The 57,208-nt window shown below is 66.0% G+C and carries 51 protein-coding genes (2 of these 51 running past the window's edge); 23 read left to right on the top strand and 28 right to left on the bottom strand.

Annotated elements, in window-relative coordinates:
- A protein-coding gene (locus E4K09_RS23460; protein ID WP_134500100.1) for a peptidylprolyl isomerase crosses the window boundary here: on the bottom strand, positions 1–340 show its 5' portion. It extends 572 nt beyond the left edge of the window; 340 of the gene's 912 nt are visible here — the first part of the coding sequence; its start codon is at positions 338–340; its stop codon lies beyond the left edge, outside the window.
- Between the two features lie 249 nt (positions 341–589).
- On the opposite strand from E4K09_RS23460, the gene secA reads away from it, so the two are divergent.
- On the top strand, positions 590–3,403 hold the full coding sequence (gene secA / locus E4K09_RS23455; protein WP_134500099.1) for a preprotein translocase subunit SecA: 2,814 nt from the start codon (positions 590–592) through the stop codon (positions 3,401–3,403).
- Between the two features lie 84 nt (positions 3,404–3,487).
- Here the strand turns inward: secA and E4K09_RS23450 are convergent, their stop codons facing one another.
- The 4 genes from E4K09_RS23450 to E4K09_RS23435 form a co-directional block, all read right to left on the bottom strand.
- Positions 3,488–4,423 carry an oxygenase MpaB family protein gene (locus E4K09_RS23450; RefSeq protein WP_204985777.1) on the bottom strand — a complete coding sequence of 312 codons (936 nt, stop codon included), beginning with the start codon at positions 4,421–4,423 and terminating at the stop codon, positions 3,488–3,490.
- Positions 4,424–4,544: 121 nt separating this feature from the next.
- Positions 4,545–5,843 (bottom strand): L,D-transpeptidase family protein, encoded by a 1,299-nt coding sequence (locus tag E4K09_RS23445; RefSeq protein ID WP_134500098.1) that lies wholly within the window; start codon positions 5,841–5,843, stop codon positions 4,545–4,547.
- Positions 5,844–6,096: 253 nt separating this feature from the next.
- A complete protein-coding gene (locus tag E4K09_RS23440; RefSeq protein WP_134500097.1) occupies positions 6,097–7,050 on the bottom strand; it encodes an acetyl-CoA carboxylase carboxyltransferase subunit alpha in 954 nt (317 codons plus the stop codon).
- A 123-nt stretch (positions 7,051–7,173) separates the two neighbouring features.
- The gene (locus tag E4K09_RS23435) at positions 7,174–7,917 is read right to left on the bottom strand and encodes a class I SAM-dependent methyltransferase (RefSeq protein ID WP_134500096.1); all 744 of its coding nucleotides are present in this window, start codon (positions 7,915–7,917) and stop codon (positions 7,174–7,176) included.
- Positions 7,918–8,181: 264 nt separating this feature from the next.
- Here E4K09_RS23435 and gloB point away from each other — a divergent pair, with 264 nt between their 5' ends.
- Both gloB and E4K09_RS23425 read left to right on the top strand, forming a co-directional pair.
- On the top strand, positions 8,182–8,949 hold the full coding sequence (gene gloB, locus E4K09_RS23430) for a hydroxyacylglutathione hydrolase (protein ID WP_134500095.1): 768 nt from the start codon (positions 8,182–8,184) through the stop codon (positions 8,947–8,949).
- A 31-nt stretch (positions 8,950–8,980) separates the two neighbouring features.
- Complete coding sequence (locus E4K09_RS23425; protein ID WP_166802465.1) at positions 8,981–9,739, top strand: GNAT family N-acetyltransferase; 759 nt, start codon at positions 8,981–8,983, stop codon at positions 9,737–9,739.
- 21 nt (positions 9,740–9,760) lie between these two features.
- On the opposite strand, the gene yddG is transcribed toward E4K09_RS23425, so the two are convergent.
- The 4 genes from yddG to E4K09_RS23405 form a co-directional block, all read right to left on the bottom strand.
- Positions 9,761–10,681 (bottom strand): aromatic amino acid exporter YddG, encoded by a 921-nt coding sequence (gene yddG / locus E4K09_RS23420; protein ID WP_244610651.1) that lies wholly within the window; start codon positions 10,679–10,681, stop codon positions 9,761–9,763.
- Positions 10,682–10,764: 83 nt separating this feature from the next.
- Entirely contained in the window at positions 10,765–11,511 is a 747-nt protein-coding gene (locus E4K09_RS23415; RefSeq protein WP_134500093.1) for an SDR family NAD(P)-dependent oxidoreductase, read from the bottom strand.
- Positions 11,512–11,633: 122 nt separating this feature from the next.
- A complete protein-coding gene (gene phbB / locus E4K09_RS23410; protein WP_134500092.1) occupies positions 11,634–12,359 on the bottom strand; it encodes an acetoacetyl-CoA reductase in 726 nt (241 codons plus the stop codon).
- Between the two features lie 233 nt (positions 12,360–12,592).
- Positions 12,593–13,771, bottom strand: a complete 1,179-nt coding sequence (locus E4K09_RS23405) for an acetyl-CoA C-acetyltransferase (RefSeq protein ID WP_134500091.1) — start codon at positions 13,769–13,771, stop codon at positions 12,593–12,595.
- 214 nt (positions 13,772–13,985) lie between these two features.
- On the opposite strand from E4K09_RS23405, the gene phaR reads away from it, so the two are divergent.
- A complete protein-coding gene (gene phaR / locus E4K09_RS23400; RefSeq protein WP_134500090.1) occupies positions 13,986–14,561 on the top strand; it encodes a polyhydroxyalkanoate synthesis repressor PhaR in 576 nt (191 codons plus the stop codon).
- A gap of 98 nt (positions 14,562–14,659) precedes the next feature.
- Here the strand turns inward: phaR and E4K09_RS23395 are convergent, their stop codons facing one another.
- The 3 genes from E4K09_RS23395 to mtgA form a co-directional block, all read right to left on the bottom strand.
- Positions 14,660–16,291, bottom strand: a complete 1,632-nt coding sequence (locus E4K09_RS23395) for a GGDEF domain-containing protein (protein WP_134500089.1) — start codon at positions 16,289–16,291, stop codon at positions 14,660–14,662.
- 200 nt (positions 16,292–16,491) lie between these two features.
- Positions 16,492–16,677: a 50S ribosomal protein L32 gene (gene rpmF, locus E4K09_RS23390; RefSeq protein ID WP_091131251.1), complete on the bottom strand. Its 186-nt coding sequence runs from the start codon at positions 16,675–16,677 to the stop codon at positions 16,492–16,494.
- Positions 16,678–16,820: 143 nt separating this feature from the next.
- Entirely contained in the window at positions 16,821–17,507 is a 687-nt protein-coding gene (mtgA, locus tag E4K09_RS23385) for a monofunctional biosynthetic peptidoglycan transglycosylase (RefSeq protein ID WP_134500141.1), read from the bottom strand.
- 94 nt (positions 17,508–17,601) lie between these two features.
- Between mtgA and E4K09_RS23380 the strand changes: the two genes are divergently transcribed.
- The gene (locus E4K09_RS23380; RefSeq protein ID WP_134500088.1) at positions 17,602–18,528 is read left to right on the top strand and encodes a polyprenyl synthetase family protein; all 927 of its coding nucleotides are present in this window, start codon (positions 17,602–17,604) and stop codon (positions 18,526–18,528) included.
- A gap of 171 nt (positions 18,529–18,699) precedes the next feature.
- Here the strand turns inward: E4K09_RS23380 and E4K09_RS23375 are convergent, their stop codons facing one another.
- From E4K09_RS23375 to E4K09_RS23350, 6 genes are all read right to left on the bottom strand, one after another.
- Positions 18,700–19,608, bottom strand: a complete 909-nt coding sequence (locus tag E4K09_RS23375) for a DMT family transporter (RefSeq protein WP_244610650.1) — start codon at positions 19,606–19,608, stop codon at positions 18,700–18,702.
- 77 nt (positions 19,609–19,685) lie between these two features.
- Entirely contained in the window at positions 19,686–20,234 is a 549-nt protein-coding gene (locus tag E4K09_RS23370; protein WP_134500087.1) for a GNAT family N-acetyltransferase, read from the bottom strand.
- A 3-nt stretch (positions 20,235–20,237) separates the two neighbouring features.
- Positions 20,238–22,184, bottom strand: coding sequence for a potassium transporter Kup (locus tag E4K09_RS23365; RefSeq protein ID WP_134500086.1), 1,947 nt, complete (start codon positions 22,182–22,184; stop codon positions 20,238–20,240).
- A gap of 183 nt (positions 22,185–22,367) precedes the next feature.
- Positions 22,368–23,654 carry a flavodoxin-dependent (E)-4-hydroxy-3-methylbut-2-enyl-diphosphate synthase gene (gene ispG, locus E4K09_RS23360; protein WP_134500085.1) on the bottom strand — a complete coding sequence of 429 codons (1,287 nt, stop codon included), beginning with the start codon at positions 23,652–23,654 and terminating at the stop codon, positions 22,368–22,370.
- 162 nt (positions 23,655–23,816) lie between these two features.
- Complete coding sequence (locus tag E4K09_RS23355) at positions 23,817–24,467, bottom strand: class I SAM-dependent methyltransferase (RefSeq protein ID WP_134500084.1); 651 nt, start codon at positions 24,465–24,467, stop codon at positions 23,817–23,819.
- Positions 24,464–25,612, bottom strand: coding sequence for a glycosyltransferase family 4 protein (locus E4K09_RS23350; RefSeq protein WP_134500083.1), 1,149 nt, complete (start codon positions 25,610–25,612; stop codon positions 24,464–24,466). The genes E4K09_RS23355 and E4K09_RS23350 overlap by 4 nt, the downstream gene beginning before the upstream one ends.
- 104 nt (positions 25,613–25,716) lie before the next feature.
- On the opposite strand from E4K09_RS23350, the gene E4K09_RS23345 reads away from it, so the two are divergent.
- From E4K09_RS23345 to cydB, 6 genes are all read left to right on the top strand, one after another.
- Positions 25,717–26,046, top strand: coding sequence for a SemiSWEET family sugar transporter (locus tag E4K09_RS23345; protein ID WP_134500082.1), 330 nt, complete (start codon positions 25,717–25,719; stop codon positions 26,044–26,046).
- Between the two features lie 26 nt (positions 26,047–26,072).
- Positions 26,073–27,269, top strand: a complete 1,197-nt coding sequence (locus E4K09_RS23340) for a DNA topoisomerase IB (RefSeq protein ID WP_134500081.1) — start codon at positions 26,073–26,075, stop codon at positions 27,267–27,269.
- Positions 27,270–27,329: 60 nt separating this feature from the next.
- A complete protein-coding gene (locus E4K09_RS23335; protein ID WP_134500080.1) occupies positions 27,330–27,668 on the top strand; it encodes a hypothetical protein in 339 nt (112 codons plus the stop codon).
- A 95-nt stretch (positions 27,669–27,763) separates the two neighbouring features.
- Positions 27,764–28,642, top strand: a complete 879-nt coding sequence (locus E4K09_RS23330) for an MBL fold metallo-hydrolase (RefSeq protein WP_134500079.1) — start codon at positions 27,764–27,766, stop codon at positions 28,640–28,642.
- Between the two features lie 130 nt (positions 28,643–28,772).
- The gene (locus E4K09_RS23325) at positions 28,773–30,209 is read left to right on the top strand and encodes a cytochrome ubiquinol oxidase subunit I (protein ID WP_134500078.1); all 1,437 of its coding nucleotides are present in this window, start codon (positions 28,773–28,775) and stop codon (positions 30,207–30,209) included.
- Positions 30,210–30,221: 12 nt separating this feature from the next.
- Positions 30,222–31,271, top strand: a complete 1,050-nt coding sequence (gene cydB / locus E4K09_RS23320; protein ID WP_134500077.1) for a cytochrome d ubiquinol oxidase subunit II — start codon at positions 30,222–30,224, stop codon at positions 31,269–31,271.
- 275 nt (positions 31,272–31,546) lie between these two features.
- Here the strand turns inward: cydB and E4K09_RS23315 are convergent, their stop codons facing one another.
- Complete coding sequence (locus E4K09_RS23315) at positions 31,547–32,362, bottom strand: hypothetical protein (protein WP_134500076.1); 816 nt, start codon at positions 32,360–32,362, stop codon at positions 31,547–31,549.
- 398 nt (positions 32,363–32,760) lie between these two features.
- On the opposite strand from E4K09_RS23315, the gene E4K09_RS23310 reads away from it, so the two are divergent.
- The 8 genes from E4K09_RS23310 to E4K09_RS23275 all read left to right on the top strand — a co-directional run bounded on the left by E4K09_RS23310 (position 32,761) and on the right by E4K09_RS23275 (position 45,071).
- Positions 32,761–34,536 (top strand): type I secretion system permease/ATPase, encoded by a 1,776-nt coding sequence (locus tag E4K09_RS23310; RefSeq protein WP_134500075.1) that lies wholly within the window; start codon positions 32,761–32,763, stop codon positions 34,534–34,536.
- Complete coding sequence (locus E4K09_RS23305) at positions 34,537–35,859, top strand: HlyD family type I secretion periplasmic adaptor subunit (protein WP_134500074.1); 1,323 nt, start codon at positions 34,537–34,539, stop codon at positions 35,857–35,859. It abuts the gene before it with no gap.
- Positions 35,860–36,162: 303 nt separating this feature from the next.
- Positions 36,163–38,397, top strand: coding sequence for an alpha,alpha-trehalose-phosphate synthase (UDP-forming) (locus E4K09_RS23300; protein WP_134500073.1), 2,235 nt, complete (start codon positions 36,163–36,165; stop codon positions 38,395–38,397).
- Between the two features lie 22 nt (positions 38,398–38,419).
- Positions 38,420–39,163 carry a trehalose-phosphatase gene (otsB, locus tag E4K09_RS23295; protein ID WP_134500072.1) on the top strand — a complete coding sequence of 248 codons (744 nt, stop codon included), beginning with the start codon at positions 38,420–38,422 and terminating at the stop codon, positions 39,161–39,163.
- Between the two features lies 1 nt (position 39,164).
- A complete protein-coding gene (locus tag E4K09_RS23290; RefSeq protein WP_134500071.1) occupies positions 39,165–40,976 on the top strand; it encodes a glycoside hydrolase family 15 protein in 1,812 nt (603 codons plus the stop codon).
- 103 nt (positions 40,977–41,079) lie between these two features.
- The gene (locus E4K09_RS23285; RefSeq protein ID WP_425293876.1) at positions 41,080–42,015 is read left to right on the top strand and encodes a glucokinase; all 936 of its coding nucleotides are present in this window, start codon (positions 41,080–41,082) and stop codon (positions 42,013–42,015) included.
- A 71-nt stretch (positions 42,016–42,086) separates the two neighbouring features.
- Entirely contained in the window at positions 42,087–43,202 is a 1,116-nt protein-coding gene (locus E4K09_RS23280) for a M14 family metallopeptidase (RefSeq protein ID WP_134500069.1), read from the top strand.
- 285 nt (positions 43,203–43,487) lie between these two features.
- On the top strand, positions 43,488–45,071 hold the full coding sequence (locus tag E4K09_RS23275; protein WP_134500068.1) for a peptide chain release factor 3: 1,584 nt from the start codon (positions 43,488–43,490) through the stop codon (positions 45,069–45,071).
- 159 nt (positions 45,072–45,230) lie between these two features.
- Here the strand turns inward: E4K09_RS23275 and E4K09_RS23270 are convergent, their stop codons facing one another.
- The 5 genes from E4K09_RS23270 to E4K09_RS23250 all read right to left on the bottom strand — a co-directional run bounded on the left by E4K09_RS23270 (position 45,231) and on the right by E4K09_RS23250 (position 50,290).
- Positions 45,231–46,133, bottom strand: coding sequence for a sugar kinase (locus tag E4K09_RS23270; protein ID WP_134500067.1), 903 nt, complete (start codon positions 46,131–46,133; stop codon positions 45,231–45,233).
- An 81-nt stretch (positions 46,134–46,214) separates the two neighbouring features.
- The gene (locus tag E4K09_RS23265) at positions 46,215–47,123 is read right to left on the bottom strand and encodes an N-acetylglucosamine kinase (protein WP_134500066.1); all 909 of its coding nucleotides are present in this window, start codon (positions 47,121–47,123) and stop codon (positions 46,215–46,217) included.
- A gap of 42 nt (positions 47,124–47,165) precedes the next feature.
- Positions 47,166–48,059 carry an N-acetylmuramic acid 6-phosphate etherase gene (locus E4K09_RS23260; RefSeq protein ID WP_134500065.1) on the bottom strand — a complete coding sequence of 298 codons (894 nt, stop codon included), beginning with the start codon at positions 48,057–48,059 and terminating at the stop codon, positions 47,166–47,168.
- 102 nt (positions 48,060–48,161) lie between these two features.
- On the bottom strand, positions 48,162–49,187 hold the full coding sequence (locus tag E4K09_RS23255) for a serine hydrolase domain-containing protein (RefSeq protein ID WP_134500064.1): 1,026 nt from the start codon (positions 49,185–49,187) through the stop codon (positions 48,162–48,164).
- Between the two features lie 5 nt (positions 49,188–49,192).
- Positions 49,193–50,290 (bottom strand): anhydro-N-acetylmuramic acid kinase, encoded by a 1,098-nt coding sequence (locus E4K09_RS23250; protein ID WP_134500063.1) that lies wholly within the window; start codon positions 50,288–50,290, stop codon positions 49,193–49,195.
- Positions 50,291–50,428: 138 nt separating this feature from the next.
- On the opposite strand from E4K09_RS23250, the gene E4K09_RS23245 reads away from it, so the two are divergent.
- From E4K09_RS23245 to E4K09_RS29385, 4 genes are all read left to right on the top strand, one after another.
- Entirely contained in the window at positions 50,429–51,928 is a 1,500-nt protein-coding gene (locus E4K09_RS23245; RefSeq protein WP_134500062.1) for an ABC transporter substrate-binding protein, read from the top strand.
- Between the two features lie 69 nt (positions 51,929–51,997).
- Complete coding sequence (locus tag E4K09_RS29695; protein WP_193557345.1) at positions 51,998–52,945, top strand: ABC transporter permease; 948 nt, start codon at positions 51,998–52,000, stop codon at positions 52,943–52,945.
- A gap of 3 nt (positions 52,946–52,948) precedes the next feature.
- Positions 52,949–53,776, top strand: coding sequence for an ABC transporter permease (locus E4K09_RS29690; protein ID WP_193557344.1), 828 nt, complete (start codon positions 52,949–52,951; stop codon positions 53,774–53,776).
- A complete protein-coding gene (locus tag E4K09_RS29385; RefSeq protein ID WP_166802464.1) occupies positions 53,773–54,219 on the top strand; it encodes a GNAT family N-acetyltransferase in 447 nt (148 codons plus the stop codon). Before E4K09_RS29690 ends, E4K09_RS29385 begins: the two co-directional genes overlap by 4 nt.
- On the opposite strand, the gene nagA is transcribed toward E4K09_RS29385, so the two are convergent.
- The 4 genes in view from nagA to E4K09_RS23215 are tightly spaced (each overlapping or abutting the next) and all read right to left on the bottom strand, a layout consistent with a single transcriptional unit that may run on beyond the window.
- Positions 54,216–55,352 (bottom strand): N-acetylglucosamine-6-phosphate deacetylase, encoded by a 1,137-nt coding sequence (gene nagA, locus E4K09_RS23230; RefSeq protein WP_134500060.1) that lies wholly within the window; start codon positions 55,350–55,352, stop codon positions 54,216–54,218. The genes E4K09_RS29385 and nagA overlap by 4 nt on opposite strands.
- Positions 55,352–56,398 carry an SIS domain-containing protein gene (locus E4K09_RS23225; RefSeq protein ID WP_244610648.1) on the bottom strand — a complete coding sequence of 349 codons (1,047 nt, stop codon included), beginning with the start codon at positions 56,396–56,398 and terminating at the stop codon, positions 55,352–55,354. Before E4K09_RS23225 ends, nagA begins: the two co-directional genes overlap by 1 nt.
- Positions 56,391–57,176, bottom strand: a complete 786-nt coding sequence (locus E4K09_RS23220) for a GntR family transcriptional regulator (RefSeq protein WP_134500058.1) — start codon at positions 57,174–57,176, stop codon at positions 56,391–56,393. The genes E4K09_RS23225 and E4K09_RS23220 overlap by 8 nt, the downstream gene beginning before the upstream one ends.
- Positions 57,173–57,208 carry the end of a glucosamine kinase nucleotide-binding domain-containing protein gene (locus E4K09_RS23215; RefSeq protein ID WP_134500057.1) on the bottom strand. 846 nt of this gene lie beyond the right edge of the window, so only the last 36 of its 882 coding nucleotides appear in the window; the start codon falls outside the window, past its right edge; it ends in the stop codon at positions 57,173–57,175. The genes E4K09_RS23220 and E4K09_RS23215 overlap by 4 nt, the downstream gene beginning before the upstream one ends.

The raw sequence follows: 57,208 nt of genomic DNA, 5'->3' as shown, positions 1-57,208 counted from the left end.
CGCCGCTGCCGACCTTGGCGGCCTCGGCGGCCTTGGCGCCGAGCTTCAGATCGATCATGTAGCCGGTCAGAAGCTCACGCTTCTGCTCGTCGGGCACGTTCGGCATCTGAAGGGCCGGATCCTCGGCGGCGATGGCCAGATCCCCTTCGGTAATCTCAAGGCCGTTCACCCGGGCCACCACCTTGGAGGGGTCCACGGCCGGCACGGCGGCCGGGGAGGTGGCCGGGGACGAGGCAGGAGGGGACGAGGCGGGGGGCGTCTGGGCGAGGGCGGCGCCGGCCATCAGGGGCAGGGCGGCGCCAAGAGTGAGAAGGCTTTTGCGAACCGAGAGTGCAGACATGTCAGATCCTCTGGTGGGCTGACAGAGCCCACGGACAGCAAGGATCAGATGGCTCAACCTGTTTACGTTTGCAAGCGATGGCATATTTATGTCACAGCATCCCGTAAGCGTGGCCCTTTCGTCGGGGCCTGCTTGCGGAGGCCGGGCTGCGCTGTTCAGGCACGGACTTTAAGATGCGCTTCCGCATAATTAGGTCTATAAGGCGGCGCCAACGCCCCCTTAAATCTTCTGGAATTTCGAAGGCTCTCGATGTTCGGTTCTCTCGCGAAGAAAATCTTTGGCTCGGTTAATGATCGTCGGCTGAAGTCCTACCGGCCCAAGATCGCGGCCATCAACGCGATGGAGGCGGAGCTGGAGGCTCTCTCCGACGCCGAGCTGCGTGCCCGCACGGACGAGTTCAAGGCCCAGCTCGCCGCCGGAAAGACCCTGGACGACATCCTGGTCCCGGCCTTCGCCACGGTCCGGGAGGCCGCCAAACGCACCCTCGGCCAGCGCCACTTCGACGTGCAGCTCATCGGCGGCATGGTGCTTCACGAGGGCTCGATCGCCGAAATGCGGACCGGCGAAGGCAAGACCCTCGTGGCGACCCTGCCGGTCTACTTGAACGCCCTCGCGGGCAAGGGCGTCCACGTGGTCACGGTGAACGACTACCTCGCCCGCCGCGACGCCGAGTGGATGGGGCAGATCTACCGCTTCCTGGGCCTCTCCGTCGGGGTGATCGTCCACGGCATCGACGATGCCGAGCGCGCGCAGGCCTATGCGGCCGACATCACCTACGGGACCAACAACGAGTACGGCTTCGACTACCTTCGCGACAACATGAAGTACGAGATGGCGCAGATGGTCCAGCGCGGCCACGCCTTCGCCATCGTGGACGAGGTGGACTCGATCCTCATCGACGAGGCGCGGACGCCGCTGATCATCTCCGGTCCCCTCGACGACCGCTCCGATCTCTACAACGCCATCGACAAGGTGATCCCGCGCCTCGCCAAGGGCGACTACGAGGTCGATGAGAAGCAGCGCTCCGTGGCCCTCACCGAGGAGGGCACCGAGAAGATCGAGGAGCTGCTGCGCGCCGAGGGCCTCCTGAAGGAGGGCGACCTCTACGACGCCCAGAACGCCACCCTCGTGCACCACATGAACCAGGCGCTTCGCGCCCACACCCTGTTCCAGCGCGACAAGGACTACATCGTCCGCAACGGCGAGGTGGTGATCATCGACGAGTTCACCGGCCGCATGATGCCGGGCCGCCGCTATTCGGAAGGCCTGCACCAGGCGCTCGAGGCGAAGGAGCACGTGCAGGTTCAGCCCGAGAACCAGACGCTCGCGTCCATCACGTTCCAGAACTACTTCCGCCTCTATGCCAAGCTCGGCGGCATGACCGGCACGGCGGCGACCGAAGCCGACGAGTTCCTCGAGATCTACAATCTCGAAGTGGTGGAGATCCCCACCAACCGTCCCGTCGCGCGCGTCGACGATGACGACGAGGTCTATCGCACGATGGAGGAGCGCTACCAGGCGGTCATCCGCGACATCGAGGAATCCTCGGCCAAGGGCCAGCCGATCCTGGTGGGCACCACCTCCATCGAGAAGTCGGAATATCTCGCCGAGCTGCTCATCAAGGAAGGCTACAAGCTCATCGACTTCGAGAACCCGCAGGCGCTCGAGCCGCTCTACAGGGACGCGCGCGCCGGCCGCGGCACCAAGCACTTCGCGGTGCTGAACGCCCGCTTCCACGAGCAGGAGGCCTTCATCGTCGCGCAGGCCGGCGTGCCGGGCGCGATCACGATCGCCACCAACATGGCCGGCCGCGGCACCGACATCCAGCTCGGCGGCAACGCCAAGATGCGCATCGAGCGCGAGCTCGCCGGAATCGAGGGCGAGGAGCGCGCGCGCCGCGAGAAGGAAATTCTCGAGGAAGTCGCCGCGTTCAAGGAGAAGGCGCTCGCGGCGGGCGGCCTCTACGTGCTCGGCACCGAGCGCCACGAGTCGCGGCGCATCGACAACCAGCTGCGCGGCCGCTCGGGCCGTCAGGGCGATCCGGGTCGCTCGAAGTTCTACCTGTCGCTCCAGGACGACCTGATGCGCATCTTCGGCTCCGACCGCATGGACGGCATGCTGCAGAAGCTGGGCCTCAAGGAAGGCGAGGCCATCATCCATCCGTGGATCAACAAGGCCATCGAGCGCGCCCAGGCAAAGGTCGAAGCGCGCAACTTCGACATCCGCAAGAACATCCTGAAATACGACAACGTCATGAACGACCAGCGCAAGGTCGTGTTCGAGCAGCGCAAGGAGTTCATGGCGGAAGACAGCGTGCGCGAGACCATCGACGACATGCGCCACGGCGTGATCGAGGACATCGTCTCCCGCGCCATCCCCGAGAACGCCTATGCGGAGCAGTGGGACGTTCAGGGCTTGAAGCAGAACGTCGTCAACTTCCTCAATCTCGACCTGCCGGTCGAGGAATGGGCGAAGGAGGAAGGCATCGCGGACGACGAGATCCGCGAGCGCATCACCAAGGCCGCCGACGAGGCTTACGCGCAGCGCGTGGAAGCGAACTCCGCCGAGGTGATGAACTACGTGGAGAAGCAGGTTCTGCTGCAGAGCCTCGACCATCTCTGGCGCGAGCACCTGGTGACCCTCGACCACCTGCGCCAGGTCATCGGCTGGCGCGGTCTCGCCCAGCGCGATCCGCTCAACGAGTACAAGTCGGAGGCCTTCGAGCTGTTCAACACCATGATCGTGCATCTGCGCGAGCAGGTGACCGGCCAGGTCATGCGCATCCAGGTGGTGTTCCAGCAGCCCGAGGCGCAGCCGCTGCCGCCCATGTTCGCGCAGCACCTCGACCCCGCCACCGGCGAGAACGAGTTCGACATGCCCCAGGGCGCGGCCTTCGGCGAGGGTGGCCCCCAGGGCTTCGCCGCGACCAGCATCAATCCGGACACGGGCTCCCGGCGCGATCCGAACGACCCCGCCACCTGGGGTCGGGTCAGCCGCAACGAACCCTGCCCCTGCGGCTCCGGCAAGAAGTTCAAGCACTGCCACGGCCAGTTCGTGGCTTAGTGGCCGGACGATCGAGGCGTTTTCAAAGGCGTAGATGGCCGCAACACGTGCGGCCATGACGCGGGCGATCCGTGACGGGCCTTGTCACGGCGCGGCGGTCCTCTCACCCCGATAAAGATAATCATCCGGCAGGCCCAGGCGGCGGCAGGATTGGACGGCGGGGAACGAGGGCAGGACGAGGCGGTCGCTCGCCCGGGCCATGGTGCGGACGAAGGCTCGCTCCAGGGGGCCGAGCCTCCACTGTGCGTCGAGCCCCAGCCGCTCGCGCACCCAGGGCGGCAGGATCTCCACGGCGGCCTTGAGCAGCACCCGTTGCGCCGGACGCGCCGGTGCGGGCAGGATCGCGGCCTGCCTCATGATGTCCAGAAATTCGAACACGATGGGCGAGGGGACGAGCCGCGCCTGCATGGCGTCGAACAGGGCGTCGAGGCCGGCTTGCGACGAGGGAGCCCCAACGGCCCCGTAGAGCCGTGCGGCCGGGACGGCTTCCCTGAACAGCGAGTCGCGCTCGGCGCCGGTCAGGGGCCTCACATAGGCGTGGTAAGCCTCCATGAAGCCGAAGCCGGCCGTGGCCTGGACCCAGTCGAGCAACTCCGGGTCGTTGGCGTGATAGGGTTCCCCCTCCCGGGTGTGGCCGGCAACGCGATCGTGCCGCCGGACGACGCCCGCGATCATCGCCTCCGCCTTGCTGCGGGCGCCGTAGACCGTGACCATGGCGGCAAGGCCGGTGCGCTGCAGCCGCGTGAGCGGGTCGGTCCGGAAGTTGCTGTGCTGCCAGACCCCGTCGCGGACGCGAGGCTCCCCGAACTCGAGCAGCACCGCCGCCACGCCGCCGATGAAGACCGAGACCGGATTCTTGAAGATGCGCCAGGAGACGGATTCCGGCGCAACCAGCGCGGGCTCGAAAGAGGGCGTGGCGAAGTCGAAGGTCCGGACAGGCTGGAGGAGCGACCGGGCGAGGAGGTCGATCTGATGCCGCAGCGGCTTGGGAAGGGTGATGATGCGTGGATCGTCGCGCACAGCTCGGCCTCCGATCTTCAATTCACTCGCGACTCCGAAGTTGCTGGGCAACCTTTGAGGATCCAAACAGCAAAAAGCCCGCCGGTGCGGCGGGCTTTTGGTTTTGAAGCAGGCTCCCGGCTCAGTTCCGGACCTGAGCCACCTTCACGCCGGCTGACGCCTCGGCGCGCTTCTGGGGTTTCGCCGGGGTTCTGGCGGCTGGAGCAATGGCGGGAACCGTGAGGGGCGTGGCCTGGGCCGTTTCGGCGGTGGGCTGCGGCGAGGCGCTGAAGAGATCGGCGACATTGCTGAACATCTTCTTGTAGAAGGGCGTCTCCTCCGAGGCCGTCGCCACAGCGGCGGCGGACTTGGTAGCGGCAGGCGCAACCGCAGCCGTGTGAGCCGCCGCGACGGTCTTAGGCTGCACGGCCTCCACCGGCTCTTCCCGCATGGACGCGAAGGCCAGGGCCGTCGACGGGGTCTCGATCTTCTCGCGGCCGCTGTCGTCGAGCGCGATCTGCTGCGGCCCGGAGGCGATGCCCTCCGTGCGGCTCACATAGCCGAGCTTGCTGTCGGTGACGCCGGTGACGTTGGCCAGCGCCGTGCGGAACGATTCGTGGGTGTCGCCGTCGTGATAGACGAGTTTGACCGGCTTCGTGCCCTTCGCGACCAGCTCGGCCACCTCCTGCTCGTCTTTGACGCGCTTCTGCGCCACGGCCGAGGCCACCTCGGGGTCGGCGTTGAACTGGTAGCGCCGGTTGGCCGTCGCCACCTGCACCTCCTCCTTCGTCACCTCGAAGGTGTCGGACCCTTCCTTCAGGTTCTTCCAGAAGGCGATGTTCGGGTCGAGGCGGTGCTTGGCCAGGTTCTCCGCCGTCATCCGGAACGGATAGGACTGGAACTGGAAGGCGCGCTGGCCGCTGGCGAAGGCCTCGCGGGCGATCGCGTAGATTTCCGCGATGTTCTGGTCCGTCATGGCGAAGCAGCCGCGCGAGGAGCACGAACCGTGGACCATGATATCCCCGCCGTTGCGGCCCAGCGAACGGTCGAAAGTGTTCGGGTAGCCGGTATCGAACGACAGATAATAGGAGGAATTCGGGTTCATCTGCGCCGGGGTGACCGTGTAGAAGCCTTCCGGCACCTGGCGGTCGCCCTCGCGGGTCTTGGGGCCGAGCTGGCCGGACCAGCGGCAGATCGGATAGGTCTTGAGCAGGGCGTACTTGCCGTTGGACCCGCGTTTCCAGACCTCCAGCTCCGATTCCTTCTTGTAGGCCCGGATCAGGATGGGATCGTCCTTGGACATGCCCTTGGTGGACATGAGCGCCATGGTGGCTGGCGGAATCGGAACAAGGTGGCGCGTGGAGCCTCGGGCGAGATTGTCGTCCTGGCAGGCAGCAAGCGCGAGCGCCAGGCTCGCGGCCAATGCGATACGCTTCAACATGGGGGACCCCGCAATTCTGATCTGCCGGCTCTATGCCTGACAGTTCCCCTTAACCCTTAGATCGTTAGCCTTAACTGCTGATTACTGCAAGCGGGGCCGTGATGGAGTCGTCGTTAAAGGGAGGTAAATACACCCGTTGGGAGGAATGTTTGACGGGATCTCTCACCCCGGAGGGACACCTCTTCGGAGGTGCCGGATCTGCGAAGCCTCCGGGCCGCTCCCGCAGGGGGGCAGCCCCGGAGGCGGGGACGCTTCAGAGCTTGCGGCCGATATTGAGGAACTTGTCGGCCCGGTGGTCCCGGATCTCCGCGGGACCCATGTTGCTGAGGTCGTGCAGGGCCTCCTCGATGGCGTTGCCCGCCGCTTGGATGGCGGCCTCGGGGTCCCGGTGGGCGCCGCCCACGGGCTCCGTGACGATGCCGTCGATGACGCCGAGCCGCAGGAGGTCCTGGGCGGTGATCTTCATGTTGGTGGCGGCGTCCTGGGCACGGGCCGCATCGCGCCAGAGGATCGAGGCCGCGCCCTCCGGCGAGATCACGCTGTAGATGGCATGCTCCATCATCAGCACCTTGTTGGCCGTGGCGATCGCGATCGCGCCGCCCGAGCCGCCTTCGCCGATGATGATGGACACGTTCGGCACGCCGAGGCCCAGCTGCATCTCGGTGGAGCGGGCGATCGCCTCGGCCTGGCCGCGCTCCTCCGCCTCGATGCCCGGATAGGCGCCGGCGGTGTCCACGAAGGAGAGCACCGGCAGACCGAAGCGGTCGGCCATCTCCATCAGACGGACGGCCTTGCGGTAACCCTCGGGGCGGGCCATGCCGAAATTGTGCCGGATGCGGGTTTCCGTGTTGTGGCCCTTCTCCTGGCCCATCACGCAGACCGGCTGGCCCCGAAACCGGCCGAAGCCCGCCACGATGGCCTCGTCCTCGGCGAACTTGCGGTCGCCGGCGAGCGGCGTGAACTCTGTGATCAGGCCCGCGCAATAATCGACGAAGTGGGGCCGCTGCGGATGGCGCGCAACCAGGGTCTTCTGCCAGGGCGTGAGCTTGGAATAGAGATCCTTCAGGGCGTCCGCCGCCTTGACTTCCAGGCGGGAGACATCCTCCGTGATGGAGACGGCATCCCGGTTCTCGCCAAGGGCACGGAGCTCTTCGACCTTCGCCTCGAGCTCGGCGACGGGCTTTTCAAAATCGAGGTAACTGCGCATCAGACTCTATGGAAAATGAAGGCCAGGGTGACGGAACAGCCTCGCCAATGGAGGCGGACACTGGCGATTTAGGACTCTCAAGTCAAGTTGAGGCCCGTCTTACTCCCCTGAAACCGGGCGAAATCAAGGAAGCTCTCCGACCCTGGACGCGGTTGCCGGTACGAAAACGGGGCTCGTGCGGCGGGAGCGGCGCACCGCCATGACCGTGCCGGGGCGGTAGAGCTGCTTGGTCGCCTCCACGATGTGAAGGCCGGCGAAGGGCAGGGAGAAGCCGGATCCGATGCTCTCCCAGGCTTGCGCCGTGCCGAGCACGAGGCGGCTGGTGAGGGGTGGCACGTAGAGGGTCTCCGCCCAGCCTTCCGGCGAGAACCAGGTCTGGCGCATGAGGCTCTTGAGCTGGGAGCGGCTGTAGGGCTGGCCGTATCCGAAGGGGGTGGTGTCCATCCGCGCCCACAGGCCCCGGCGGTTGGGCGCCACCATGATGATGCGGCCGCCCGGGGTGAGGATGCGCCAGATCTCGTGGAGAAGCTCGCTCGGGCTCTCCACCGTCTCGAGCGCATGCACCACGAGCACCCGGTCGATGGAGGCGTCCGGCAGGGGCATGGTCAGCGGGTCCACGAGGGCCGAGGCCGACACGCCGGTACCCGGCCAGTTCACCACGCCCTGGCTCGCGGGCATGAAGGCGATCGTCCGCTCCGCTTCCCCTCTTGCAGACGGGAGATAGGGCGGAGCATAGCCGAGGCCGAGCACGCGCAGCCCCGTGAGCGGGCCCCAGAAGCGATCGATGGCCCGGCCCACATAGCGGCGCGTCACGGCCCCGAGAGGGCTCGCGTAGAAGCTGCGCAGATCGGTGATGTCGATGCTCATGGCCTCTCAGGATGTCTGTCGATCCTTACGGACGACGCAGGGCGACGGATCGGGATAGGGTTTCGCTCCTCCATGAACCGGCTTCGTCCCGAAGGCGGATTCCATTTTCGCCCCCGGGGCTCTAGAGCTGGCTCCACGTGCGTGGAATCAGCTCTCTTTCTTGGTATGCCGCATTTTTGACGGCGAACCGGAACCACTTCGCCGAAAAATGCTCTAGTTGACTGTTCCATGATCGCGCGCCGCGCATCAAGACAAGGTTCCGCCATGCCAGCCCAGATTCACGCCTTTCTCTGTCTGCAGGACAATATCGGTGTTCTGATCCACGATCCCAAGACGGGGGACTGCGCCGCCATCGACGCGCCGGAGGAGGGGCCGATCCTCGCCGCGCTCGCCGAGACGGGCTGGCGCCTCACGGACATTCTCGTCACCCATCGCCACAGCGATCACGTGCAGGCCGTCGAGGCTCTCAAGAGCCGCACCGGCTGCCGCGTCGTGGCGCCCGCCAAGGCGCGCGAGGCGGTGCCGGGCGCCGATCTGTGGGTGCGCGAGGGCGACGGGGTGCTGGTGGGCACCCTGGCGGCGCGGGTTCTCGAAACGCCCGGTCATTGCGCCGACCATGTCTCGTACTGGTTCGAGGACGACCGCACGCTGTTTGCGGGCGACACCCTTTTCACCCTCGGCTGCGGGCGCATGTTCGAGGGCACCTATGCCGATTTCTGGCGCACCCTGCAGCGGCTGGCGGCGCTCCCGGACGAGACGAGCGTCTATTGCGGCCACGACTATACGCTCTCGAACGCGCGCTTCGCGCTGGCGGCCGATCCGGACAACGCGGCGCTGCGGGAGCGGGCCCGGGAGGCCGAGCGGGCGAAGGCCGAGGGACGCTTCCTGGTGCCGACCACGATCGGGGTGGAAAAGGGGACCAATCCTTTCCTGCGCGCCGGGGAGCCGAGCGTGGCGAAAACCGTTCATAAGGAAGGCGCTGCGCCCGTGGAGGTCTTCCAATCCTTGAGGGAATGGAAGAACACTTTCTGACGCAGGGCGCATGAGAGGAGCGGCGGATTCCATGAACGACCACGGCCTCATCATCGGACTCGAAAGCCGGCTCCTGAATGCATGGCCGTCGTTCGACTACCAGGCGTATGACGGCTGGATTCTGCGTCTCGCCAACGGCTATTCGAAGCGCGCGAATTCCGCCACGCCCCTCCTGCCGAACGCGGCCCTGGACGAGGAGCTGCTCGACCATATGATCGCCCGCTTCGTCGAGGCGAATGTGCGCCCGACGTTCCGGCTGAACGGGCTCGAGGCCGAGGACGTGGACGAGCGGCTCAAGCTGCGCGGCTTCAGGGCGATCGAGCCCACCCACGTGCTCGTGGCTGCTATCGAAATGGGTGATTGCGAGGCCGATCCGGAGGTCGAGCTGCGGCCTCATCCGTCGAAGAACTGGGTGCGGGAGGCCGCACGATCCTATGGGGGCGACAAGGCCGACGACGCCACCCTGATGCAGATCGTCTCGCGCATCCGGCAGAACGCCGCCTTCGCCACCCTCAGCCTCGACGACAAGCCCGTGGCATGGGGCCTGGGCGTCGTGGAGCGGGGCTATATCGGGCTTTACGACATCGTGGTCGCACCCGATCTGCGCGGCATCGGCCTCGGCCGCCGCGTCGTCTCGAGCCTCATGGCCTGGGGCTGCCAGGAAGGCGCGCGCAGCGCCTATCTCCAAGTGCGCGAGGAGAACGAGGTCGCGCGCTCCCTCTATGGCGCGCTCGGGTTCGAAACCGCCTATCGCTACACCCACCGGGTCATGCCCGGACACTCCGGCTGAGGGCTGCTCCCGTTGGGGAGATCAGCGTTCTCCCGCGCCGCGCCGCACGCTCAGGCGAGCCGGATCCGCTTTGCCTGAAAAGGCCTTGGGCGTCAGCGTCGCCACCAGCGCGCCCGCCACGATGAGGCCGCAGGAGAGGGCCAGCGTCAGCGTCGGTTCCGCATAGCCTGCGAGGACGAGCAGCAGCGTCGACAGAACGGGGGTCGCGTAGGACGCGACGCCGAGCAGGCGGATGTCGCCGCGCTTCATGCCGATGTCCCACACGTAGAAGGCGCCGCCCACGGGGCCTAAGCCCAGCGCCAGAAGGGCGAGCCATTGCGTCGTCGTCTCCGGCCACACGGTGGTTTCGAAGGCCAGGTGGCAGATCCAGCTCAACAGCGCCGTCATCAGACAGAAGCCCGCGACAGCGTCCGTGGGCACCTGGCCGAAACGCCGGGAGAGCACGGAATAGCCGCCCCACACGAACGCCGCCACGAAGGCGCAGGCATAGCCGGGCAGGTACTCCGTCCGCGCGTCGAAGGCGCCGCGCCCGGCGATCAGCACGATCACGCCCGCGAAGCCGAGAAGCGCGCCCACGAGATGCGCGCGCCGCAGGTGCTCGCCAGGCAGGAAAGAGGAGAACAGCACGATGAGAAGCGGCCAGAGATAGTTGATCAGGCCCGATTCCGCCGGCGGCGCCCAGCGCAGCGCCGCGAAATAGAGCGCGTGGTAGCCGAACAGGCCGCCGATCCCAAGCGCCCACACGACCGGCTTCTGCCGCAGGGCCTTGACGGCTTGCGGCCGCGCGATCCAGCTCCCCATCCCCACGAGGCCGCCGATGAGGAACGTCATGGCGTTGAGCTGGAACGGGGGGATCCTGCCCGTCGCTGCCGTGAACAGGGCGAGCAGGGACCAGAGCAGGATAGCGATGAGACCGATGGTGGTGGCTGTGCGCGTCGTCATGATGCCCGCCACCTAGCACATCGTGCGGAAAAGTGGACCCGGTTTTCACTGACGCGGCCCTCCGGGTCCGCATGAACGATGTTCTAATACGTCGTGCGCCCGCCGCTCAGGTCGAAGGTGGCGGCCGTCGTGAACGAATTCTCCTCGGAGAGGAGCCAGGCCACCATGGCGGCGATCTCGGTGAGCTCGACGAAGCGGTCCCGGGGAATGCGCACGCGCATGTATTCGATGAATTCCGGCGTCAGCGTCTCGAGGATCTTGGTCTTGGCGGTGGTGGGCGTGATGCAGTTGACGGCGATGCCCGTCTTGGCGAGCTCCTTGCCGAGCGATTTGGTGAGGCCGATCACGCCGGCCTTCGCGGCGCTGTAGGCCGCGAGGTTCGGATTGCCTTCCTTGCCGGCCACCGACGCGATGTTGACGATGCGGCCGTAATCGTTCTCCTGCATGATCGGCACGATGGACCGGCAGCAGTTGAAGGTTCCGGTCAGGTTGACCTCGACGACGCTGCGCCACTCCTCCGGCGTGTACTCCGGCAGGGGTTTGACCGGGCCCGTGATCCCGGCCCCGTTCACCAACCCGTCGATGCGCCCGAAGGCGGCGAATGTCTGCTGCGCGGCGTGCTCGACGGAGAGGCTGTCCGACACGTCGACGCTCAGCCCGATGCAATCCTTCGAGAGGGCGGCGGCGCTCGCCTCGGCCTCCTCGGGGCGCAGATCCCAGACAGCGACCCTCGCGCCCGATTCGACGAGCCGCTCGCCGATCGCATAGCCGATGCCGCGGGCTCCGCCCGTGATGACCACGGTGCGGCCCGCCATGTCGATCCGATTCATCGATGAAACCCCGTCTGTGAATGCGTGAGGCGCGTACGCGCTCCCGGACAGGCGTCGATCCTCCGTCCGACGGCCGATACCCGGGAGAGCGCCTTTCGTGAGGCCAGGAAACAGGCCGAGAATCAGGCCATGTACTGGCCGCCGTTGAGGCTCAAGGTGGAGCCCGTCACGAATCCTGCATCGTCGCTCGCGAGGAACAGCACGCCGCGCGCGATCTCCTCCGCCTCCCCGAGGCGTCCGACGGGGATGAGCGGCAGGATCTTGGACTTGAGAACCTCCTCGGGCACGGCCTTCACCATCTCGGTGGCGATGTAGCCCGGGGCGATCACGTTGACGGTCACGCCCTTGTTGGCGTTCTCGAGCGCCAGCGCCTTCGCGAAGCCGATCACGCCCGCTTTCGCGGCGGAATAGTTCGCCTGTCCCATCTGGCCTTTCTGGCCGTTGATGGACGAGATGATGATGATGCGCCCGAAGCCGCGTTCGCGCATGCCTTCGATCACGGGGCGCGTGCAGGTGAACATGGAATCGAGATTGGTGCGGATCACGGCGGACCACTGATCGAAGCTCATCTTGTGGAACATGCCGTCGCGGGTGATGCCCGCATTGTTGACCAGGATATCGACGGGGCCGAGTTCGGCCTCCACGGCCCGGATGCCCGCCTCGCAGGCCGCCGGATCGGAGACGTCGAACTTAAAGACGGGGATGTCCGTCTCGGACTTGAACCGGTTGGCCGCCTCGTCGTTGCCGCCGTAATTCGCCGCAACCCGATAGCCGGCCTCCTTCAAGGCCATCGTGATCGCGGCCCCGATGCCGCGAGTACCTCCGGTGACCAATGCAACGCGCGCCATGCTTTTTCCTTCCCTCAAGCCGTTTCATTGCGGATCTCTGGCGGATCCGTTGATGCGGTGGAGGTCCTCCTCCGCCAACAGCTTAATACATGTGGCGCTCTCCGGCACAGTGTAGGCCCGCGATTTTCGTTTAAGCCTTTCGAGACATATGAAAACGGCTTGCGCCTCCTCGAAAGCGCAAGCCGTTCTTGAATCGGGCGGCGCCGAAGCGCCGCCGGTCGGTGGAATGTCTCTTACCGTTCCAGGCACATGGCGACGCCCATGCCGCCGCCGATGCAGAGGGTGGCGAGGCCCTTCCTGGCGTTGCGGCGGCCCATCTCGTGCAGCAGGGTCACGAGAACGCGCGCGCCGGAGGCGCCGATCGGGTGCCCGATGGCGATGGCGCCGCCGTTCACGTTCACGATGGAGGGATCCCAGCCCATGTCCTTGTTGACCGCGAGCGCCTGGGCCGCGAAGGCCTCGTTGGCCTCCACGAGCTCGAGATCCTGAACCTTCCAGCCGGCCTTCTCGAGAGCCTTGCGGGAGGCCGGGATCGGACCCGTGCCCATGATGGCCGGGTCGACGCCGGCGGTGGCCCAGGAGGCGATGCGGGCGAGGGGGGTGAGGCCGCGCCTCTGCGCTTCCGCCTCGGTCATGATCACGACGGCGGCCGCGCCGTCGTTGATGCCCGACGCGTTGCCGGCCGTCACCGTGCCGTCCTTCGAGAAGGCGGGCTTGAGCTTGGCGAGGGCCTCGAGGGTGGTGCCGGCGCGGATGTACTCGTCCTGATCCACCACGGTGTCGCCCTTGCGGGTGGAGATGGTGACGGGCGTGATCTCGTCCTTGAAGCGGCCTTCCTTCTGGGCGGCCTCGGCCTTGTTCTGGGAGGCGGTGGCGAACTGGTCCTGCTCCTCGCGGGTCAGCTGCCAGCGCTGGGCCACGTTCTCGGCGGTGTTGCCCATGTGGTAGCCGTGGAAGGCGTCCATGAGGCCGTCCTTGAGCATCGTGTCCATGAGCTTGAAGTCGCCCATCTTGGTGCCCGAGCGCATGTGCGCGGCGTGCGGGGCGAGCGACATGGATTCCTGGCCGCCCGCCACGATGATCCGGGCATCGCCGTTGGCGATCTGCTGCATCCCGATGGCGACCGTGCGCAGGCCCGATCCGCAGAGCTGGTTGAGGCCCCAGGCGGTCTTTTCCTGCGGCACGCCCGCGGCCATGGCGGCCTGACGGGCGGGATTCTGGCCCTGGCCCGCGGTGAGGATCTGGCCGAGGATCACCTCGTCCACTTCGGCGCCGTCGACCTTGGCCCGTTCGAGGGCGGCCCTGATGGCCACGGCACCGAGCTCGTGCGCCGGGGTATTGGCGAAGCCGCCGTTGAAGGAGCCGACCGCCGTGCGCGCGGCGCCGACGATGACGATGCTGTCCTGGGCCATTCCTCTCTCCTCTGCCTGATATTCGAAAAAGATAGGGCTGGTTCGATCAAAGCCCCAGATGGTGGGATGTCAAGGACAGGATAGAGCAACTCAGGCATGCGGCTCTTAGACTTTTGGCGCTTTGATCGTGGGGCATAAGGCTTATAATCAGTAAAGGCCGCCGATCTCTTGACGGGACCCCGGCCACCGGCCTGCAGGAGTGTATTGGGTGCACATGGCGACGGAAAAACAGCCGACGATCATCAAGAAATATGCCAACCGCCGCCTCTATCACACCGGCACCTCGGCCTACGTGACCCTGGAAGACCTCGCCGGCATGGTCCGCCAGGGGGAGGATTTCGTGGTCTACGACGCGAAATCCGGAGAGGACATCACCCGCACGGTGTTGGCCCAGATCATCTTCGAGCAGGAGAACAAGGAGGGGCAGAACCTTCTGCCCGTCACGGTGCTGCGCCAGCTCATCCGCTTCTACGGGGACAGCATGCAGGCCCTGGTGCCGAGCTATCTCGAATTCTCCATGAACAACCTGTCCCAGGAGCAGCAGAAGCTGCGGGAGCAGATGGCCCAGGCCTTCGGGCCCGGAGCCTTCCAGGCCATGGAGGAGCAGGTGCGCAAGAACATGAGCTTCTTCACCGAGGCCATGCGCATGTTCTCGCCCTTTCCCCCGGGAGGCCCCGGCATGCCCGGGCCGAAGACCCCTCCTCAGGGGGAGGAAGCGAGCGATCTCGATGCGCTCAAGCGCCAGATGGCCGACATGCAGGCCAAGCTCGACAGGCTGGCGAACAAATAAGCGCCCTTCATACCGGCTTGCCATGGCCGTCCCGATTGGAAAGGCGCGGCGCTCAACGGATCGGGATCGCCGGCCCTGTGCCGGCGATGACGTATGGGTTATCCCCCGGCTCGCTTGAGCCTTTCGCCAAGGCTTTGCGGCGGTAGGACGGTTTCAGGCTCGCCGAACAGGGCGCCTTCCAGATAGTCCACGCCCCAGGCGGCGAGCAGCCGCGCGGTCGCCTCGTCGTCCACCCATTCGGCCGCGAGCGCGATGCCCATGTTCTGGGCCCGGTCGACGAGGCCGCGCACGAAGAGGCGGTCCTCCGTCGAGCGCTTCAAGGGCTGGACATAGACCCCGTCGATCTTGAGCATGTCGAAGGGCATGTGGCGCAGGCTCAAGGGCGAGACATGGCCCGAGCCGAAGCCCGAGAGCGCCAGGCCGATGCCGAGGGCCTTCATGGCATGGAGGCGGCCGAGAAGCGTTCCGTCCCGGCCGAGCGCGATCTCCGGCACCTCGATCACGAGGCGGGACTCGATGCCGGGCCGCGCGCCCAGATGGGCGGCCAGCATCGCGAGCCATTCCCCGTCCTTCAGGGTCGCGGGCGCCACCGGCAGGGCGAGGCGCTCGTGCGGATGGCCGGCCAGATGATCCGCCGCCAGTTCGAGCATGCGCCCGTCCACGAGCAGGCTGAGATTCGCGTCGTTCAGGGCCGGGACCGAGCCCAGGAGGATCGCCATTCCGTCGGGGCCGGTCAGAGCCGCCGAGGCCTGCATCAGGACCGGGCCGCGGCTATGGGCGTCCACCATCGGGGCGCAGGCCAGGGCGAGGCGGCGATCGTTGAGGGCGGACACCAGGTCGAAGGAGGCCTTCTCGACCCTGGCCGCACGGGAGGCGGCGCGGGAATCGTAGAGGGCGAAGGGCTGGGAACCGGCCCGGGCCGTCTCCAGGGCCTGCTCGGCGAAGCGCAGCAGCTTGGCGGCCTTGAACGTGTGGTCCGGCGCGCAGGCGGCCGCGAGGGTCAGCACGCCGGAGCAATCCCTCAAAAGCCCCGCCACACGCTTCATGGCACCTGAGGCCTCCGAGGCCGGGCAGCCGGTCAGGGTGAGGGTGAAGCGGCTCGGGCTCAAGGCCCCGAAATGGTCCTGCCGCCGCATCATGGGGCGGAGCCTGCGGGCGATGGTGTCGAGCGCGTCCGCGCCGTCCCCCTCCAGAGCTCCTACGATCAGGGTGCAGGTCTGGGAGAGGCGGAGCGCCTCGTTGATGCCGTTCTGGATCTGGATCAGCAGGCCGGAACGGGCCTGGATCCTCGCCGGGAGGCAGGTTTGCACGGAGGGGTCCACATCGGTCCGCAGCAGGCCGCGCACGAAGGCCGGACGCCCCTGTCCGTCCGGCCACCAGCGGCCGGTATCCTCCACCATCAGCACCTGGTCGGGCCCGAGGCGTAGCGCGTAGCGGGTTTCGAAGCTGCGGGTGGAACCGCTCCGGGCGGCCATGGCCTCGCCGCGATCGGCGCCGATCCCAGGCTCGACGAGCCCGGAGAAGGCCTTGCCGGTCCGTGGCAGGTCCCGGGCCTGAACCCCCAGCAGCGCGGCCGCGTTCGGGCTCCAGGTCAGGGTGTCCGACAGGATGTCCCAGGAATAGGCAGCTCCGCCATGGATGGTCGGGGAGGGGGCGCAGGCCCGACGCTTGTGCGGGGTCCGGGGTGTTCCTTCAAAGATCCCCGCCCGGCCCGGCCGCTTCGTCGCCATCGCCCAACCCTCACACACTCAATGCACGCCGGGGCCGGAAAAGGCAGCCCCTGATCCCGTTGAAACTGAAGGCTCAAGGATCGGGCTTCAGGCTTAATGAACTGTAAAAACAGGCCACAAATCATAGGCTTTGGGGATTATGGGCATAAAAAAACCGGCGCATCGCGCGCCGGTTTTTTGAATCGCATGTCGCGTCTGGATTACGCGTCCGCCTTCACCTTCAGGACCTGACGGCCACGGTACATGCCGGACTTCAGGTCGATGTGGTGAGGACGGCGGAGCTCGCCGGAATCCTTGTCCTCGATGTAGGTCGGGGCCTTCAAGGCATCGGCGGAGCGACGCATGCCACGCCGCGAGGGCGACGTTTTTCTCTTAGGAACGGCCATTTCTCGTCTCCGGTAAAAAAGCGGAGCGCCCGCTCAACCGGGGAACGCTCACATCTCGAACTTGATGAGGTTGCGCCTCATACAAGGTCTTGGAGGAAATATCTAGCCCCTCCTGCCCTGAAAAGGCTTTTCATCGTCGCAGGTCACGGCTTCAGGCAGTCGCTGTAGGGAGCAGCCCCCGCCATCCTGGCCTGGAGCTGTCCCGCCAGGGCATTGAGGCGCGAGGTGGGGCGAGCCGGGTTGCGCCTGAGCGGGTTGGGCAGGGACCGGGCGAGCAGGGCCGCTTCCCGGCGGGTGAGGTTCTTGGCGGATTTGCGGAAATACCGCTGGGCCGCGGCCTCGGCCCCGAAGATCCCTTCGCCCCATTCCGCCACGTTGAGATAGATCTCCATCATCTGCCGCTTGGACCAGATCAGGTCCAAGTAAAGAGCGGCCGGGATCTCCAGGCCTTTCCGGACATAGGAGCGGCTCGGCCAGAGGAAGAGGTTCTTGGCCACCTGCATGGGGATGGTCGAGGCTCCCCGGGCCGGCCCGTCCTCGTCGGAATCCTCCACCACCTCGCGGATCGCAACCCAGTCCACGCCGTGATGCTCGCAATACCGGCTGTCCTCCGAGGTCATGACCGCGAGAGGCAGGTGAGGGGAGATCTCGTCGAGGGGGACATATGTTCGCTCGACGCCCTGAAGCGTGAGCCAGCGGCCGAGCATCAGGGTGGAGACGGGAGGCACGACCCAATACGAAAGCCCTAGCCAAACGACGGCTCCGACCCATAAGAGGATAAGGCCGAGGCCGGCCTGGACGAGGCGGCGGAAGATGCGGGCGGCCGTCATCGGCTGTCCGGACCGCAGCGTCCATCTCCGGTCCGTTCGTCCATCGATGTTCTCCTCGGACGGAGCGGCAGCTCCCTCCGAATTCGGGCTTGTCATGACGCCATCCATCAGAACGTTCAGCGCGCGGCTCGCCGAGTCCGCAAAGCTCATCGAGGCCAATCTCGAAGCCTTGCTAGCAGACAATGCCCGCCACGGCGAGATTGCGCGGCCGCCTCGGCTGATGGCGGCCATGCGGCATGCAGTGCTCGGGGGCGGTAAGCGCCTGCGGCCTTTTCTCACGATCGAGGCGGCGCGCCTCTTCGGCGGCGAAAGCCCGGGAGCCCTGCGGGCGGGCTGCGCCGTCGAGCTGCTCCATTGTTACTCCCTGGTCCACGACGATCTTCCGTCCATGGACGACGACGACCTGCGCCGCGGCCGTCCGACGGTGCACAGGGCCTATGACGAGGCGACGGCGATTCTCGCGGGCGATGCGCTTCAGACGCTGGCGTTCGAAGTGCTCGCCGATCCCGACACCGATGCCGATCCGGCGGTGCGGTCCGATCTGGTGCTGGGCCTCGCGCGCGCCTCGGGGCTCGGCGGCATGGTCGGCGGGCAGATGCTCGACCTCGCGGCCGAGGGCCGCTACGGCGCGGCCGCCATGGGCGAGGGGGAGGTGCGCCAGCTTCAGATGATGAAGACCGGCGCGATCCTCACCTTCTCGGTGGAGGCGGGCGCGATCCTGGGACGGGCCGATGCGGGCGCGCGGCAAAGCCTCGTCGAATATGGACGCGCGCTCGGAGCCGCGTTCCAGGTGGCGGACGACATTCTCGACCGGGAGGCGTCGTCCGAGGCGCTGGGCAAGCGTACGGGCAAGGACCAGGAGAAGGGCAAGGCCACCCTGGTCGATCTGCTCGGCCTGGAGGGCGCGAAGCGCGAGTGCCGCCGCCTCGTCGAGACGGCGGAGGCCGCTCTCGGGGAATTCGGCGACAGGGCGCAGACCTTGCGCGAGGCCGTGCGTTTCGTGGCGGAGCGCGAGGTCTAGAGCATCGTGCGGACCCGGAGGGCCGCGTCAGTGACCCGCAGGGCCATGTCAGTGAAAAGTGGACTCGGTTTTCCGCAACAAACGATGCTCTCGTCCCAGGAGAAAGCATTCGATTGATCCCGAAAGTGCAGATCCACTTTCTCGTCCGATGCTGTAGGGCGCTCTCCAGCTCTAAGCCCGTGCCGATTGCCGGCGCCTGAACCAGCCTGGCGGCTTCATCTCGCTGACGATGACGCCGGCGACGATCAGCGCGGCTCCCAGGAGGGCGGCGGCGGGCAGGCGCTCGCCGAAGAGGCGCCCGACGATCCCGGCCCAGACCGGCTCGCCCGCATAGATCACCGTGGCGCGGGTCGGGGACACCGTTCTCTGCGCCCAGTTCATCGCGAGCTGAATGCCGGCGCTGGCGAGACCGAGGCCGACCGCGCTGAGGACGAGGAGCCACGAGGGCTCCGGCAGTCCTTCCCCGACGGGCGCCATGAAGCCGAACGCGAGAGCCGACGTGACGGCGAGCTGCACCACGGTGACGCGGCGCGCGTCCACCCGCCCGGCAAAGCCGCCGATGAGAATGATCTCCGCCGAGATGGCGACGGCGCACAGTAGCGTCAGCAGCTCGCCGTACCCCAGACCGATGGCTGTTCCGTCCGGGCCGGCGAGCAGCGCGAGGCCTGCGAACGCGAAGGCGATGCCGGTCCAGGCCATGACGCCCGGCGGCTTCTTCAGGACGAGCCATTGCAGCAGGGGCACGATGGGCACGTAGAGCGCGGTGATGAAGGCCGATTTGCTGCTGGGGATGTATTGCAGGCCGAAGGTCTGGAGCGTGTAGCCGAGGAAGATCGCGCAGCCGATCATCGCGCCCGCCCTGATCTCCAGCCAGGTCAACCCGCGCAGCACGGGCGCCGCGACCATCGCCATCGCGGCGGCCGCCGTGCCGAAGCGCAGCCCCACGAAGAACAACGGTCCGCTGACGGCGAGGGCGTTCTGCACGACCAGGAAGGTGCCGCCCCAGATCATCGTGACGGCGACCAGCACGGCCTCGCTGCGGCTGAGGGCGAAGGGGGAAGCTGACGGGGTGGCGCTCAAGGCATGCTCCTGGACGGATGCGCGTCGTTAGGAGCAATCCCACCCACGGTCAAGGCAGGCCGGGCGCGGGACGAGGCTCAGCGTGGGTCCGTGGATACCCAGAAGGAGAGCTTGCGATGACCCGGCCGCGTGAGGTGCGGATAGGCGCCGTCGGGAATCCCTCCATTGGCGAGGATCACCTTTCGCGAGGCTTCGTTGTCGTCGTCGCAGGTGATCTGGACGCGCGCAAAGCCTTCGTCGCGGACCACCGTGAGGATCTGGCGCAGGGCCTCGGTGGCATAGCCGCGCCGCTGCTTCCAGGGGACGATGGAATAGCCAATGTGACCGTAGGCGCTGGGCGTGAGCTCGGTGACGCCCCGCTCGAACCGGAAGGTAATGCGGCCGCAGAACTCGCCGTCGCTGATCCAGAAATCGTGGGCGGGCGGCCGGGGCAGTTCGGCCCCGTCGGGCCTGCGGATCGTCGGACTGTTGTAGAGCTGGTCCAGGAAGCGCCCGGGGTCCGCTCTCAGGGCCGCCAGCTGGGCCGGGCCGTCGTTGTGCTCGGAATTCGGCGACCAGCCCCGCGCCAGGGCCTGCTCATAGGCGGGCAGCCATGCAGGGTCTGGACGAAGGAGGACGATGCTCATGCCTCACACGGTGACCTGGGTGCCCACCTCCACGACGCGTCCGGTGGGAATCTGGAAGAAGTCCGTTGCGTCGCTCGCGGATTTCGCGAGGCTGATGAACAGCTTGTCCTGCCAGAGGGGCATGCCCGATTGGCTCGCCGGACGGATCGAACGCCGCGACAGGAAGAACGACGTCGCCATGATGTCGAACTTGAAGCCCTGCTTGCGCAGGATGGCGAGGCCGCGCGGGATGTTGGGCGTTTCCATGTAGCCGTAGCTCAGGCGGATGCGCCAGAACGAATCTCCCACATGCTCGATCGCGACACGGTCGTCGTCCTCGACGCGGGGGATGTCCTCGCTGCGGACGGTCAGGATCACGTTCTTCTCGTGCAGCACCTTGTTGTGCTTCAGGTTGTGCAGGAGGGCTGCGGGCGCGGTGTCCGGATCGCTCGTCAGGAAGACGGCAGTGCCCTTCACCCGGTGCGGCGGACTCTTCGCCAGCATCTGCACGAGTTCGACGAGCGGCACGTCGATCTTCCGGGTCTTCTCGAAGAGGATCCGGGTTCCCTTGACCCAGGTCCACATGAGCACGAAGAAGGTGACGGCGATCAGCAGCGGCACGTAGCCGCCGTCGAGGAGCTTGACCAGGTTCGAGGACAGGAAGGTGAGGTCGATCAGCAGCAGGGGAATCATCACCAAGCCGGTCTTCACGGGGCCCCAGCCCCAGCTGCGGCTCATGACCACGCAGGCGAGCAGCGTGGTGACGACCATGGTGCCGAACACCGCGATGCCGTAGGCGCTGGCAAGGCTGCTCGACGAGCCGAACAGGACCACGAGGGTCACGACGGCGGCAAGCAGGAACCAGTTCACGCGCGGCAGATAGATCTGGCCCTGGTGGGTCTCGGAGGTGAATCGGACCTCCAGGCGCGGCAGGAGGCCGAGCTGCACCGCCTGCCGTGTCAGCGAGAAGGCGCCGGTGATCACCGCCTGGCTCGCCACGATGGTGGCCAGGGTCGCCAGAATCACGAGCGGCAGGAGCAGCCATGGCGGCGCCAGAAGGAAGAATGGATTGGCGATGGACTCGGGGTTCGACAGGACGAGGGCGCCCTGGCCGAGATAGTTCAGTGCAAGCGCCGGGAAGACGACGGTGCCCCAGGCCATGCGGATGGGATGGCGGCCGAAATGGCCGAGATCGGCGTAGAGCGCCTCCGCACCCGTGACCGCCAGGCAGACGCTGCCGAGGATCGCGAAAGCCGTTCCCGGATGGGTGACCAGGAAGGACACGCCGTAATAGGGATTGAAGGCGAGCAGGACCTCCCAATCGTCCGCGATATGGAGAAGGCCGAGACCCGCCATGGTGATGAACCACAGGAGCGTGAGGGGGCCGAAGAAGATGGCGACCTTGCCGGTGCCGCGGCTCTGAACGGCGAAGAGGGCGATGAGAATTCCCAGCGCGACCGGCAGGACGTAGCTCTCGAAGGCGGGGGCCACGAGCTTCAGGCCTTCCAGGGCCGAGAGCACCGAGATGGCCGGCGTGATGGCGGCGTCGCCGTAGAACAGGGCGGCTCCGGCCATGCCCATCATCAGCACCGGCAGGCTTCGGCGCCCGAGGGCGAGCTGCGTCAGAGCCACGAGCGTCAGGGAGCCGCCTTCGCCCTTGTTGTCGGCGCGCAGCAGCAGGACGACGTATTTGACGCTGACCGTGAGGATCAGCGCCCAGAGCAGGAGCGACAGGATGCTGATCACCAGTTCACGGGTCAGGTCGACCGGAACGCCGTGATGACCGCCGGTGGCCGCCATCACGGTTTCTCGCATGGCATAGAGCGGGCTGGTGCCGATATCCCCGTAGACGACGCCGATGGCGCCAAGGGTCAGGGTCCAGAAACTCGCCTTGTGATGGCTTTCCGGTAAGGTAGCCTCAGGAACCGCGGAGTCCGCGTGTCCGGGGGCAACGGCGTGCTGTTCTGCCATGGGTGCTTTTCTTTGCGGATGTGCCCGCGGACGGCCCTTGTTGAATGACTCTGCGAACGACGAAGGGCGGCCCCTTCTCAAAGAGCGCAGCGGCCGTCATTGCCGGCGCGGCGGCTCTCTAGCACATCGCGCCTGAGCTTAAAACGGAATTTCGCTTGCGGTTCCATGGCTGTGCCGGCCACCTCATTCGGCCGCGTCGCGCCCCGTCTGTCCGTAGGCCTTCTCGATGTAATCGAGCACGATTGCCTGGAAATCCTGTGCCAGCGTCGGGCCGCGCAGCGTCATCGCCTTCTTGCCGTCGATGAAGACCGGCGCCGCCGGCTGCTCGCCCGTTCCCGGCAGCGAGATGCCGATATTGGCATGCTTCGACTCGCCGGGGCCGTTCACGATGCAGCCCATCACCGCCACGTTGAGGTTCTCGACACCCGGATAGGTGCGCCGCCATTCGGGCATGGAGGTCGAGATCCATGTCTGGATGTCCCGCGCCAGCTCCTGGAAGACGGACGAGGTGGTGCGCCCGCAGCCTGGGCAGGCGGCGACGAGGGGCACGAAGGTGCGGAAGCCCATGGTCTGGAGCAGTTCCTGCGCCGTCTTCACCTCGAGGGTGCGGTCTCCGCCCGGTTCGGGCGTCAGGGAGTAGCGGATCGTGTCGCCGATGCCCTGCTGCAGCAGGATGCCGATGGCGGCCGAGGAGGCGACGATGCCCTTCGTGCCCATGCCGGCTTCGGTGAGGCCCAGATGGATGGCGTAGTCGGACCGGCGGGCGAGCTCCTGATAGACCGCGATCAGGTCCTGCACGGCGGAAACCTTGGCCGACAGGATGATGCGGTCTTTGCCTAAGCCGATCTCCTCCGCGCGGGCGGCGGACAGGAGGGCGGACTGGATCATGGCCTCGCGGGTCACCCAGCGCATGTCGCGCGGGTTCGCGGAGGCCGCGTTCTCGTTCATCAGATGGGTGAGAAGCTCCTGGTCGAGGGAGCCCCAATTGGCGCCGATGCGCACGGCCTTGCCGTACCTGATCGCCATCTCGACGATGGCCGCGAACTGGCGGTCCTTCTTCTCCTTGAAGCCCACATTGCCCGGGTTGATGCGGTACTTGGCGAGGGCTTCCGCGCAGGCCGGATGGTCGGCGAGGAGCTGATGGCCGATATAGTGGAAATCGCCGACGAGCGGAACGTCCACGCCGAGGCGGTCGAGCCGCTCGCGGATCTTCGGCACCGCGGCCGCAGCCTCGTCCCGGTCGACCGTGATGCGCACCAGCTCGGAGCCGGCGCGGGCGAGCGCCGCCACCTGGGCTACGGTGGCGTCCACGTCCGCCGTATCCGTGTTGGTCATGGATTGAACCACGATCGGCGCTCCGCCGCCGACCATGACGGAGCCGACCCGCACGCCCACCGTGCGATGGCGCAGCGCGGGCCCTGCTGGGCTCTCGGCGGAGGCGGCTTCGGGGGAGGGGGACATCAAAGACATGCTGCAATCCACGGCGGCCGGCGGGTTCGAGGCCGCTGCCGTTTAGCTGATGCCAAAACCCCGTCCCGTCAAGCGCGGCATGATCGGCAGGCCGGGAAGGACGGCCTTGAATGCGGTCGCAGGCCTCCTCATGCCTGGGGCGATCCCGGCTGCGACGCCCTGCTATCCCTGCCGGAACCGGAAGACGCTCGTCTTCTTGATCTCGGCGTCCTCCAGGGTTCTGGTCACCGGAACCTCGTAGGTCGCAAGCCGATCGAGCCGCTCCCCGGGGAGATAGCTGCGCCCGGGATCGCCGATCAGGACGGTGGCCCCGCGCCGGCTCAGGCCGAACAGCCACTCCGTCACCCGGGCGGCGAGGTCGCGCTCGTAGCAGATGTCGCCCGCGAGGATTGTCTCCCATCCCTGGTCCTGCCCGACGACGTCGGCCTGGAGCGGCGTGACCGCAACGCCGTTCGCTTCGGCATTCAGGCGCATGGCCGCAATGGCGAAGCTGTCGATGTCGCAGGCCGTGACCTCGGCGGCGCCCGCTTTCATGGCCGCGATGGCCACGAGGCCGGACCCCGACGCGAAATCGAGAACCCGCCGTCCGCGCACGGTGTCCGGGTGATCGAGGATGTAGCGGGCCAGGGCCTGACCGCCCGCCCAGGCAAAGGCCCAGAAGGGCGGCGGCAGGCCGATCTCCCCCAGCTCCTCCTCGGTGCGCTGCCACAGCTCCGTCGCCTCGTCGGCCACGTGCAGGGAGAGTTCCGGCGCATGGGGCACCGGCAGAAGCCGCGTCTCGGCGCGGATGAAGGCGTCAGCGTCGGTGATCATGGGCTCAGCATGGAGGCGTATAGCCGTTTGACCTCGTCCATCACGTCCCGTTCCGTGTAACCGTCGAGCACCCGGGCCCGGGCCGCCGCGCCCATGCGCGCCACACGCTCCGGATCACGGGCGAGGGACGACAGCGCCTCCGCGAGGGCAGAGGCATCCTCAGGCGGCACGAGGCGGCCTTCCCGGCCGTCGCGGACGAGGGTGCGGCAGCCGGGGACGTTCGTGGTGAGGATGGCGCGGCCGCAGGCGGCGGCCTCCAGAAGCGTTCGGGGCAGGCCTTCTCCGCCGCGGGAGGGCAGGCAGGCCACGTGATGATCGCGCCAGACGGACGCGACATCGCGGGTCGCGCCGTGCCAGACGATGCCGGGTTCCGCGCCCCAGGCCTTCAGGGTTTCTTCCGGAATGGCCTTCGGATTCGACGGGTCGGGGGCGCCATAGAGGGAGAGCTCGACCTCCGCGCCCTGGCCTCGGGCCTTGCGGACGGCCTCGACGGCGAGGTCCACGCCCTTCGACCAGAGCATGCGCGCCACGAGCGCAACCTTCAGGGGCGGCTCGGCGGGAAGGGGGGAGGGGCCGAGGACTTCGGGATCGATCCCGGCGCCGCCCACCACCGTGACCTTAGGGCCTAACGGGTCGAGGCCGAGGAGTCGGGGGTCGTCCGTATTCTCGACGAGATAGCGGGTCTTTGGGGTTTCGAGGCCGCGAACCAGGAGCCGCACGGCGCGCTGGGACAGGCGTCCGATCCGGTCCGTTCGGGCGCCCAGGAAGCCGAGGCCCGTGAGCGCATAGACCCGGCGGCCGACTCCCGCGAGCGTGGCGGCGAAGCCCCCGACCAGGATGCTCTTGAGGGCGATGCAATGGACGATGTCGGCCTTCTCCGCCTTCAGGATCGCGGCGAGCTGACCCGCGGCATAGCCGGCCGTCATCGGGTTGATGCTGCGCCGCTCGACCTGAAGCGGGATCACCCGCGCGCCGGTGGCCTCGATGGCTTCGCGGTGGTCGCGCACGCGGGCGACGACGGCCACGTCGAGCCCCAGCTCGCGCGCGGCACGGGCCATGGGGAGGAAATGGGAGGCGAAGAACCAGTCCTCGGTGATGACGAAGACGAGCTTGCGGCCTGAAAGATCGGGACGAGCGGACGACAAGGGAGACCTTGGATGAAACTGCGATGTCGTTCTAACGGTCCCGGCCCGCCGTGGGAACCACTCTTTTCCCCGCCCGTTGCATCCGGCCTGGAAGGGAGGCGTGAATGAGCGAGTGGTTGCCGACGATCCTGGCGACGGTTGCGGGAATTCTGTCCACGGCGAGCTTCGTCCCGCAGGTGCTGAAAGCGTGGCGGGAGCGCGACACGGCGGCGATCTCGAAGCGCATGTACCTGGTGACGGTGACCGCCTTCACCCTGTGGTCGCTCTACGGGTTCCTGATCGGCGCCATGCCGCTCATCATCTTCAACCTGCTGAGCTTAGCCTTGAGCGGCGCCATCCTGTTCCTGAAGATCCGCAACGACCGCCAGGAGGCGCGGGTGGACAAGTCTGCCGCAGGCCCGCGGAAGGAACCCGGCATGGCGCAGTCCGGTTGATCCTCTGCTTCAAGACAGGGCAAGACATGTTGCTGGACCCGAATCCCTCCGCCGATTCCATCGTCGATCCGCGCGATGCCGCCGAAACGGCGGGGCTCGTGTACGTTTCCGACGAGGAACCGGGCATCCGGCGCAAGAAATCCGGCAAAGGCTTCACCTATCTGGGGCCCGACGGGAAGAAGGTGGACGATCGGGCCACCCTCGACCGGATCAGGTCGCTCGCCATTCCGCCCGCCTATACCGATGTGTGGATCTGCTCCAAAGCCAACGGCCATATCCAGGCGACGGGCCGCGACGTGAAGGGGCGCAAGCAATACCGCTATCATCCCGCTTTCCGGGAGGTTCGCGAGAGCACGAAATACGAGCGCATGCTCGAATTCGCCAAGGGCCTGCCGGCCATCCGCAAGACCATCGACGAGCACATGAGCCAGCGCGGCCTGTCCCGGGAGAAGGTGCTGGCCACGGTGGTGCATCTCCTCGAGAACACCCTGATCCGCGTCGGCAACGAGGATTACGCGAAGCAGAACAAGAGCTATGGCCTGACCACCCTGCGCGATCCGCACGTGAAGGTGGACGGCAGCGAGCTGCGTTTCCAGTTCAAGGGCAAGAGCGGCAAGACCTGGAAACTGCAGGTGAAGGACCGCCGCGTCGCGAAGATCGTGAAGGCGTGCCAGGACCTGCCGGGGCAGGATCTGTTCCAGTATCTCGACGAGAACGGCGAGCGCCAGTCGGTCACGTCCTCGGACGTGAATGCCTATCTCAAGGACATCACCGGACGCGACATCACCGCCAAGGATTTCCGCACCTGGGCCGGCACCGTGCTCGCGGCCCTGGCGCTCGCCGAGTTCGAGCAGTTCGACAGCGAGGCGAAGGCCAAGAAGAACATCCGCGCGGCGATCGAGCAGGTTTCCGCCCGCCTGGGCAACACCCCCACCATCTGCCGCAAGTGCTATGTGCATCCGGAGGTGTTCTCCTGCTACCTCGATGGCGGACTGCTCATCGAGATCAAGCGGGAAATCGAAGCCGAGCTGCGTGACGACCTCCCGTCGCTCAGACCCGAAGAGGCGGCGGTGCTGAGCCTGCTGCAGGAGCGGCTCTCCCGCGAGATCGACGAGACGGCGAAGAAGCCGGCCAAGCGCCGTCGTTCGCCATCCGGCGGGAAACAGGCCGGCAAACGGGCCAAGACCCTGTCCGGCAAGAACGCGCCCGAGATGCGGGCCTGACCTCTTGACCCGAGCGCCCTCCCCGTGCTCCACCGCGCCGGAACAGGAGCTGCGGGTCAGATGGGCCGTTCGATCACCACACTTGCCGTTCTCATGGCCGCGCTCGCAGGGGCGGTGATCGGCGCCTCAAGCGCGCCGGCCCGGGAGCCGAGCTGGGTCGAGGTGAAATGCACCCGCTACAAGAAGGCCTGGGACGAGGCGCTCGCGCGCACGAAGGCGAAGGGTCTGGGGCAGGAATTTCTCGACCGGCATGAAGCCTTCCTGGCGTCCGGATGCACGGCCGACGGGGATGTCTGTCCCCGCTCCGAGGAGGAGCTGGCGCTGGCGAACATGATGGTCGTGGCCGCCATGAACGCGGGAACGGCCAGCACCTTCCCGCCTTTCGCATGCCGCAAGTAGCCGCCAGAGCCTGACCGCAGGGTTCTTTCGCATCTCGAACATTTCCCTGAGCTGTGGCGTTAGGGTTTCGCTCTGTCCCATCAGCGAGGCCTCCCATGCGCGTCCATCATCTCAATTGCGGCTGCATGTGCCCCGTGGGAGGAAGGCTTTGGGACGGGGTGAGCCGTGGGCTGACCGGACAGCTGGTGTGCCATTGCCAGCTGATCGAGACCGACCGCCACGGCCTCGTGCTCGTCGACACCGGCATCGGGTCCCGCGACGTGGAGGATCCCTATGAGCGGATCAGCCCGTTGTTCGTCCATGTGAACCGGATCCAGCTCGAGCATCGCTACACGGCGCTGGAGCAGGTGAGGAGCCTGGGCTTCTCGCCCCATGATGTCCGTCACATCGTCCTGACCCATCTCGATTTCGATCACGCGGGCGGCCTGGAGGATTTCCCACAGGCAACGGTTCATGTGCTGCGCGCCGAGCTGGAGGAGGCCGAGGTGCGCCAGGGCTTCATCCATCGCAGGCGCTACCGCCCCGAGCAGTGGGACGGGGTGCGCGACTGGCGCTTCTACGATCCGTCCGGGGAGGATTGGTTCGGGTTCAAGTCCGTACGCGATCTCGACGGCCTGCCGCCCGAGATCCTGATGGTGCCGCTGCCCGGCCACACGATGGGGCATGCGGGCATCGCCATCGATACGCCGGAGGGCTGGCTCCTCAATGCGGGGGATGCCTATTTCCATCGACATGAAATGGACGAGGAGCCGTCCTGCACGCCGGGTCTTCTCGCCTACCAGAAGCTGATGGAGGAGAACCGGACCCTGCGCCTGCGCAACCAGGACCGGCTGCGGGCCCTGGCGAACGACCGCGCCAGCAACGTGCGAATCTTCTGCAGTCACGACCCGGTCGAGCTCGAGGCCTTGCAGCGTCTCAGCACCGGCTGGCGGCCGCTTCAGTCAGACTTTATTCCGGGTCGGCAGTACTCATAGCGCCACGGCCCCTGGTTTCACACCGCCTGCTCCGTTCAAAAGTCGAGCATCGGATTGGATCCCAAAAGCGGACTCCACTTTTGGGTCCGATGCCCTAGAAGGCAAGACAGGACGTTGAAGGGGAAGCGGTATGGAACTTGATGCCCTGATGCTGTCGCGCATCCAGTTTGCGTTCACGATCTCGTTCCACATCATCTTTCCGGCTTTCACCATCGGCCTTGCGAGCTGGCTCGCCGCGCTGGAATTCAACTGGCTGCGGACGGGAAATCCGCTCTACCGCAATCTCTTCCGGTTCTGGGTCAAGATCTTCGCCGTCTCCTTCGGCCTCGGCGTCGTATCGGGCATCGTCATGAGCTACCAGTTCGGAACCAACTGGTCGCGCTTCTCCGAATATACGGGCAACGTGCTCGGGCCCGTCATCGCCTACGAGGTCATCACCGCCTTCTTCCTGGAGGCGGCGTTTCTCGGGATCATGCTGTTCGGCTGGGAGAAGGTGGGCGACCGGCTGCATTTTTTCGCCACCTGCATGGTGGCTTTGGGCACGCTGATTTCAGCCTTCTGGATTCTGTCGGCCAATTCCTGGATGCAGACGCCGGACGGCTATGCCATCGAGAACGGCAAGGCGGTGCCGGTCGACTGGTTCAGGATCGTCTTCAATCCTTCGTTCCCCTTGCGCTACGCGCATATGGTGATGGGCTGCTACATCACCACGGCCTTCGCGGTCGCCGGCATGTCGGCCTGGATGCTGCTGCGCCATCCGCACGACGCGCCGGAGGCCAAACTCGCGGCCTCGCGGCGTTCCATGTCGATGGCCCTGTGGTTTGCCGCCATCTTCGTGCCGGTCCAGATCGTCATCGGCGATCTTCACGGGCTGGCCGTGCTGAAGCATCAGCCGACGAAGCTCGCGGCCATCGAGGGCAACTGGGAGCGCATGTCCAACATGCCGCTGCGCCTCTTCGCCGTTCCCGACGAGGAGGCGGAAACCAACCGTTACGAGATCGGCATCCCGAAGATCGGCAGTTGGGTTCTGACCCACGCGTATGACGGCGTGGTGCCGGGCCTCAAGGAGGTGCCGCGGGAGGATCGTCCGCCGGTCTGGCCCGTGTTCTTCTCCTTCCGCATCATGGTGGGCCTGGGCTTCGCCATGCTGGGCATCGGCCTGTGGAGCCTCTATCTGCGTTGGAAGGGAACGCTGTTCACCAACAGAACCTTCCTGACTGCCACGATGCTCATGACCCCGTCCGGATTCGGCGCGGTGCTGTTCGGCTGGTTCACCGCGGAGATCGGCCGTCAGCCTTACGTGGTCTACGGATTGCTGCGCACGGCCGATGCCGTCTCGCCCGTCGCGGCGGGCGCGGTGACGGCGTCGCTGATCACCTTCTTGGTCGTCTACGCCTTCGTGTTCGGGTTCGGGTCCTACTATCTCGCCAAGCTCCTGCGGCGCGGGCCGGATCCGGTCGAGGACATCCGCGGCGACGACATCGGCAAGAAGCCGAAGCGTCCGCTCTCCGTGCCGGACGAGGGCATCGAGGGCAGGCCCGGCCATCGGGCGCAGCCGGCGGAATAGGAGGGCGAGAGCATGTTCGGTTTCGGCAACGAATACGAGGGTCTGGCCTTCTGGCTGCCGTTGATCTGGTCGGGCCTGATCGCGGTGGCGGTCGCGATGTACGTGATCGTCGACGGATTCGATCTCGGCGTCGGCATCCTGTTCAAGGCGGCTTACAGCGAGAACTGGCGCGACCGGATGATGTTTTCCGTGGCTCCCATCTGGGACGGCAACGAGACCTGGCTCATCCTCGGCGGGGGCGGTCTCTTCGCGGTGTTCCACATCGCCTATGCGGTGCTCATGCCGGCGCTCTACGTGCCGATCATCCTCATGCTGATCGCGCTCATCTTTCGCGGCGTGGCCTTCGAATTCCGCTTCAAGTCCGAGCGCTCGAAATTCCTGTGGGACAACGCGTTCTTCTTCGGCTCCCTGCTCGCGACCTTCTTCCAGGGCATGGTGCTCGGCGCCTTCGTGCAGGGCTTCTCCACCGATGGGCGCCAGTTCACCGGCGGCACCTTCGATTTCCTCACGCCCTTCAGTGTGGTCACGGGCCTCAGCCTCATCTGCGGCTATGGTCTTCTCGGCTCGACCTGGTGCGTGATGAAGACCACGGGCGAACTCGAGATCTGGGCGCGGCGCATGGCGGTCCGCTTCCTGATCGCGACGATCATCGCCATGGCGGTGGTGTCCGTGTGGGTTCCGTTCCTCGGGCGGCAGATCGAGGCGCGCTGGTTCTCCTGGCCCAACATGGCGTTTCTCGCGCCCATCCCGCTGATCACGATCTACACGGCCTACCGGCTGTTCCGCGACCTGGAGGAGGGGCGGCACTATCGGCCGTTCTTCCTAGCGATCGGTCTGTTCCTGCTCGGCTATCTCGGACTCGGCGTCAGCCTGTTCCCCTACAACGTGCCGCCGAACCTGACGATCTGGGACACGGCCAACACGGTCAATTCCCAGCTCTTCGCGCTCGTGGGATTTGCGATCGTGCTGCCGATCACGTTCGCCTACACGGCCTATGCCTATTATGTGTTCCGCGGAAAGGTCGCCGACGAGATTCAGGGCGGCGGCTACGGGTATCATTGATGCAGGCGGGTCCCCGGCGTCATTCGGATCGGATGGATCCCAGAAGTGGATCCCACTTCTGGGTCCGATACAGGCGCCTGCTCTGGTTCTTGGCTCTCTATGTCGCAAGCCTCGCGGCCTTCGCGGCCCTGGTCCATGGGTTGAAGCTCATCGTTCCGCGCTGAGCCCTCGCGCATCGTGCGGACCCAGAGGGCCGCGTCGAACGATGCGCTCTCCCAAGAGTGGAGCATCAGATTGGAGCCCAAAGGTGGACTCCACTTTTCACGTCCGATGCTCTAGCGCGTGGTGCCGATGACGCCCTTGGCGGTCACCACCACCCAGCGCCCGCCGCGCCGCTCGATCGCTTCCACGCGGCCCACGCCCGGGATGACGTTGCCGGGCACCACCTCGTAGAGGCCGCGGGTGCGCCCCTCCACGAGAGCCGTGCCGTTGGAGACCTCGCGCAGGACCCAGCCTTCGACGGGTTCGGCCGGGGTCGGGGCCGGCGGCACGGGCGGAGCGGTCTGCTGCGGGGGCGTGGGGGCGGGCTTTGCCGCGCTGAGGCTGTTCAGGCTCGCGGTGATCTGGCCCTCCATGCGGGTCAGACGCTCCTCGAGGGAGGTCAGCTTCTTGCCCGGGTCCTGGACGGCAACCGCGAGGCGGTCGATCTTTTCGGCGAGCTTGGCCTGGCCGGAAGCCGCGATGGAGGAGGTTTGCTGGACGTCGCGGGCGGCCGCCGTCGTGCGCTTGAGCGCAGCCAAGTCATCGGACAGCTTGGCCAAGATCTCGTGGCTGCGGGCCGCCTCGGCTTCCATCTGGCGGATCGCGTCCCGCGTGCCGAGGGTTCCCGTATAGGACGCAAGCCAGCCCGCGCCGATGAGGAGAAGGGCTGCTGCCGACTGGGCCAGAATCGAGCCTTTCACGGGGAGCTTTCGGGTCTTTGCGGGCGCCGGAGGCTCGGTGGCCGACGCCGGCTGGTCCGGGCGGGCGCTCCTGACGGCTGCCGCCAGGGCGGCGCTCGCCTCCGGGTCGATCTGCATGGTGCCGGGCCCCAACTCGCTGGTTCGGGACGGCGTGGCCGGGGCAGGGCGGAAGCTGTCGGATTTGTCCATAATGCGACCTCATTTCTGTGTCACACATGATTAACTATAAATATTTACAAAGAGTTATTCGTGAAATGAAGGTTCCGCTACGCTTCCCCTCTAAATAGAGAGGAAGCAAAGGCAGCCTAAATCTTGACGACACTTTCAGTTGACATTCTAGTACGAAATATGGTTACAAGACACGTGGCGTAACGGAAGACGCCGACTTTGGGGCATTTCAATATCCTTAAGAGCTTATGAGCGTGCCCGGAAATCCAGTCCAGGCCTGTTAATATGTTCTTGCGTTCCAAAGGCCCGCCTCCAAGGCTGTCGCGAGACAGCCAAGGTCGTGCTAGGATATACCGTGCCTTATGGCGCGGAGCTGAACGGTGTGCCGCGGAGCCGGACCATCGATGGAAAGAAGATAAATGAAGCAGGCATCGAGAAATCGGGAAGAGAGCACAGAGGTCCAGGACGCGCTGAAATCGTGCTTACCGTCCTTTACGAACGTGGCCATCTTCTCAGCGGTCGTTAACATCCTGGCTTTGACCGGTTCGATCTACATGCTCCAGGTCTATGACCGCGTGCTGTCGAGCCGGAGCATCCCGACCCTTGTCGGTCTCTCGCTGATCACGCTGGCCGCTTATGCCCTCTCGGGCGGTCTCGACATGCTGCGCGGCAAGATGCTGGCTCGCATCGGCGCCCGCTTCGACGAGATCCTCGCCCCCCGCGTGTTCGACCTGGTGGCCACGATGCCCCTGAAGGGTGCTAAAGCCTCCGAGAGCATGCAGCCGGTCAGGGACGTGGACACGATCCGTGGCTTCCTGTCGGGCCTCGGACCCACGGCTCTCTTCGACATGCCCTTCATGCCGATCTTCCTCATCGGCTGCTTCATGATCCATCCCTGGGTCGGCATCATGTCCGTGATCGGCGGCGTCTGCATCATTCTTCTCACGATCTACACGGACGCCAAGAGCAAAGAGCCGTCCTACGAGGTGACGAAGAGCGGCGCGGAGCGGCACGCCATGGCGGAAACGAGCCGCCGCAACGCGGAGGCGATCCGCGCCCTCGGCATGCTGGGTTATCTCGGCAAGCGCTACGACCAGGTGCATGTCCGTCACGTCAACGACGGTCTCGCGGTCAGCGAAGCCTCGGCCGGGATCAGCGCCTTCGCCAAGGTGTTCCGCATGGTCCTTCAATCGGGCATCCTGGGTCTGGGCGCCCTCCTGGTGATCGAGGGGCAGATGTCGGGCGGCCTCATGATCGCCGGCTCGATCCTGATGTCCCGCGCTCTCGCACCCATCGAGATCGCCGTGGCGCACTGGAAGGGCTTCACCGCCTCGCGTCAGGCCTACCGCCGCCTCCAGCACATCATGACCCTCGTCCCGCCGCAGGGCCAGCGCATGCCGCTGCCGGCTCCGAAGCAGTTCGTGGCCCTGGAAGAGGTTTACGTTTCCGCCCCGGGCGCGCAGTTCCCGATCGTGCAGGCCGCCACCTTGAGGCTCCAGGCCGGCCAGGGCCTGGGCCTGATCGGCCCGAGCGCCTCTGGCAAGTCGACGCTGGCGCGTGCGCTCGTCGGCGTGTGGCCGACCATGCGCGGCGAGATCCGCCTCGACGGCGCCGCGCTCGACCAGTGGGAGCCCGACAGCCTCGGCCGCCACGTGGGCTATCTGCCGCAGGACGTGGAGCTGTTCGAAGGCACGGTGGCCGAAAACATTTCACGCTTCCATCCGGACCCGAAGCCGGAGCACATCATCGCGGCCGCGAAGGCAGCCGGAGCCCATGAGCTGATCCTCAACCTGCCGGACGGCTACGATACGCGCATCGGCGAAAGCGGAGCCTCCCTGTCGGGCGGCCAGCGGCAGCGCGTCGCTCTGGCTCGGGCCCTCTACGGCGATCCGTTCCTGGTGGTGCTCGACGAGCCGAACGCCAGCCTCGACGGGGCAGGGGACGAGGCTCTGAACCAAGCAATCCTGTCCGTTCGGCAGCGTGGCGGCATCGTCATCGTCATCACCCACCGCCCGGCCGCGCTGGGTCAGGTCGATCAGGTCGCCATCATGGAAGAAGGCCGCATCAAGGCCATCGGCCCGCGGGACGAGGTTCTGCAGGGTGTGATGAAACGCAATACAGCTCCGGCGCAAGCTCCCACGGTTCGGGTGCAGCCGGCGCAGGCGCAGGCCGGCAACCTGCGGGAGGTTGGTTAAATGATTGTCATGCAGAAGCCCCAGAAGCCTTCGATGCACGAGAAGGTTCTGCGCCAGTCGGGCGTCGCGGGTCTGGCGATGATCGCCCTGTTCGCGGGGACGATCGGCCTCTGGGCGGCAACCTCGACCCTGTCGGGTGCCGTCGTGGCCGGCGGCCAGTTCGTCGTCGACAGCAGCGTCAAGAAGATCCAGCATTCCACCGGCGGCATCGTCGGGGAGCTGAAGGTGAAGGACGGCGACCGCGTCAAGTCGGGCGATCTCCTGATCCGTCTCGACGAGACGCTGACGCGCGCCAATCTCCAGGTCGTGTCCAAGCAGCTCGATGAGTATATCGGACGCCAGGCACGCCTGGAGGCCGAGCGTGACGGTGTCGGCGAAGTCGAGATGCCGGCCGAGTTCGCGGCTCGCATCAACGATCCGGCGATTCAGAAGATCATGTCCTCGGAGCGCACGCTCTTCCAGGCGCGCCGCGCCTCGAGGGAGGCCCAGAAGGACCAGCTCAAGAAGCGCATCGCCCAGTCGCAGGACGAGATCTCGGGCCTGAAGGCGCAGCAGGAGGCGAAGGCCAGAGAAGCGGAACTGATCAAGGAGGAGCTCAAGGGCGTTCGCGACCTCTACGAGAAGAACCTCGTGCAGCTCCCGCGCCTGAACGCGCTCGAGCGTGATGCCGCCAGCATCGAAGGCCAGCGCGGCCAGCTCGTCGCCTCCGTGGCCCAGGCGGAGAGCCGCATCGCGGAAACCTCGTTCCAGATCATCCAGATCGACGAGCAGATGCGTGCCGAGGCGATGCAGGAACTGCGCGACATCCAGAGCAAGGTCGCCGAGTACACGGAGCGGCGGGTGGCGGCGGAAGACCAGCTGAAGCGCATCGATATCCGCGCGCCCAGCGACGGCTATGTCCATCAGCTGAACGTGCACACCATCGGCGGTGTCATCTCCCCGGCCGAGCCCGTCATGTTCATCGTTCCCATCAACGACAAGCTCGAGCTCGAGGCCAAGGTTCTGCCCAACGAGATCGACCAGGTGAAGCTGGGACAGAAGGCGACCGTGAAGGTGCACGCTTCCAATGCGCGCACGATGCCCGACCTGCACGGCAAGGTCAGCCGGATCTCGGCGGATGTGTCCCGCGACCAGCAGACGGGCGCGACCTTCTACACGATCCGGGTGGAGCTGTCGCCGGAGGAGATCAAGCGCCTCGAAGGACTGCATCTCATCGCCGGCATGCAGGCGGAGGTCTTCGTCGAGGTCAACGAGCGCACGCCGTTCGAGTACTTCTTCAAGCCCATGAAGGACCAGATCGCCCGCGCATTCCGCGAGCACTAGCGCATCGCGCGAATCCAGAGGGCCGCGTCAGTGAAAAGTGGATTCCACTTTTCACGTCCGATGCTCTAAGGTTCTCCAAAGGTTTGCCCTTTACAGACCGCAGCCGGCCCATCAAGCCGGCTGCGGTTTTTAATGTCTGGGTTGCACAGCCGGGATCTAAGCCTGGAAAGTTCCGGAGAAAGGCCCATAACAGGGGCGGGCCGGCCTTCGGGCTGCTCCCGGACGGAAGCAAAACACCGAACCTTTCCGATGTTGAGGCTTCGGTCCTCCGAACTGTCTTGGACATCCTGAGGAAGCAGAGGGTTGAGGATTATCTTTCGCTTCGGCGGTATTGCGTTGCTTGTCGCGGCCATCGTCATCCTGGCCGTTCTCCCGTTCGCCACATCCTTCGTCGAGCAATGGGCGCGGCGGGATGTGGAGCTGCGTTCCCAGCTCGTCTTCAACGCCGCGCGGGATCAGGTCGCCGGCCTCCTGGCGGGCAACGATGCGGGACGGCTCGCGGGTTTCTTCGAGCGAATCGCCTCCGACGAACGGGTTCTCGCCATCGGCTATTGCGACGGAGCGGAATTGCGCGCGCCGACGCGGAACATGCCGCCTTCCTTCTCCTGCGAGCAGGCCGCCAGGGGCGGAGCCGTGAGCTCGTCCACCATCAGCAGCGAAGGCCGCGAGATTCTCGTCAGTTCCTTCCCCCTGACCGCATCGGGGCGGGAAGGGCATCTCGTGGTGCTCCACGATCTGAGCTATGCGGACCGGCGGGGAGGGGAGGCCCGGAACTATCTCTTCCTGGCGCTTGCCGGCGTCGCCTTCGGGGCGTCCGCCCTTGCGGCCCTGATCGCGGCATTCATCATGCGCCGATGGCTGGCCTCCATCCGGCAGGCTCTGGAGAATGCGCGCGCAGGGGCTGCGGGCGCGCCCGCGGAGGAGAACATCATCCCTCTCGGCCAGGAGATCCGGGACGTCCTCCAGGAGCTGGAGGCCTCGCGCCGGACCATCGACGCGGCGCATACGGACTGGAATCCGGACACCCTGCGTGCCGCCCTCTCCAACGAATTGTCGGGATCCGAGGTGATCGTGGTCTCGAACCGCGAGCCTTACATCCACAACCGAACGGCCGATGGCGAGATCTCCCTGCAGATTCCCGCGAGCGGGCTGGTGTCCGCCCTGGAGCCGGTGGTGCGGGCCTGCGGCGGAACATGGGTGGCGCATGGCAGCGGAACGGCCGACCGGGACACGGTGGACCCGAGCGACCGCGTGCCGGTGCCGCCGGCCAACCCGTCCTACACGCTGCGCCGCGTCTGGCTGACGGAGGAGGAGCAGGACGGCTATTACTACGGTGCCGCCAACGAAGGGCTCTGGCCGCTCTGCCACATCGCCTTCGTGCGGCCGGTCTTCCGCGAGCAGGACTGGCAATATTACCGGTCGGTCAACGAGAAGTTCGCCGACGCCATCGTGGCCGAGGCCAAGCGCGAGGATCCGATCATTCTGGTGCAGGATTATCATTTCGCGCTCCTGCCGCGCCTGATCCGCAACAGGCTTCCTCAAGCGACCATCGTGACGTTCTGGCACATTCCGTGGCCGAATGCGGAAACCTTCGGCATCTGCCCCTGGCGCGAGGAGATCATCGACGGGCTCCTCGGCTCGTCGATCCTGGGGTTTCATACGCAGGCTCATTGCAACAACTTCCTGGATGCGGTGGATTCCTATGTGGAAAGCCGCATCAACCGCGAGACGGACACGGTCACGTTCGGCGGCGAGGAGACGCAGATCCGCCCCTATCCCATTTCCATCGAGTGGCCGCCGACGGCCCTGGAAGGCCAGAAGCCCGTCGAGGAATGCCGTCGGGCCGTGCGCGAGCGGCTCGGACTTCCGCCGGAGATGCGCATCGGCGTCGGGATCGAGCGGTTCGACTACACGAAGGGCATCCTCGACCGGATGCAGGCGATCGACGCGTTGCTGGCCGAGCACCCGGAATGGCGCGGCAATTTCTGCTTCGTCCAGGTGGCGGCCCCCACCCGCAGCAAGCTGGCGAATTACCGTCAGCTGCAGGAGGAGGCCGAGGCCCTGGCCCGCGAGGTCAACGAGCGCCATGGCAGCGAAGGCTACGAGCCCATCAAGCTCCTCATCCGGCATCACGAGCCCGACGAGGTGTTCGAGCTGTTCAGGGCGGCCGACCTCTGCATCGTCTCGAGCCTGCATGACGGCATGAATCTCGTGGCCAAGGAATTCGTGGCCGCGCGGGACGACGAGGAAGGCGTTCTGATCCTGTCCGCCTTCGCGGGCGCCTCCCGTGAGCTGTCGGAGGCGCTGATCGTGAATCCCTACAACGCCCATGCGATGGGGCAGGCCATCAACCGAGCGCTCACGATGCCCCAGGACGAACAGCGCGAGCGGATGCGCCTGATGCGCGACCAGGTGAAAGAGCGTAATGTGTATCGCTGGGCCGGACAGATGTTGCTGGCCGCCTCCCGTCTGCGCAAGCGTCAGAGGATCCGGCGCCTGATCGCTGCCGGCAGAAACCGGGCCGCCGCCAATGCATGATGCTCCCGTTCAGGCTTCCGCGATGGAAGACAAATACGCATTGTTCCTCGATTTCGACGGAACGCTGGTGGATATCGTGGAGCGTCCCGACGCCGTTTCGGTGGACCCGGCGCTGCCCGAGATCCTTCTTCACCTTCAGGAGAGGCTCGGCGGCGCGCTCGCCATCGTCAGCGGCCGGCCCGTCGCCTTTCTCGATCATCATTTCGAGCCTCACCGGTTCGACATGGCAGGGCTGCATGGCCTCGAGCAGCGCATCGCGGGCAACCTTCACCTTTGCGATCCGCAGGAACACCCGCAACTGCGCAGGATGGTCGAGCGCCTGCAGAAGGTGGTTGCCGAAAGGCCCGGCATCCTGATCGAGGACAAGGGCTGTTCGGTCGCCATTCACTGGCGACTGGCGCCCCAGGAAAAGGAGTTCGCGCTGTCCACGGCCCATGCCGCCGTGGAAGCGCTCGGGAGCGAATATCGCCTGCAGCACGGCAAGGCCGTGGCGGAGATCCTTCCCTCGGCCGCCGGTAAGGGAAAGGTCATCGAGCGGTTCCTCCACTCCGCGCCCTACAGGGGCCGCCGCCCGATCTTCGTCGGCGACGACCTGACCGACGAGAACGGTTTCAAGACGGTGAACGCCTTCGGCGGTGTGTCCGTCCGCATCGGTGCCGGAGAGACGATCGCCAAGATTCGCTTAGGAACGCCCGCCGACCTGCGACATTGCCTGTCCGGATGGGCGTCGGATGGTTTGCTTCCCTTCAACGTGGATGATCGATGAGATGAGTTCGCTGGACCTTGCCGTCATCGGCAATTGCATGATCTCGGCCCTGGTGGATCGCCGGGCGCAAATCGTCTGGAGCTGCTTTCCCCGGTTCGATGGCGATCCCGTCTTCTCCGCACTGCTCGATTGCCCCGAGGGACAAACGGATGCGGAGCAGAAAGGGGTCTTTGCCATCGACATGGTCGGCATGGTGAGCTGTGAGCAGAACTATCTGCCGAACACGGCCGTTCTCGTCTCGCGCATGACGGATTCCTTCGGGAACATCCTCGAGGTCACGGACTTCGCACCCCGCTTCAAGCATTTCGATCGCACCTTCCGGCCGCCGCTTCTGATCCGCCGCGTCACGCCCATCAAGGGGCGCCCGCGCATCCGTGTGCGGCTGCGGCCGCATTTCGAATGGGGCAGCTATGCGCCGGGCACGACCCGCGGCAGCAATCACCTGCGGTTCGTCGGGCCGCATTCCTCCTTGAGACTCACCACGGACGCTCCCGTCTCCTATGTGCACGAGGAGCGCCCCTTCGTGGTGGAGCGGCCCATTTCCTTCTTCTTCGGGGAGGACGAGCCGCTTCGTTCCGAGGCGGACACGACCGCCCGCGAGTTCCTCGACAGCACGATCGCATTCTGGCGCGACTGGGTGCGCTCGCTCTCCATCCCGTTCGACTGGCAGGAGGCGGTCATCCGCGCCGCAATCACGCTCAAGCTCTGCAACTTCGAAGAGACGGGCGCCATCGTGGCCGCGCTCACCACCTCGGTGCCGGAGGCGCCGAACACGCAGCGCAACTGGGATTACCGGTATTGCTGGCTGCGTGACGCCTATTTCGTCATTCACGCCCTCAACCGGCTGGGAACCACCAAGACGATGGAGGAGTATCTCACCTACATCACCAACATCGTCGACGACATGGATGCCATTCCCGACCAGAAGGACATGCCGCCGCTGTTCAGCATCACGCGCTCGCCGAATCTGGAGGAGCGCGAGGCCACGGCGCTGGCGGGCTACCGCGGCATGGGACCGGTGCGCGTGGGCAATGCGGCCTATACGCAGGTTCAGAACGATGCCTATGGCAGCATCGTTCTGGCCTCCGTGCACGCCTTTCTCGACAAGCGCCTGACCCGCGCGGTCGGCAACCGGGCCCTGTTCTCCCACCTGGAGAAGCTCGGGCAGCGCGCCATCGAGGTCTTCGATCAGCCCGATGCCGGGCCCTGGGAGCTGCGCACCAAGGCGGCCGTGCATACGTTCCCGAGCGTGATGTGCTGGGCGGCCTGCGACCGGCTCGCCAAGATCGCCGCGGCCATGGAGCGCGAGGACCGGGTCGCCTTCTGGCGGGAGAACGCGGATCGGATGCACCGCATCATCGACGAGCGGGCCTTCAATCCGAGAACGGGCACCTTCGTGTCGTCCTTCGACGGGGAGCACCTCGACGCGACCCTGCTCCTGCTCTCCGAGCTCAACTTCGTGAAGCCGGACGATCCCCGCTTCGTCGCGACCGTGGATGCGGTGGGCAAGACCTTGCGGCGGGGAGACCTTCTCCTGCGTTATGATGTGGAAGACGATTTCGGGCGCATGCACACGGCTTTCATGATCTGCGCCTTCTGGTACGTGGATGCTCTGAACGCCATTGGACGCAAGGAAGAGGCGAGAGAGTTGTTCGAGCACATCCTGAGCTTGCGCAATTCCTTCGGTCTCTTTTCCGAGGATGCCGACTTCACGACCGGCGAGTTGTGGGGCAACTTTCCCCAGACCTACTCCATGGTGGGTCTCATCAACTCCGCCGTGCGCCTGAGCCGGAGATGGGAAGACGTGCTCTGAAGGTGACCGCTTCGGCGGGGTGAGACAAGGACGATAGGCTCTCTCGATGTTCGCATTTCCCGTTCTGCTCGGAGATATCGGCGGCACCAATGCCCGTTTCGCGGTGCTGCCCGCACCCGGAGAGCCCGTTCAGCTCCTGCCCCGCGCCCTGACGGCGCAGACGCCCGATCCCGTCGGCGCGATCAGGATCGCGCTTCAGGGCTATGAGGGCGAGGCGCCCCGGTCCGCCATGATCGCGGTGGCGACCCGCGTGGACGCGCCCGCCATCCGCCTCACCAACGCCCAGTGGGTGATCGACGCCGAGGCGATCGGCACGGCGCTGGGGCTCGAGCGCGTCACCCTCGTCAACGACTATACGCCTGTCGCGGCTTCCGTGATGGTGCTCACCGAGGACCAGGGAGACCTCGCTCCCATCGGCGGCGGACATCCGGGGCCGGGCGCCCGTGTCGTGCTCGGGCCGGGCACGGGCCTGGGTGTGGGAGCGCTGGTTCCGGTGGAGGATCGTCTGGCCATTCTGGCAACCGAGGCGGGACATATCGAATTCGGTCCCGCGACCGAGGAAGAGGCGGCGCTCTGGCCGCATCTCGAGCGGGTCGGCGGGCGCGTTTCCGCCGAGGTGGTGCTGTCCGGCCCCGGCCTGTTCCGCATCGCGAAGGCGGTGGCCGCCCATCGATGCGTGAATTGTCCCTACACGAAGCCCAACGACGTTCACGCCGCGGCCCGTGAGGGCGACGAGCTGGCGCAGGCTGCGCTCGATCTCTTCGCACGCTGGCTCGGGCGCTACGCGGGCGACATGGCGCTGACCTTCGAATCCTCCGGGGGCGTGTTCATCGCGGGCGGCATCGCGCCGCGCATGGTGGACATTCTCCAGAACGGCGGCTTCCGGGAGGCGTTCGACAGTAAGGCGCCTCACGATGCCTGGGCCCGCGGGGTGCCGGCTTTCGTGATCGTCAATCCGGAGCCGGCCTTGCAGGGGTTGGCCGCAATCGTTACCAGTCCCGGCCGCTTCGTGTTCAAGTCGCAGGGGTGGGCCGCTTGAGCCAGGCTGCCTCGATGCCTGCGCTCGGTCCACCGGAAATCCATTCAGGCTGACAGCATCATCCGCTCATCATGAAAACAGAACAGATCGCCCTTTCGCCACTCGCCCCCGGCGCCGGCCTGTCCCTCACCGTTCACCGCTTCGGGGAGGCCGGCGCGCGCCCGCGCGTCTATGTGCAGGCCTCCCTCCATGCCGACGAGATTCCCGGCATGATCGCGGCCCATCACCTGCGCGAGCGCCTCGCGGCGCTCGAGGCGGAGGGCAAGATCAAGGGCGAGATCCTTCTCGTTCCGTCCGCCAATCCGATCGGGCTCGCGCAGCGGGTTCTTGGCGGCCACATCGGCCGCTTCAATCTCGCCGACGGCATCAACTTCAATCGCGGCTATCCCTACCTGGTCCCTAAGGTGGCCGAACGGATCAAGGGAAAGCTCACCGCCGATCCGCAGGCCAATGTTCGCCTGATCCGCGAGGCTCTGCGTGCCGAGCTCGAGTCCTGGGAGACGAGCAACCCCGCCGAGGCGATGAAGAAGGCGCTGCTGACACTGGCCGTCGAGGCGGACATCGTCCTCGACATGCATTGCGATTCCGAGGCCGTGGAGCACCTCTACACGCATACCCGCTCGGCGGACGAGTTCGCGCCCCTCTCGGCGCTCATTGGGGCGCGGGCTTACCTTCTGGCGGACGAATCAGGCGACGAACCCTTCGACGAGGCCTTGAGCCGCCCCTGGGCGGAGCTCGCGGACCGCTTCAAGGATCACCCGATCCCCTTCGGCTGCCATTCCACGACCCTGGAATTCCGAGGCGAGCGGGATGTGAGCCATGAACTGGCCCGTCGCGATGCGGCGGCGCTCGTGGCCTACATGACCCTGCGCGGCGCCATCGCGGGCGAGCCTCCCCAGGTTCCGGCCCCGCTCTGCCAGCCGACCCCTCTCGCGGCATCCGAGCCGGTTCTGGCTCCCGCAACCGGCATTGTGGTGTTCGAGGCCCAGGTGGGCGATCAGGTGAAGGCCGGCGACGTGATCGCGGACATCGTCGATCCGCATTCCGGCGCTGTCTCGCAGGCGACATCCCCCTGCGACGGGGTGGTGTTCGCCCGGATCGCGCTCCGCTTCGTCACGCAGGGCACCCGCCTCGCCAAGGTGGCCGGGACCATTGCCAGGCGCACGGGCAAGCTGCTGAGCGCCTGAACCAGTCAGGGCAAAAAGAAAGGCCGCCCCGAGAGGCGGCCTTTCCATTGTCGGTTCCACGGCCCGTTCAGGCCGTTCCTTGCTGTGCGTTACGCACCAATCTCGGCAGAGGCCAAGATCCAGGTCACGGCAACCGGGGACCGTAGGGTATGACAATGAGACACTGGATCACCTCCTTTCGTTGTTGACGGGAAACCCCCATATGGGGTGAGAAGACAGACACGAAAGGTCAGGGCGCTGCGGCGTTCTGTCCCCCACCCGGTTTCCTGAAGAACCTTAAGAGCCATGACCGACCTTCCGGCCCCTGTGGGCCGCCGCCGAACCTTTGCCATCATCTCCCACCCGGACGCGGGTAAGACCACGCTGACCGAAAAGCTTCTGCTGTTCGGAGGCGCGATCCAGCTCGCGGGCGAGGTGAAGGCCAAGAAGAACCGCGTCTCCACCCGCTCCGACTGGATGGGCATCGAGAAGGAGCGCGGCATCTCGGTCGTGACCTCGGTCATGACCTTCGAATATGGCGGCTGCGTCTTCAATCTTCTCGATACGCCCGGCCACGAGGACTTCTCGGAGGACACCTACCGCACCCTCACGGCGGTGGATTCGGCCATCATGGTGATCGACGCCGCGAAGGGCATCGAGGCGCGCACGCGCAAGCTCTTCGAGGTGTGCCGCATGCGCGACATCCCGATCGTGACCTTCATCAACAAGATGGACCGCGAGGCGCGCAGCCCCTTCGACCTGCTCGACGAGATCGAGAAGACGCTCGCGCTGGATACCGCTCCGGTCACCTGGCCCATCAGCCAGGGCAAGAGCTTCGCCGGAACGTTCGACCTGCGCCGCAACGTGGTGCGTCGAATCGACACCGACGATGAACCGACGCCGGTCTCCGGACCCGACGATCCGAACCTGGTGGGCCTGCTGCCGCCGGAAGAGGCGGAAGCCTGGCAGGAAGAGGTGATGCTGGCGCAGGAGGCCTGCAAGCCGTTCGACCTCGAAGCCTTCCGTGAAGGCCATCTCACGCCCGTGTTCTTCGGCAGCGCTCTGCGCAATTTCGGCGTGCGCGATCTCATCGATGCGCTGGCCGAGCACGCGCCGCCGCCGCGCGGGCAGGAGGCCGACAAGCGCCTCGTGGAGGCGGGCGAGAACCGCATGACCGGGTTCGTGTTCAAGATCCAGGCGAACATGGACCCGAACCACCGCGACCGCATCGCCTTCATGCGCATCTGCTCTGGCAAGCTCCAGCGCGGCATGAAGGTGAAGCTCGTGCGCACGGGCAAGCCCATGAGCCTCAACACGCCGCAATTCTTCTTCGCGCAGGACCGCGCGATTGCCGACGAGGCCTGGGCCGGCGACGTGGTGGGCATTCCCAATCACGGCACGCTGCGCATCGGCGATACGCTCACCGAGGGCGAGGACATTGTGTTCCGTGGCGTGCCGAGCTTCGCGCCGGAAATCCTGCGCCGCATCAAGCTCCAGGATGCCATGAAGGCGAAGAAGCTGCGCGAGGCGCTGCAGCAGATGGCGGAGGAAGGCGTCGTCCAGCTCTTCATCCCGCAGGACGGCTCCGGCGCCATCGTGGGCGTGGTCGGCGCGCTGCAGCTCGACGTGCTCAAGGAGCGCCTGAGCGCCGAATACGGCCTGCCGATCGATTACGAGACGACGCGCTTCTCGATCTGCCGCTGGATCACGGCGGACGACCCGAAGGAGCTCGACAAGTTCATCGAGAGCCACCTCTCGGCCATGGCGCGCGATCTCGACGAAGCGCCCGTGTTCATGGCGGCCAATACCTTCAACCTGCAATACGAGATGGACCGCTACAAAGCGATCCAGTTCTCGGACGTGAAGGATTACCAGAAGAAGGCGGCCTGACGACCGCCTTTTCGTCCTGCTCTTAAGAGGTCTTTGCTGCTGTCCCCGTCATCCCCGGGCATGATCCGGGGATCTACGTCTTCCTGCGCGGCGGCTCTCCAAGACGTGGATGGCCGGGACGAGCCCGGCCATGACGATCCGGTGTAGTGCCGAGGGATCCTATGCCGCCAGCTTGCGTTCCGAGAACCGGGCCTGCGTTTCCTCGACGTCCCTCAGGCTCGGCAGGCTCGCCTCGTTGCCGAGGTGTTGGATCGCATGGGCGGATGCCGCGCGGGCGAAGACGAAATGCTCGCGCCAGGGCAGCTCGGGGCGTGCCATGGCCGAATAGACATAGGAGCCGTGGAAGATGTCGCCCGCGCCGTTGGTGTCCACCACCAGAGAGCCCGGGACGTCGAGCGCCGGCAGCACGCTCTCGGCGCCGCTCTCGTCATACCAGAGCATGCCGCGCTCACCCATGGTCACGCCACCGATCCTGCAGCCGCGGCCTTTCAGGTAGGTCAGCATCTCGCCCGGTGTCATGTTCATCTGCTCGCAGAGACGCTCGGCCACGATGGCGACGTCGATGAATTCGAGAAGCTCATGGGTGTTGGAGCGCAGGCCGCCCCCGTCGAGCGAGGTGAGAATTCCGGCCTCGCGGCAGGCCCTGGCATAGTGCATCGCCGCGTCGGCCTGGTGGCCGTCGAGATGGAGCGCGCGGCAGTTCTGCAGGTTGAGCGGCGGCACCGGATGCAGGTAATGATCGTCGCGGCAGCGCACGATGGCGCGCTTTCCGCCCCGGGGCATGATGAAGGAGAGCGAGGATTCCTTCACTTTCCGGTGATGGACCGAAATGCCGTATTTCGCCGCCATGTCGATGAACATGCGCCCCAGCCAGTCGTCTGCGATGGAGGTCAGAAGGTCGGGCGCGATGCCGAGCTTGGCGCAGGCGAAGGCTGCCGTTACGGCATTGCCGCCGAAGGAAATGGCATAATCCCGGGCGACGGTCTTGTCGTCTCCCGTGGGGAGCTCGTCCGCCAGGAAGGTCACGTCGATATAGGTCTGGCCTACGAAAAGAGCTTGCATGGCTTCAACAACAGTCTCGGTCCGAACGGAGACAGCAGTCTTGGACGAGGAGCGGGCATTAGGCAAGCCTCGCGGCCATGCTCACGTCCTGGTCAATGTGGCCGCGAGCCGTGCGGCCGTGAGCCCCGCGTCCAGATCGGTGGTGATGAGCTCGACCGGGGCGATGAGAGCGTGCCGGAAGGCTTCCGCGACGATCGGGTGCAGGCGGGAGCTGCCGCCCGCGAGGGCCACGGGCTTGGGCCCGATGCGCTTGGTCAGGCTGTTGGCCAGGCGGGCAAGCTCCTCACCGGCCTCACGCAGGATGCGCAGGGCCGTCGCGTCGTCCGCTTTGGCCGCCTCTCCGACGGCCTTAGCCAGCAAGCCGGTTCTACCCCTATCGCCGCCATAGACATAGGAGCGCACGAGGTTCCAGTCCGTGCCGCCGAGCGCCTTCTCGAGGCATCGGCCGAGGGGCGTGGCCCATCCTTCGCCGGGGCTCTCCTCTTCCTTGCGCAGAACCGTCTTGAGGGCTTCGCGGGCGATCCAGAAGCCGGAGCCGCCGTCATCGATCAGGTTGCCACGTCCGCCGACGCGGATCACGTCCTTGGTCTCGGACAGGAAGTAGCCGATGGAACCCGTGCCGCTGTAGACGAGGATGCCTTCGCCCAGCGCGAAATAGGACAGGTACGCGATCCACATGTCCTCGGCGACGAAGACCTTCTCGGGCCGAAGTTCGAAGATCTCCGCGAAGAGGGCGCGCATCTTCGCTTCCGACGGCGTGTCTCGGGTCAATCCCGTGATGCCGGCGATGATGCCGAGGGGCCTGCCATGGCGCAGGACCGCTTGAGCCATGTCGAGGATGATCTGGCGGGCCCGCTCCTCGGCGGCCGCGGAGAACAAATGGCCGGTGAGCGGATCGGCATCGCCCTTCGCGACGCAGCTGCCCTGATCGTCCGCCAACCGCCAGCGCGTCGCAGTTCCGCCCGCGTCGATGCCAAGCCCCAATGCCATGACGCTTCTTCAAGCCCTTCCCGCCGTCAGCCCTTTGCGGCGTTATGTCTTTGTCTGATGGAAATCTGCCAGGGCCTCGCGCAAATTGCCATCGTGGCGCATGAGCGCCTCTCGGGCCTCGTTCGGATCGGCTCCCATGGCGATGAGAACGGCCGTCTTCAGGTCGCCCCCGGCTTCAAGGATGGCGTCCGCGGCGACGGCCTCGCCGCAATCGGTGATCTGGCAAACCATGATCTCGCTGCGCCGACGCAGCTTCGCGTTCGTGGCGCGCATGTTCACCATGAGCCCGCGATAGACGCGGCCCATCCGCACCATGATCAGAGAAGAGAGCAGGTTCAGGATGACCTTCTGCGCAGTGCCCGCCTTCATGCGGGTCGAGCCCGCGATCACCTCCTCGCCCGTGTCGGCGAGAATCGGATGGGAGCAGGCATCGAGAAGGGGCGCATTCGCATTGTTGGAAATGCCGATGGTCTGCGCACCGCGCGAGGCCGCCTCCTTCAGGGCCGCGATGGTGAACGGTGTCCGGCCGCTCGCAGCGACGCCGATCACCACGTCGTTGGGGCCGATATCGTTGTTGCGGATACCGGCGCTGCCTTCCTCGACCGAATCTTCCGCGTTCTCCACCGCCTTCATGATGGCGCGATCGCCGCCGGCGATGAGATAGACGAGCCTGTCCTCGGGCCAATCGAAGGTTGGGGGAAGCTCGGTGCCGTCCTGCACGCAGATACGGCCGGAAGTGCCGGCGCCCACATAGACCAGACGCCCCCCGCGCCGCAGGCGCGCCGCAGCCTCCTCGGCCGCCGCGGCGATGGCCGGCAGCGACGGCCTCACGGCCGCGAGGGCCGAGAGCTGTCCCTCGTAGAAGGCCGAGAGGACATCGAAACTGGTCCAGGTGTCGAGATCCTGGAAGCGGGTGCTGAAATGTTCTGTCGCCATCCTGCCAACTTTCTCCCAGACCAATATAGGACCAGTTGGGGGCTCCAGCAATCGGCGGCGGGCCTGCTCAAGGTCCGCATCACCACCTTTTTGCAGGCATCCTTAAAGTCGGGTCCGGCCGTCGAACAACGCGATGACCCGCTCGCTCGTTTCACGTCGCAGGCTCAGGATGCCGCTGTCCTTGTGGCGGGATGGATGGACCCGGTTGGTCAGGAGCGACCAAGCGAGCCCGCGCTCGAAATCGATCCAGAGGCCGGTGCCCGTGAAGCCCGTATGTCCGATGGTTGCGGGTGAGCAGGCGTCACCCCCGTGCCAGCCGGGGTAAAATCCCTCCCAGCCCACGGTCCTCTTCTCCGATTGGCGGGTTCGGATCGCCTCGAGCGATTCAGCCGACAGAACGGAGCCGTCGAGAAGGCCATGGGCGAAGTCCAGCACGCCGTCGATGGTGCCGAACAGGCCCGCATGCCCGGAGGCGCCTCCGAGCGCGAAGGCGTTCTCGTCATGAACCTCGCCACGGATCACACGCCCGCGCCACGTGCAGCGTTCGGTTGCCGCGCACAGGCGCGGGTCCGGCCGGAAGGAGAGGTTCGCCGCAAGCGGCTGATCGATGAGCGGCTGTCCCGTGATGCGCTCGATGGCGATGCCGAGCAGCATGAAGTTGATGTCGGAATAGACCGGCGGACCGCTCTGCCAGACGCGTTGGAGGATGAAGGCCCGCAACGTGTTCGGCTCCTGGCCGTAGGTGTAGAGCGGCTCGACGGCCGGCAGATGCGTCTGATGCGCGAGGCATTGCCGAAAGGTGAGCTGCCGCTCGGCGGCGTTCATGTCGTATTGGCGCAGATCCGGAATCGCCGTGATCAGCGGATCGTCCAAACTGACGCGGCCTTCCTCGACGAAGTGCAGGATCCTCGTGGTGGTGAAGATCACCTTCGTGAGCGAGGCCAAGTCGAACCATGTCCCGCGCGAGAGGCTCTCCTCATGCGGCTCGATCTGCGCGAGGCCCTTCCAGCAGACGGCCCGCTGCCCGTCCGCGGTGACGATCCCGAGCACCGCGCCGGGAATGTCGCGGCGCTCGATCGCAGCGGCAACGGGCGCGAAGGCTCGAGGGGCGACATCCGTGAGGGACATGGATCTCACGTTGCGCGCTGGAGTTCGCCGCCAGGCATGGGATGCGGCACGCCCGTCGTGGTGGGCAGGCTAAGGGGAAGGCCGAGGGTCGAGCGGACCGCGAGGTAGCCGAAGGCCTGGGCCTCCAGGAAATCGCCGTTCCAGCCGACCGTCTCGACAGGATCGACAGGAACGCCGAGGCGCTCGTGAAGCCGGCGCATGAAATGCGCGTTGAGGCGTCCTCCGCCCGTTACGAGCCAGCGCAGCGGCGCGCGCGGAACATGGCGAAGGGCGGCAACGACGGATTCGACCGTGAAGGCCGCGAGCGTTGCGGCGCCGTCCTCGTCCGAGAGGGCCTCGACGCCTTTGGCGCGCGCGTGGAAATCCTGCCGGTCAAGGGATTTGGGGGCAGGGCGGTCGAAGAAGGGATTGCTCATGAACGCGGCGACGAGCTCTTTGTTCACCGTGCCGGAGGCGGCGAGTCTGCCGTTCTCATCGAAGCTCAGCCCCCTGCGGCGCAGAACGAAATCGTCGAGCAGGGCACTGGCCGGTCCCGTGTCGAAGGCGATCACCGTCTCGCCGTCGATATAGGTCACGTTCCCGACGCCGCCGAGATTGAGAATCATGACCGGCTGCGGCAGGCGGCTCGCGAGGGCGCGGTGATAGAGCGGAACGAAGGGCGCCCCTTCACCGCCCGAGGCGACATCCGCATGGCGAAAGCGGTACACCGTGTCGATGCCAAGCTCCCGCGCCACCAGGGCGCCGATGCCGAGCTGGCGCGTGAAGCGGATCTCCGGCCGGTGATAGACCGTCTGGCCGTGAAAGCCGACGAGGCTCACGTCCCGGGAGGAGATGCCCGTCTCGTCCATGAAACGGCGGATAGCGGCGATGTGAGCCTGCGTCACCGCCCGCTCGAGGTCTTCGAGCGGTTCGCTTTGCGCGCGCTCCGGCTGTGCGATCAGATCCTGCAAGGTCTTTCTGAGTTCGGTGGGGTAGGAGAAGGTGCGTCCGGGCCCCGGCTGCACGAAAGCCTCGCCATCCGTCTCGACGATGGAGACGTCGATGCCGTCCATGGACGTTCCGCTGATCACCCCGATGGCTTTGACGGGCGGGCGTTGCGACATCGATTCCTCCAGATTTCCGGCCATTTCCGGACCATAGCACAGGACACCAAGTGGTCCAGAGTGGTATGAGATTGGACCATGACAGGGGGTGCGACCTGCTCTATAAATTTCCCGCGGCTTCCGAGGGAGAAAAGACGCATGTTCAGGTCAACGTTGCGCGGCGTAGTCGGCGCAGGCTTCATGGTGGCGGCGATGGCCGCAGCCTCGGCCCAGGTTCTGGAGATCGGAGCGGATAACGGTCCCACCGGTCTCGATCCCCATCTGATCACCGCCTTCCCGAGCGTCATGGTGGTCAGCGGCAACATCTATGAAGGTCTCACTGCCGTCGACAAGGATCTGAAGATCATCCCGAGCCTTGCCGAATCGTGGACCGTGTCGGACGACGGCAAGACCTACACCTTCAAGCTGCGGCCGGGCGTGACATTCCACGACGGCTCGCCCATGGAGGCGGCGGACGTGGTGGCTTCCGTGAAGCGCTTGCTGAGCAAGGACATGGCCTCGCCCCTCGCCAGCCGTCTCTCGGCCGTGGAGAGCGCCAACGCCGTCGACCCGCAGAATGTGGAGCTGAAGCTCAAGGAACCGTCTGCGGCGCTCCTCAGCTCGCTTTCCACGATCGCCATCGTGCCGCGCGCGATGGAGACGAACAAGGACGCGCTCCAGAAGAATCCCGTGGGCACAGGTCCGTTCAAATTCCGGGAATGGCAGCCGAACGGCTATATCCTCCTCACCAGGAACGAAGCCTATTGGGACAAGGGACTGCCGAAGCTCTCGGGGCTCAAGTTCAACATCGTGCCTGAATCGGCCACCCGTCAGGTGGGCCTGACCAACGGCCAATATGCGCTCCTGCCCCATATCGACGCGGCGACGGCTCTTCAGCTCAAGGGCAAGCCGAACGTGAAGCTCGCCGAGACCATGGATCTCGCCTACACGCTGATCGGCCTGAACGTATCGAAGCCGCCCTTCGACAACCCGAAGGTGCGGGAGGCCGTGAACTACGCCCTCAACCGCCAGGAAATCGTCGATGCAGCGCTCTTCGGCGCGGGCGTGCCGGGCGGTCCTCTCTCGCCGGCGCTCAAGTCCTGGGCGCTCGACGTGAAGGAGTTCGGCTGCTACGCGCACGATCCGGCGAAGGCGCAGGCGCTTCTGAAGGAGGCTGGCGTCACGATGCCGGTCGCCGTCTCCATGAAGGTCCTGCCGCGTCAGGACATCAAGGACATCGCCCAGGTGGTGCAGGAGCAGCTGAACAAGGCGGGCTTCAAGGTGGAGCTGATCAATCAGGAGCAGGGTCAGTTCATTCAGGACTGGCGCAACAGCAACTTCGACATGTTCGCCTCCATCAATGCGGGCCAGCCCGACCCGGACGAGTATTTCTACCGCACCTTCCGCACGGGCGGCTCGACCAACGTGTTCAAGTATTCGGATGCGGAAATCGACACCTTGCTCGACAAAGCCCGAGCCTTGCCGGATCAGGCCGAGCGCAAGAAGGCCTATGACCAAGTGCAGAGGAAGCTCGCCTGCACGGGGCCGGTTGCGCATCTGACCTACGGCACGTTGTTCTCGGCCATGAACGACAAGCTCAAGGGCTATGACGTGATGCCGAACCGCTCGCTCATGCTGCTGCGCAGCGCTTCCTACTGATCCCTTCGGCACCGGCGCGGTGGCTTGCCGTGCCGGTGCATTTTTTGTCGTCAGGAGAGTTTGTCGTCGATGAGCCGCGTCCTGCTCGCCCGTCTGATCGATCTCGTCATCGTGCTCTTCGGCGTATCGATCATCGTGTTCCTGATGATCCGTCTGATCCCGGGCGATGCGGTGGCGATCATGCTGGGGGCGAACACCGAGATCACGCCGGAACGGATGGCGGAACTCAACCGTCGCGTCGGCCTCGACCGCCCGATCGTCGAGCAGTACCTGCTGTGGGCCGGATCCGCCCTGCAGGGAGATTTCGGCACCTCGCTCTGGACGGGCCGTCCGGTGGCCGATGAAATCATCCTCCATCTCTGGCCGACGCTCGAGCTCACCGTTCTGGCGCTCGTCATCGGTGCGGCCCTGGCCGTTCCCGCCGGGTGCGCGATGGCGCAGACGCGCGGCGGCGCGGCGGATGTCGCCATGCGCATCGGCGCCATCGCGGGCCTCACGATCCCGTCGTTCTGGCTCGGGATCGTCATGATCCTCCTGCTCTCGGCCTGGGCCCCGGGTTTCGCGTCGCTGGGATATGTGCCGTTCTCAGGGGATCCCATCGGCAATCTTCAGCGCATGCTGCTGCCGTCGCTTGCGCTCGCGCTCCCGATCCTGGCCAATCTCTCGCGCCTCGTGCGCTCGGCCATGCTCGATGCGCTGGGGCAGGATTATATCCGCACCGCGCGGGCCAAGGGCCTGCCGGAGCGGCGCGTGGTCTACAAGCATGCCCTGCGCAACGCGCTCATCCCATTCCTGACCTCCGTCGGCATCATGACAGGCTACCTTCTCGGTGGCGCCATCGTGGTCGAGCAGGTTTTCGCCATTCCCGGTCTCGGGCGCCTGATCCTCGGGGCCATTGCCGAGCGCAATTACCCCTTGATCCAGGCGACGATCCTGGTGGTGACGGCAGGCTTCGTGCTCGTGAACTTCCTGGTCGACTTCCTCTACATCCTCGTCGACCCGCGCGTGAGGGCCTGAACGGTGGTCAGGTCACTCACCAGGAACAAGCTCCTCGCCTTCGCGGTTCTGCTCGTTGCGGCCCAGCTCATTCTCGCTGTCGGAGCGCCTCTGATCGCGCCCTACGATCCCATGGCCCAGAGCGTTGCGCGACGCCTGAGAGGACCGAGCGATCTCAACTGGCTCGGCACGGATCAGCTCGGACGCGATGTGCTCACCCGCATTCTCTACGGCTATCGCACGTCCCTGATCGCCTGCGTGCTCGCCGTCGGCGTCGCTCTGCTGGCGGGTGGAGCGCTCGGGCTCGTCGCGGCCTATTATCGCGGCTGGCTCGGCCGCATCATCATGCGCCTCATGGACGTGCTGTTCGCCTTCCCGGTCATGCTGCTCGCCATCGGGATCATCGCCGTTCTCGGACCTCATACGTACAGCGCCGCCGCCGCCATCGCCGTCGTCTATACCCCGATCTTCGCAAGGCTCCTGCGCGGACCCGCGCTGGTGCTGTGCGAGAGCGAGTTCGTGGCCGGCGCGCGCGCCATCGGTTCCTCCGACGGGCGCATCATCTTCCTTCATATTCTTCCGAATCTCGCATCGGTCATCCTCGTCCAGACGAGCCTTCTGCTGTCCGCCGCCATTCTGGTGGAGGCGTCGCTCTCCTTCCTCGGTCTCGGCACGCAGCCGCCGACGCCGTCACTGGGTCTCATGCTCTCGGAAGGCCGCAACTTCCTCATGCTTTCGCCCTGGAGCGCGATCTTCGCCGGATTTGCCATTCTCTTCCTGTCCTTCGGCTTCAACCTGCTGGGGGATGCCTTGCGCGACACGCTCGATCCGCGCCTGAGGGGGCAGCCGTGATCGTGCGTCAGGCACAGGCCGATGATATTTCCCGGCTCGCGGAGATCGCGGCACGCTCCTATCGCGCCGCGTTCGCGACGATCCTGGAACCGGACGCTGTGGCAAGCCGCGATGCGGCTTACTTTGCCGAGCGCTTCACAAGCGCATGGGAGCGGATGCTGGTCGTCGCGCGGCAGGACGATGCTCTGGGCTTCCTGCTCATGACAGACGGCCATATCGACATGTTGTTCATGGACCCTGCCGCGATCGGGCAAGGCGGGGGCGCTCAACTTCTCGAGGCGGCCGAAGCCCGGGGCGCGAGAAGCCTTGAATGCTTTCGCGACAATCATGGTGCGCGGCGCTTCTATGAACGGCATGGCTGGCGCGTCACCCGCATGTATGAGCGCGAGTTCGCAGGAACGATGCGCAGCTTCGTGCTCTACGGGAAGGGCGCAGCCGTCTAGGAGGACGCCTCGCCGCCGATCCAGGTGTCCTGCACATGCAGCCCCTCGTCGAGCAGCACGAGATCCGCCCGGTAGCCCGGAGCGATGCGCCCGAGTTCGTGATCGAGCCTCAGGAAAGCGGCAGGCACGTGGGAGGCCATGCGCAGCACGTCCGGCAGGGCGAGGCCGAGCCTCTCCACGCCGTTGCGAACGGCCGAAGCCATGTCGAGGTCGGAGCCGGCGAGCGTTCCGTCCTCTGTCGCGAGCTTGCCTTCCCGGCGATAGATCGTGCGGCCGTGAAGGTCGAAGGTCTTCATGTCCGTGCCGGTCACCGCCATGGCATCGGTCACCAGCATCATGCGCTCGGTTCCCTTCGCCGCGATGGCGAGACGCAGGGAGGCGTCGCTGACATGGTGCCCGTCGACGATGATGCCGCACCAGGCGTCGCGAATATCGAGAGCCGCTCCCACCGGTCCGGGTTCTCGCCCGGCAAGGGGTGGCATGGCGTTGTAGAGATGTGTGAAACCCCTGAGCCCGTGGCGGAAGGCCTCCATCACCGTATCGTAATCGCCCGCCGTGTGGCCGGCGCAGACGAGAATGCCTGCCGCCGCCAGCTGGGCAATGAATTCCATGCGGTTGCACTCGGGGGCGAGCGTCACGAGGGTGCGGCCCTCCTTCAGCGATGTCAGGATGTCGAGATCCGCTTCCTCCATGGGCCGCATGAAGGCTGCATTGTGCACCCCTTTTCTGGCGGGGTTGATGAAGGGACCTTCGACATGAATGCCGAGCACCCCTGGGACGCGCATGGAAAGCGCGGCACGCACGGCCTCGACGGCCTCGGCCATCTTGTCGCGCGTATCGGTGATGAAAGTTGGGAGCAGACCCGTTGTTCCGTATTTCCGGTGCGCGGCGGCGATGGTCCTGAGGCCCTCCACGTGGCGCGCATCGTTGAACACGATGCCGCCGCCGCCATTCACCTGCACGTCGATGAAGCCAGGTGCGAGCAGGCCCGCCAGCGGGCGTCGCTTGACGCCCGCGCCGAGGTCGCGCTCCGGCGGAACGGCGACGATGCGGCCATTCTCGATGACGACCGCACGGCCCTCGAGCATGTGCGCTCCATCGAAGATTCGAGCTCCTGTCAGGGCAAGAGGCATCAGACCGTCTCCGTGACCTTGCGCAGACGCGGCGGATTGTCCGGGTTGCGGCCGCGCGCCAGAGCGATGGCATTCACAAGCGGATAGAAGCTCTGGATCATGGCGATCGGAGCAAGATAGGGATGCGCGTTCTCGACCGAGGGAAGCATCACGGTCGCAGGGCCTTCGGCCGCACCGGCGACGACGACGGGAACACCCTGCTCGTTGAGCTTCGTGACGAGGTCGTTCACTCCGTCCAGGGTCTCGTCGCGCTGGCTCAAGACCAGGATCGGGAAGTGATCGCCCGCCAGGGTCCAGGGGCCATGCATCAGTTCGGCGGCGCTCATGGCCTCCGCATGAATGCCGGAGGTTTCCTTCAGCTTGAGGGCCGCTTCCTGCGCAACGGCAAACCCGACGCCGCGCCCAACGACGAAGAGATTGTCGGCCCGGGCCAGCCTAGGAAGCGCCGCCGACCACTCGATGGCGGCCGCCTTGTCGAGAACCTCCGGCAGGGTGTCGAGTGCCGCGAGCAGCTCCTGATCCTGCGACCAATGCGCGACGAGCTGAAACCCTGCCGCCAGTGCCGCGATGAAGGACTTCGTCGCCGCCACGCTCTTCTCGGGGCCCGCATGGAGCGGCAGCACGACTTCGCAGGTGGAGGCCAGAGGCGACGCCGTATCGTTGACGAGCGCAACCGTCAGCGCTCCGTCGGCTCGCCCGGCCTGCGCCAGATTGAGGATGTCGGGGCTGCGTCCCGATTGGGAGACGGCGAGGAAGAGCGCATCGCGCATGCGCGGGCGCGCCTCGTACACCGACGTGACGGACGGTCCGACCGAGGCCGTCACCAGGCCTGAATGGATCTCGAGCAGATACTTGATGAAGGTTGCCGCATTGTCCGAGCTGCCGCGCGCGCAGGTGACCGCGAAGGGCGGCGGCGATTCGCGAAGACGCTCGCCGAGATCGCGGCACAGGGGCGCATTGCTGTCGAGTAGGCGCGCCACGACCTGCGGCGCCTCACGGGCCTCGCTCAGCATGGCGGTCATGGTGGGAGAACTAAGGTCAGGCATCATCATGATGGATCCGCTCGGGCTGGGCGATGGTCAACTCGGCCACGAAATCATAGGCATCGCCCCGGTAATAAGACGAGGTGAACTCGACAACTTCGCCCGCAGCCGTGAACGAGCGGCGCTCGATGTAAAGGGCCGGGCTCTGGGGTGCAACGTGGAGCAGGGACGCCTGTTCCTCATTCAGCAGCACCGCATGAAGCCTCTGCAGGGCCCGGACGGGCATGCATCCCTGCTCGTGCAGCACGGCATAGAGCGACTGCTTCACGAGACTCGGATCGGGCAGAAAGCGGGAGGGAAGAACCGCATGCTCGATCGCCATGGGAATGCCGTTCGCCATGCGCAGGCGATTGACGCGGCTCACCGTCTCGCCCGGCGACAAGCCCAACGCCATCAGCTCATCGGTCGAAGCCTGTCCTGTGGAGCGGCTCAGCAGAATGGCGGACGATTGCAGGCCGCGCGCCGACATGTCGTCCGTGAAGCTCGACAGGCGCGAGAGCGGCTGCTCCAGGCGCATCTGCGGGGCGATGAACGTGCCGGATCCCCAGCGTTGGACAAGGACGCCCTTCTTGACCAGCCCGGTGATGGCCTTGCGCACCGTGACGCGCGAGATGCCGAGCTGCCTGGCCAGGTCGCGCTCGCCGGGAAGTGCGTCGTCCGCCTTCAGGGAACCTTTGCGAACGGCCTCCTCGATGGATTGCTGAAGCTGCAGATAGAGCGGTGTCGGGTTGCTCTCGTCGAGGGGAAGGGTGAGAGCCGCCGCTGTCGCGTGGTCGTTCATGCCCGCCCTCGCGAGGCGGCGCTCCGCCCGAG

The sequence above is a fragment of the Microvirga pakistanensis genome (assembly GCF_004458765.1).
Classification (GTDB): Bacteria; Pseudomonadota; Alphaproteobacteria; order Rhizobiales; family Beijerinckiaceae; genus Microvirga; species Microvirga pakistanensis.
The sequence above is the reverse complement of the archived record's forward strand: the minus strand, read 5'-3'. Positions and strand labels throughout refer to the sequence as shown.

Bases quoted from the DNA above. Each gene is read 5' to 3' on its own strand.
- phbB (WP_134500092.1), bottom strand. From the start codon at position 12,359: ATGGCGCGCGTTGCATTGGTCACCGGAGGTACTCGCGGCATCGGGGCC.
- E4K09_RS23225 (WP_244610648.1), bottom strand. From the start codon at position 56,398: ATGCCTGACCTTAGTTCTCCCACCATGACCGCCATGCTGAGCGAGGCC.
- E4K09_RS23345 (WP_134500082.1), top strand. From the start codon at position 25,717: ATGAGCGAGTGGTTGCCGACGATCCTGGCGACGGTTGCGGGAATTCTG.
- E4K09_RS23445 (WP_134500098.1), bottom strand. From the start codon at position 5,843: ATGTTGAAGCGTATCGCATTGGCCGCGAGCCTGGCGCTCGCGCTTGCT.
- E4K09_RS23265 (WP_134500066.1), bottom strand. From the start codon at position 47,123: ATGGCATTGGGGCTTGGCATCGACGCGGGCGGAACTGCGACGCGCTGG.
- otsB (WP_134500072.1), top strand. From the start codon at position 38,420: ATGGAAGACAAATACGCATTGTTCCTCGATTTCGACGGAACGCTGGTG.
- ispG (WP_134500085.1), bottom strand. From the start codon at position 23,654: ATGTCTTTGATGTCCCCCTCCCCCGAAGCCGCCTCCGCCGAGAGCCCA.
- cydB (WP_134500077.1), top strand. From the start codon at position 30,222: ATGTTCGGTTTCGGCAACGAATACGAGGGTCTGGCCTTCTGGCTGCCG.
- E4K09_RS23280 (WP_134500069.1), top strand. From the start codon at position 42,087: ATGAAAACAGAACAGATCGCCCTTTCGCCACTCGCCCCCGGCGCCGGC.
- E4K09_RS23370 (WP_134500087.1), bottom strand. From the start codon at position 20,234: ATGAGCATCGTCCTCCTTCGTCCAGACCCTGCATGGCTGCCCGCCTAT.
- E4K09_RS23290 (WP_134500071.1), top strand. From the start codon at position 39,165: ATGAGTTCGCTGGACCTTGCCGTCATCGGCAATTGCATGATCTCGGCC.
- E4K09_RS23325 (WP_134500078.1), top strand. From the start codon at position 28,773: ATGGAACTTGATGCCCTGATGCTGTCGCGCATCCAGTTTGCGTTCACG.
- nagA (WP_134500060.1), bottom strand. From the start codon at position 55,352: ATGCCTCTTGCCCTGACAGGAGCTCGAATCTTCGATGGAGCGCACATG.
- E4K09_RS23245 (WP_134500062.1), top strand. From the start codon at position 50,429: ATGTTCAGGTCAACGTTGCGCGGCGTAGTCGGCGCAGGCTTCATGGTG.
- E4K09_RS23405 (WP_134500091.1), bottom strand. From the start codon at position 13,771: ATGGCCCAGGACAGCATCGTCATCGTCGGCGCCGCGCGCACGGCGGTC.
- E4K09_RS23260 (WP_134500065.1), bottom strand. From the start codon at position 48,059: ATGGCGACAGAACATTTCAGCACCCGCTTCCAGGATCTCGACACCTGG.
- E4K09_RS23435 (WP_134500096.1), bottom strand. From the start codon at position 7,917: ATGAGCATCGACATCACCGATCTGCGCAGCTTCTACGCGAGCCCTCTC.
- E4K09_RS23380 (WP_134500088.1), top strand. From the start codon at position 17,602: ATGACGCCATCCATCAGAACGTTCAGCGCGCGGCTCGCCGAGTCCGCA.
- E4K09_RS23275 (WP_134500068.1), top strand. From the start codon at position 43,488: ATGACCGACCTTCCGGCCCCTGTGGGCCGCCGCCGAACCTTTGCCATC.
- E4K09_RS23440 (WP_134500097.1), bottom strand. From the start codon at position 7,050: ATGCGCAGTTACCTCGATTTTGAAAAGCCCGTCGCCGAGCTCGAGGCG.
- E4K09_RS29695 (WP_193557345.1), top strand. From the start codon at position 51,998: ATGAGCCGCGTCCTGCTCGCCCGTCTGATCGATCTCGTCATCGTGCTC.
- E4K09_RS23335 (WP_134500080.1), top strand. From the start codon at position 27,330: ATGGGCCGTTCGATCACCACACTTGCCGTTCTCATGGCCGCGCTCGCA.
- phaR (WP_134500090.1), top strand. From the start codon at position 13,986: ATGGCGACGGAAAAACAGCCGACGATCATCAAGAAATATGCCAACCGC.
- E4K09_RS23305 (WP_134500074.1), top strand. From the start codon at position 34,537: ATGATTGTCATGCAGAAGCCCCAGAAGCCTTCGATGCACGAGAAGGTT.
- mtgA (WP_134500141.1), bottom strand. From the start codon at position 17,507: ATGACGGCCGCCCGCATCTTCCGCCGCCTCGTCCAGGCCGGCCTCGGC.
- E4K09_RS23250 (WP_134500063.1), bottom strand. From the start codon at position 50,290: ATGTCGCAACGCCCGCCCGTCAAAGCCATCGGGGTGATCAGCGGAACG.
- E4K09_RS23220 (WP_134500058.1), bottom strand. From the start codon at position 57,176: ATGAACGACCACGCGACAGCGGCGGCTCTCACCCTTCCCCTCGACGAG.
- gloB (WP_134500095.1), top strand. From the start codon at position 8,182: ATGCCAGCCCAGATTCACGCCTTTCTCTGTCTGCAGGACAATATCGGT.
- E4K09_RS23415 (WP_134500093.1), bottom strand. From the start codon at position 11,511: ATGAATCGGATCGACATGGCGGGCCGCACCGTGGTCATCACGGGCGGA.
- rpmF (WP_091131251.1), bottom strand. From the start codon at position 16,677: ATGGCCGTTCCTAAGAGAAAAACGTCGCCCTCGCGGCGTGGCATGCGT.
- E4K09_RS23330 (WP_134500079.1), top strand. From the start codon at position 27,764: ATGCGCGTCCATCATCTCAATTGCGGCTGCATGTGCCCCGTGGGAGGA.
- E4K09_RS23425 (WP_166802465.1), top strand. From the start codon at position 8,981: ATGAACGACCACGGCCTCATCATCGGACTCGAAAGCCGGCTCCTGAAT.
- E4K09_RS23255 (WP_134500064.1), bottom strand. From the start codon at position 49,187: ATGTCCCTCACGGATGTCGCCCCTCGAGCCTTCGCGCCCGTTGCCGCT.
- secA (WP_134500099.1), top strand. From the start codon at position 590: ATGTTCGGTTCTCTCGCGAAGAAAATCTTTGGCTCGGTTAATGATCGT.
- E4K09_RS23340 (WP_134500081.1), top strand. From the start codon at position 26,073: ATGTTGCTGGACCCGAATCCCTCCGCCGATTCCATCGTCGATCCGCGC.
- E4K09_RS23355 (WP_134500084.1), bottom strand. From the start codon at position 24,467: ATGATCACCGACGCTGACGCCTTCATCCGCGCCGAGACGCGGCTTCTG.
- E4K09_RS23270 (WP_134500067.1), bottom strand. From the start codon at position 46,133: ATGCAAGCTCTTTTCGTAGGCCAGACCTATATCGACGTGACCTTCCTG.
- E4K09_RS23365 (WP_134500086.1), bottom strand. From the start codon at position 22,184: ATGGCAGAACAGCACGCCGTTGCCCCCGGACACGCGGACTCCGCGGTT.
- yddG (WP_244610651.1), bottom strand. From the start codon at position 10,681: ATGACGACGCGCACAGCCACCACCATCGGTCTCATCGCTATCCTGCTC.
- E4K09_RS23315 (WP_134500076.1), bottom strand. From the start codon at position 32,362: ATGGACAAATCCGACAGCTTCCGCCCTGCCCCGGCCACGCCGTCCCGA.
- E4K09_RS23395 (WP_134500089.1), bottom strand. From the start codon at position 16,291: ATGGCGACGAAGCGGCCGGGCCGGGCGGGGATCTTTGAAGGAACACCC.
- E4K09_RS23310 (WP_134500075.1), top strand. From the start codon at position 32,761: ATGAAGCAGGCATCGAGAAATCGGGAAGAGAGCACAGAGGTCCAGGAC.